The 57,250-nt window shown below is 69.6% G+C and carries 45 protein-coding genes and 1 pseudogene (1 of these 46 cut by a window edge); 14 read left to right on the forward strand and 32 right to left on the reverse strand.

Translation table 11 applies throughout. From position 1 onward, the window contains the following. Together RTK35_RS23200 and RTK35_RS23205 are read left to right on the forward strand one after the other, a co-directional pair. A protein-coding gene (locus tag RTK35_RS23200) for a response regulator (RefSeq protein WP_316909099.1) crosses the window boundary here: on the forward strand, positions 1–1,294 show its 3' portion. The gene continues 2,198 nt to the left of window position 1, outside the view; 1,294 of the gene's 3,492 nt are visible here — the last part of the coding sequence; its start codon lies off the left edge, out of view; it ends in the stop codon at positions 1,292–1,294. 12 nt (positions 1,295–1,306) lie between these two features. Further along, positions 1,307–2,518: a two-component system response regulator gene (locus RTK35_RS23205; RefSeq protein WP_074973785.1), complete on the forward strand. Its 1,212-nt coding sequence runs from the start codon at positions 1,307–1,309 to the stop codon at positions 2,516–2,518. A gap of 19 nt (positions 2,519–2,537) precedes the next feature. On the opposite strand, the gene ureC is transcribed toward RTK35_RS23205, so the two are convergent. From ureC to RTK35_RS23335, 26 genes are all read right to left on the reverse strand, one after another. Beyond that, a complete protein-coding gene (gene ureC, locus RTK35_RS23210) occupies positions 2,538–4,238 on the reverse strand; it encodes an urease subunit alpha (RefSeq protein WP_316909100.1) in 1,701 nt (566 codons plus the stop codon). Between the two features lie 18 nt (positions 4,239–4,256). Then, a complete protein-coding gene (locus RTK35_RS23215; RefSeq protein ID WP_044411111.1) occupies positions 4,257–4,562 on the reverse strand; it encodes an urease subunit beta in 306 nt (101 codons plus the stop codon). Between the two features lie 2 nt (positions 4,563–4,564). Next, complete coding sequence (locus RTK35_RS23220; RefSeq protein WP_316909101.1) at positions 4,565–5,098, reverse strand: GNAT family N-acetyltransferase; 534 nt, start codon at positions 5,096–5,098, stop codon at positions 4,565–4,567. Further along, positions 5,095–5,604, reverse strand: a complete 510-nt coding sequence (locus RTK35_RS23225; protein WP_142012491.1) for a GNAT family N-acetyltransferase — start codon at positions 5,602–5,604, stop codon at positions 5,095–5,097. The genes RTK35_RS23220 and RTK35_RS23225 overlap by 4 nt, the downstream gene beginning before the upstream one ends. Before the next feature lie 7 nt (positions 5,605–5,611). Continuing rightward, positions 5,612–5,914 (reverse strand): urease subunit gamma, encoded by a 303-nt coding sequence (locus RTK35_RS23230; protein WP_044411119.1) that lies wholly within the window; start codon positions 5,912–5,914, stop codon positions 5,612–5,614. A 1-nt stretch (position 5,915) separates the two neighbouring features. Then, positions 5,916–6,749 carry an urease accessory protein UreD gene (locus tag RTK35_RS23235; protein ID WP_316909102.1) on the reverse strand — a complete coding sequence of 278 codons (834 nt, stop codon included), beginning with the start codon at positions 6,747–6,749 and terminating at the stop codon, positions 5,916–5,918. A 107-nt stretch (positions 6,750–6,856) separates the two neighbouring features. Further along, positions 6,857–7,555, reverse strand: coding sequence for an urea ABC transporter ATP-binding subunit UrtE (gene urtE / locus RTK35_RS23240; RefSeq protein ID WP_074973796.1), 699 nt, complete (start codon positions 7,553–7,555; stop codon positions 6,857–6,859). A gap of 64 nt (positions 7,556–7,619) precedes the next feature. Continuing rightward, positions 7,620–8,474 carry an urea ABC transporter ATP-binding protein UrtD gene (gene urtD, locus RTK35_RS23245; RefSeq protein WP_074973797.1) on the reverse strand — a complete coding sequence of 285 codons (855 nt, stop codon included), beginning with the start codon at positions 8,472–8,474 and terminating at the stop codon, positions 7,620–7,622. Next, positions 8,474–9,550 (reverse strand): urea ABC transporter permease subunit UrtC, encoded by a 1,077-nt coding sequence (gene urtC, locus RTK35_RS23250; RefSeq protein ID WP_316909103.1) that lies wholly within the window; start codon positions 9,548–9,550, stop codon positions 8,474–8,476. Before urtC ends, urtD begins: the two co-directional genes overlap by 1 nt. Then, positions 9,550–11,115, reverse strand: coding sequence for an urea ABC transporter permease subunit UrtB (gene urtB / locus RTK35_RS23255; RefSeq protein ID WP_268194013.1), 1,566 nt, complete (start codon positions 11,113–11,115; stop codon positions 9,550–9,552). Before urtB ends, urtC begins: the two co-directional genes overlap by 1 nt. A gap of 118 nt (positions 11,116–11,233) precedes the next feature. Beyond that, positions 11,234–12,502 carry an urea ABC transporter substrate-binding protein gene (gene urtA / locus RTK35_RS23260; RefSeq protein ID WP_044411134.1) on the reverse strand — a complete coding sequence of 423 codons (1,269 nt, stop codon included), beginning with the start codon at positions 12,500–12,502 and terminating at the stop codon, positions 11,234–11,236. A 231-nt stretch (positions 12,503–12,733) separates the two neighbouring features. Further along, entirely contained in the window at positions 12,734–13,330 is a 597-nt protein-coding gene (locus RTK35_RS23265) for a MarC family protein (RefSeq protein WP_044411137.1), read from the reverse strand. A 236-nt stretch (positions 13,331–13,566) separates the two neighbouring features. After that, positions 13,567–16,356, reverse strand: a complete 2,790-nt coding sequence (locus tag RTK35_RS23270) for a hybrid sensor histidine kinase/response regulator (protein WP_172432548.1) — start codon at positions 16,354–16,356, stop codon at positions 13,567–13,569. A 117-nt stretch (positions 16,357–16,473) separates the two neighbouring features. Further along, positions 16,474–17,763 (reverse strand): phosphoribosylamine--glycine ligase, encoded by a 1,290-nt coding sequence (purD, locus tag RTK35_RS23275; RefSeq protein ID WP_069565380.1) that lies wholly within the window; start codon positions 17,761–17,763, stop codon positions 16,474–16,476. Positions 17,764–17,870: 107 nt separating this feature from the next. Next, positions 17,871–19,478, reverse strand: coding sequence for a bifunctional phosphoribosylaminoimidazolecarboxamide formyltransferase/IMP cyclohydrolase (gene purH, locus RTK35_RS23280; RefSeq protein ID WP_044411293.1), 1,608 nt, complete (start codon positions 19,476–19,478; stop codon positions 17,871–17,873). A gap of 87 nt (positions 19,479–19,565) precedes the next feature. Then, the gene (gene fis, locus RTK35_RS23285) at positions 19,566–19,886 is read right to left on the reverse strand and encodes a DNA-binding transcriptional regulator Fis (RefSeq protein WP_044411145.1); all 321 of its coding nucleotides are present in this window, start codon (positions 19,884–19,886) and stop codon (positions 19,566–19,568) included. Beyond that, complete coding sequence (gene dusB, locus RTK35_RS23290; RefSeq protein ID WP_044411146.1) at positions 19,883–20,878, reverse strand: tRNA dihydrouridine synthase DusB; 996 nt, start codon at positions 20,876–20,878, stop codon at positions 19,883–19,885. Before dusB ends, fis begins: the two co-directional genes overlap by 4 nt. Positions 20,879–21,047: 169 nt before the next feature. Next, complete coding sequence (locus RTK35_RS23295) at positions 21,048–22,472, reverse strand: DUF3426 domain-containing protein (protein WP_316909104.1); 1,425 nt, start codon at positions 22,470–22,472, stop codon at positions 21,048–21,050. Between the two features lie 83 nt (positions 22,473–22,555). Further along, a complete protein-coding gene (gene prmA / locus RTK35_RS23300) occupies positions 22,556–23,434 on the reverse strand; it encodes a 50S ribosomal protein L11 methyltransferase (RefSeq protein WP_316909105.1) in 879 nt (292 codons plus the stop codon). A 34-nt stretch (positions 23,435–23,468) separates the two neighbouring features. Continuing rightward, positions 23,469–24,332 (reverse strand): EI24 domain-containing protein, encoded by an 864-nt coding sequence (locus tag RTK35_RS23305; RefSeq protein ID WP_316909106.1) that lies wholly within the window; start codon positions 24,330–24,332, stop codon positions 23,469–23,471. A 72-nt stretch (positions 24,333–24,404) separates the two neighbouring features. Continuing rightward, the gene (accC, locus tag RTK35_RS23310; RefSeq protein WP_044411155.1) at positions 24,405–25,748 is read right to left on the reverse strand and encodes an acetyl-CoA carboxylase biotin carboxylase subunit; all 1,344 of its coding nucleotides are present in this window, start codon (positions 25,746–25,748) and stop codon (positions 24,405–24,407) included. Positions 25,749–25,765: 17 nt separating this feature from the next. Next, the gene (gene accB, locus RTK35_RS23315; protein WP_316909107.1) at positions 25,766–26,236 is read right to left on the reverse strand and encodes an acetyl-CoA carboxylase biotin carboxyl carrier protein; all 471 of its coding nucleotides are present in this window, start codon (positions 26,234–26,236) and stop codon (positions 25,766–25,768) included. A gap of 25 nt (positions 26,237–26,261) precedes the next feature. Beyond that, positions 26,262–26,705: a type II 3-dehydroquinate dehydratase gene (aroQ, locus tag RTK35_RS23320; protein ID WP_044411161.1), complete on the reverse strand. Its 444-nt coding sequence runs from the start codon at positions 26,703–26,705 to the stop codon at positions 26,262–26,264. Between the two features lie 115 nt (positions 26,706–26,820). Next, a complete protein-coding gene (locus RTK35_RS23325; RefSeq protein WP_182851652.1) occupies positions 26,821–28,593 on the reverse strand; it encodes a protein-disulfide reductase DsbD in 1,773 nt (590 codons plus the stop codon). A 177-nt stretch (positions 28,594–28,770) separates the two neighbouring features. Further along, positions 28,771–30,735, reverse strand: a complete 1,965-nt coding sequence (locus RTK35_RS23330; protein WP_316909108.1) for a methyl-accepting chemotaxis protein — start codon at positions 30,733–30,735, stop codon at positions 28,771–28,773. Positions 30,736–30,836: 101 nt separating this feature from the next. After that, complete coding sequence (locus RTK35_RS23335) at positions 30,837–32,450, reverse strand: diguanylate cyclase (RefSeq protein WP_044411168.1); 1,614 nt, start codon at positions 32,448–32,450, stop codon at positions 30,837–30,839. Positions 32,451–32,755: 305 nt separating this feature from the next. On the opposite strand from RTK35_RS23335, the gene RTK35_RS23340 reads away from it, so the two are divergent. The 4 genes from RTK35_RS23340 (at position 32,756) to speA (ending at position 37,404) form a co-directional block, all read left to right on the forward strand. Next, positions 32,756–33,823 (forward strand): DUF2333 family protein, encoded by a 1,068-nt coding sequence (locus RTK35_RS23340; protein ID WP_182851654.1) that lies wholly within the window; start codon positions 32,756–32,758, stop codon positions 33,821–33,823. After that, positions 33,823–34,347 (forward strand): NUDIX hydrolase YfcD, encoded by a 525-nt coding sequence (yfcD, locus tag RTK35_RS23345; protein WP_044411174.1) that lies wholly within the window; start codon positions 33,823–33,825, stop codon positions 34,345–34,347. The genes RTK35_RS23340 and yfcD overlap by 1 nt, the downstream gene beginning before the upstream one ends. A gap of 640 nt (positions 34,348–34,987) precedes the next feature. Then, positions 34,988–35,359 (forward strand): translation initiation factor Sui1, encoded by a 372-nt coding sequence (locus RTK35_RS23350; protein ID WP_069562441.1) that lies wholly within the window; start codon positions 34,988–34,990, stop codon positions 35,357–35,359. Between the two features lie 131 nt (positions 35,360–35,490). Beyond that, positions 35,491–37,404: an arginine decarboxylase gene (speA, locus tag RTK35_RS23355; protein WP_044411180.1), complete on the forward strand. Its 1,914-nt coding sequence runs from the start codon at positions 35,491–35,493 to the stop codon at positions 37,402–37,404. A 933-nt stretch (positions 37,405–38,337) separates the two neighbouring features. On the opposite strand, the gene RTK35_RS23360 is transcribed toward speA, so the two are convergent. After that, the gene (locus RTK35_RS23360) at positions 38,338–39,750 is read right to left on the reverse strand and encodes a PLP-dependent aminotransferase family protein (RefSeq protein WP_316909109.1); all 1,413 of its coding nucleotides are present in this window, start codon (positions 39,748–39,750) and stop codon (positions 38,338–38,340) included. 87 nt (positions 39,751–39,837) lie between these two features. Between RTK35_RS23360 and RTK35_RS23365 the strand changes: the two genes are divergently transcribed. The 3 genes from RTK35_RS23365 to RTK35_RS23375 are packed head-to-tail and all read left to right on the forward strand — an operon-like array spanning position 39,838 to position 41,336. Next, entirely contained in the window at positions 39,838–40,281 is a 444-nt protein-coding gene (locus tag RTK35_RS23365; protein WP_316909110.1) for a GNAT family N-acetyltransferase, read from the forward strand. Positions 40,282–40,293: 12 nt separating this feature from the next. After that, the gene (locus RTK35_RS23370) at positions 40,294–40,908 is read left to right on the forward strand and encodes an FMN-dependent NADH-azoreductase (RefSeq protein WP_044411190.1); all 615 of its coding nucleotides are present in this window, start codon (positions 40,294–40,296) and stop codon (positions 40,906–40,908) included. After that, on the forward strand, positions 40,905–41,336 hold the full coding sequence (locus RTK35_RS23375; protein ID WP_044411193.1) for a carboxymuconolactone decarboxylase family protein: 432 nt from the start codon (positions 40,905–40,907) through the stop codon (positions 41,334–41,336). Before RTK35_RS23370 ends, RTK35_RS23375 begins: the two co-directional genes overlap by 4 nt. Before the next feature lie 4 nt (positions 41,337–41,340). Here the strand turns inward: RTK35_RS23375 and RTK35_RS23380 are convergent, their stop codons facing one another. Further along, positions 41,341–41,796 (reverse strand): DUF2214 family protein, encoded by a 456-nt coding sequence (locus RTK35_RS23380; protein ID WP_316909111.1) that lies wholly within the window; start codon positions 41,794–41,796, stop codon positions 41,341–41,343. 11 nt (positions 41,797–41,807) lie between these two features. After that, entirely contained in the window at positions 41,808–43,187 is a 1,380-nt protein-coding gene (locus tag RTK35_RS23385) for an MATE family efflux transporter (RefSeq protein ID WP_316909112.1), read from the reverse strand. Positions 43,188–43,397: 210 nt separating this feature from the next. On the opposite strand from RTK35_RS23385, the gene RTK35_RS23390 reads away from it, so the two are divergent. The 4 genes and pseudogenes from RTK35_RS23390 to RTK35_RS30665 all read left to right on the forward strand — a co-directional run bounded on the left by RTK35_RS23390 (position 43,398) and on the right by RTK35_RS30665 (position 52,971). Further along, a complete protein-coding gene (locus RTK35_RS23390) occupies positions 43,398–48,314 on the forward strand; it encodes an alpha-2-macroglobulin (RefSeq protein ID WP_316909113.1) in 4,917 nt (1,638 codons plus the stop codon). Between the two features lie 137 nt (positions 48,315–48,451). Further along, positions 48,452–50,770 carry a peptidoglycan glycosyltransferase PbpC gene (gene pbpC, locus RTK35_RS23395; protein ID WP_410478709.1) on the forward strand — a complete coding sequence of 773 codons (2,319 nt, stop codon included), beginning with the start codon at positions 48,452–48,454 and terminating at the stop codon, positions 50,768–50,770. Between the two features lie 314 nt (positions 50,771–51,084). Continuing rightward, positions 51,085–52,107, forward strand: a pseudogene (locus RTK35_RS30660) (cache domain-containing protein); the annotation flags it as partial. Positions 52,108–52,242: 135 nt separating this feature from the next. Continuing rightward, positions 52,243–52,971: a methyl-accepting chemotaxis protein gene (locus tag RTK35_RS30665; RefSeq protein ID WP_373874426.1), complete on the forward strand. Its 729-nt coding sequence runs from the start codon at positions 52,243–52,245 to the stop codon at positions 52,969–52,971. 21 nt (positions 52,972–52,992) lie between these two features. Here RTK35_RS30665 and RTK35_RS23405 read toward each other — a convergent pair whose 3' ends face one another. The 3 genes from RTK35_RS23405 to RTK35_RS23415 all read right to left on the reverse strand — a co-directional run bounded on the left by RTK35_RS23405 (position 52,993) and on the right by RTK35_RS23415 (position 55,608). Further along, positions 52,993–54,114, reverse strand: coding sequence for a GGDEF domain-containing protein (locus RTK35_RS23405; protein ID WP_316909115.1), 1,122 nt, complete (start codon positions 54,112–54,114; stop codon positions 52,993–52,995). Between the two features lie 98 nt (positions 54,115–54,212). Next, complete coding sequence (locus tag RTK35_RS23410) at positions 54,213–54,659, reverse strand: DMT family transporter (RefSeq protein ID WP_044411209.1); 447 nt, start codon at positions 54,657–54,659, stop codon at positions 54,213–54,215. A 64-nt stretch (positions 54,660–54,723) separates the two neighbouring features. Further along, complete coding sequence (locus RTK35_RS23415) at positions 54,724–55,608, reverse strand: MBL fold metallo-hydrolase (protein ID WP_044411211.1); 885 nt, start codon at positions 55,606–55,608, stop codon at positions 54,724–54,726. A 106-nt stretch (positions 55,609–55,714) separates the two neighbouring features. Between RTK35_RS23415 and RTK35_RS23420 the strand changes: the two genes are divergently transcribed. Next, positions 55,715–56,614: a LysR family transcriptional regulator gene (locus RTK35_RS23420; protein WP_044411213.1), complete on the forward strand. Its 900-nt coding sequence runs from the start codon at positions 55,715–55,717 to the stop codon at positions 56,612–56,614. Positions 56,615–57,250: the final 636 nt, after the last annotated feature.

Below are 57,250 nucleotides of genomic sequence, written 5' to 3' on the forward strand. Positions count from 1 at the left end.
CGACGCCCAGGGCAACCCGTTCAGCCTGGTGATACTCGACCGCCATATGCCCGGGCTCGATGGCCTGGAGACCGCCCGGCGCCTGGCGGCCCTGCCCCTGGGCAAGACACCGTGGGTGCTGCTCGCCAGTACGACAGGGGAGGGCGAGCCCAGCGTCGACGTCATCGACCAGTACCTGGAAAAGCCCCTCACCCTGCCGCGCCTGCTGCATGCCATCCACGCCTGCCAGCTGCAGCGCCAGGCCGCCGCGCCGCGCAGCGACGCGCCCCTCATGCCGCAGTTCGACGGCCAGCGCGTGCTGCTGGTGGAGGACCACCCGCTCAACCGCGAGGTGGCCGGCGAGCTGCTGGAGATGGCCAACCTCCAGGTGGACCTGGCGGAGAACGGCCTCGACGCCCTCGACCGCCTGCGCTGGCAGCCCGACGGCCACTACGCGCTGGTGCTGATGGACATGCAGATGCCGGTGCTCGATGGCCTGGAGACCACCCGCCGGCTGCGCCAGGAAGGGCGCTTCGCCCGCCTGCCGATCATCGCCATGACCGCCAACGCCCTGGCCGACGACCGCGAGCGCTGCCTGGCGGCCGGCATGAACGACCACATCGCCAAGCCCATCGAGCCCCGCGAACTGTGGGGCACCCTGTCGCGCTGGCTCGGCCCCCGCCCGGCCGCCGCGTCCCCCGCGGCGCCACCGCTGCCGGCCTGGCACCTGCCGGGGGTCGACATCGCCGACGGGATACGCCGCGCCCTGGGCCGCGAGGACGCCTACCGCCGGCTCCTGGTGCGCTTCGCCGAGGGCCAGCGCGACTGGAGCCAGCGCCTGCGTGCAGCCCTGGCCAGCGGCCAGCGCAGCCAGGCCGAACGCCAGGCCCACGACCTGCGCGGCCTGGCCGGCAGCCTCGGGGCCCATGGGCTCAAGGCCCAGGCCGCCACCCTTGAACAGGCCCTGGCCGATGCAGCGGAGCCGGAGCGCATCGAACAGCTGCTGACCGAGCTGGAACCGCCACTGCTGGCGCTGGTCGGAGCCATCGAGGCCCTGCAGCGCGAGGCCGCTGCGCCGCCCCCGGCCGCCGCCGACGACAGCGCCGCGCTGGCGCGCACCTGCCGCCAGCTCGCCCGCCTGCTGGAGGAGGACGACCCACGGGCGGCGCGGCTGCTCGACGAGCAGGCCGGAATGCTGCGCAGCGCCTTTAATGAAGGCTACGGGGCCCTGGAATCGGCCGTGCGGGCCTATGACTTCGAGACAGCGCACCAAGCGCTGCGCGCGCTGGCCGACCAGCGCGAAATCACGTTATGACGAGGTGCCGTGATGACCGGGATGCTGGACAGACCGGAGCGTGAAGTGGTGCTGGTGGTGGACGACACGCCCGACAACCTGGAGCTCATGAGCGAGCTGCTGATGGACCGCTACCGGGTCAAGGTCGCCGGCAACGGCGAGAAGGCCCTGCGCATCGCCGGCGGCCGGCAGCCGCCGGACCTGATCCTGCTGGACGTGATGATGCCGCAGATGGACGGCTACGAAGTCTGCGCCCGGCTCAAGGCCGACCCCGCCACCCGCGACATCCCGGTGGTGTTCCTCACCGCCCGGGGCGAGGCGGCGGACGAGCAGCGCGGCTTCGACCTCGGCGCGGTGGACTACATCACCAAGCCCATCAGCCCGCCCATCGTCCTCGCGCGCATCCAGGCCCAGCTGCAGCTCAAGGCCAACGCCGACTTCCTGCGCGACAAGAGCGAGTACCTGGAGCTGGAGGTGCGCCGCCGCACCCGCGAGATCAGCCACCTGCACGAAGCCACCATCGAGGCCCTGGCGAACCTGGCCGACCTGCGTGACAACCCCGCCGGCAACCACCTGGTGCGCATCGAGCTGTACATGCGCCTGCTGGGCAATGCCCTGGCCCGGCAGCAACCGGCCCTGGCCGACGAGTTGACCCCGGACAAGGTGGCGCTGATGGCCAAGTCGGCGCAGCTGCACGACATCGGCAAGGTGGCCCTGCCGGACCGCGTCCTGCTCAACCCCGGTGCGCTGGAGGGCGACGACCTGCGGCTGATGCAGAGCCACACGCGCCTGGGCCGCGAAGCCCTGGAGCGCGCCGACCGGCGCCTGGCGGGCGGCGAGGGCGAGGGCTTCCTGTGCTACGCCCGGCAGATCATCCAGTCCCACCACGAGCGCTGGGACGGCGACGGCTACCCCGACGGCCTGCGGGGCGAGCAGATCCCCCTGGCGGCGCGGCTGATGGCGGTGGCGGACCACTATGACGAACTGACCGCACCGCACCCGTACCGCCCCCGGGTGGGCGGCGACGAGGCGATCCAGCGGATCAGCGCCGCCAGCGGCAGCCACTTCGACCCGCTGGTGGTGATGGCCTTCCTCGAAGTGGCCGACGGCTTCGCCCGCATCGCCGAGCGCTACGGCGACGACGAGGCGGCCCTGGAAGGCGAACTGCAGCGCCTGGAAAACTCCCTGGCGGAAACCATCGAGCTGACCCTGCCTGAGGAGCAGACGCCACCGGTGGACGCCTGAGCCCGTCGGCCGGCGTGGCTCAGAACAGGAAGTAGCGCTGCGCCATCGGCAGCACCTCGGCCGGTTCGCACCAGAGCAACTGGCCGTCGGCCTTCACCTGGTAGTTCTGCGGGTCCACCTCGATGGTCGGGGTGTAGTCGTTGTGGATCAGGTCCTGCTTCTGCACGCTGCGGCAGCCCTTCACCACGCCGATCTTCTTCTGCAGCCCCAGCTGGGCGGGCACGCCCGCCTCGAAGGCGGCCTGGCTGATGAAGGTGATGCTGGTGGCATGGCGGCTGCCGCCGTAGCTGGCGAACATCGGCCGGTAGTGCACCGGTTGCGGGGTGGGGATGGAGGCGTTGGCGTCGCCCATCAGGCTCGCGGCGATGGCCCCGCCCTTGAGGATCAGGGTCGGCTTGACGCCGAAGAAGGCCGGGCGCCAGAGCACCAGGTCGGCCCATTTGCCCACCTCCACCGAGCCCACCTCGTGGCTGATGCCGTGAGTGATGGCCGGGTTGATGGTGTATTTGGCGATGTAGCGCTTGGCGCGGAAGTTGTCGTTGCCGGGGCCGTCGCCGGGCAGCGCGCCGCGCTGCTTCTTCATCTTGTCGGCGGTCTGCCAGGTGCGGGTGATGACCTCGCCGACGCGGCCCATGGCCTGGCTGTCGGAGCTGATCATGCTGAAGGCGCCGAGGTCGTGGAGGATGTCCTCGGCGGCGATGGTCTCCCGGCGGATGCGGCTTTCGGCGAAGGCCACGTCCTCGGCGATGCTCGGGTCCAGGTGGTGGCAGACCATGAGCATGTCCAGGTGTTCGTCGATGGTGTTGCGGGTGAAGGGCCGGGTCGGGTTGGTGGAGCTGGGCAGCACGTTGGAGAAACCGCAGGCCTTGATGATGTCCGGGGCGTGGCCGCCGCCGGCGCCTTCGGTGTGGTAGGTGTGGATGGTGCGGCCCTTGAAGGCGCCCAGGGTGGTTTCGACGAAGCCCGACTCGTTGAGGGTGTCGGTGTGGATGGCCACCTGCACGTCGTACTGGTCGGCGACGCTCAGGCAGTTGTCGATGGCCGCCGGGGTGGTGCCCCAGTCCTCGTGCAGCTTGAGGCCGATGGCGCCGGCCTTCACCTGTTCGATCAGCGGTTCGGGCAGCGAGGCGTTGCCCTTGCCGGTGAAGCCGATGTTCATCGGGAAGGCGTCGGCGGCCTGGAGCATGCGCGCCATGTGCCAGGGGCCGGAGGTGCAGGTGGTGGCATTGGTGCCGGTGGCCGGCCCGGTGCCGCCGCCGATCATCGTGGTGACGCCGCTCATGAGCGCCTCTTCGATCTGCTGCGGGCAGATGAAGTGGATGTGGGTGTCGATGCCGCCGGCGGTGAGGATCATGCCCTCGCCGGCGATCACCTCGGTGCTGGTGCCGATGGCGATGGTGACGTCGGGCTGGATGTCCGGGTTGCCGGCCTTGCCGATGGCGGCGATGCGCCCGTCCTTGAGGCCCACGTCGGCCTTGACGATGCCCCAGTGGTCGATGATCAGCGCGTTGGTGATCAGCGTGTCGACCACCTCGGCAGCCAGCAGCTGACCCTGGCCCATGCCGTCGCGGATCACCTTGCCGCCGCCGAACTTCACTTCCTCGCCGTAGGTGGTGAAGTCCTTCTCGACCTCGATCCACAGGTCGGTGTCGGCCAGGCGCACCCTGTCGCCGACCGTGGGGCCGAACATGTCGGCGTAGGCCTGTCTGCTGATCTTCATCTGCGTTCTTCCTGTTGTTTAAAGGTCGCCCATGACGCGCCCGGCGAAGCCGAACACCCGGCGCGCGCCGGCCAGGTCCACCAGCTCCACCTCGCGGCTCTGGCCCGGCTCGAAGCGCACGGCGGTGCCGGCGGGGATGTTCAGGCGCATGCCACGGGCGCTGGCGCGGTCGAAGGCCAGGGCGTCGTTGGTCTCGAAGAAGTGGAAGTGCGAGCCGACCTGGATCGGCCGGTCACCGGTGTTGGCCACGGAGAGGGTCAGGGTGCGGCGGCCGGCATTGAGTTCGATCTCGCCGTCCTGGATCTGGTATTCGCCGGGAATCATGGTCAGGCCTCGAAGAGCGTCTTGTAGTAGATGGCGTTGGCCCGGTAGGTCCCGTCCGGGCCGCAGGCGTAGTCGGGCAGGCCGCCGATGCAGGTGTAGCCGAGGCGTCGGTAGAGGGCCTCGGCGTTGCTGCCGGCTTCGGTGTCCAGGTACAGCAGGCCGCGCCGGGCCGCCAGGGCCTCGGCCTCCAGGTGCTGCATCAGTGCCTGGGCGATGCCCTGGCGGCGGGCGGTGCTGAGCACCAGCAGCTTCTGCACCTCGGCGCGGTTCAGCCCGTTGGGCTTCTGGCACAGGCCGAGCTGCACGCTGCCGAGCACCCGGCCCTGGCGCTGTGCGATCCACAGCCACTGCGCGCCTTCGGCCAGGGCCTGCTGCACCTGGTCGAAGTAGGCCCCGGCTGCGTCGGCATCCAGGTCGGCGAGGAAGCCCACCGAGGCGCCGTGGCCGACGCTGTCCAGCAGCAGGGCCACCAGCGCCGGGCGGTGCCGGGCGAGGCCGGCGGCGTCGAGCCGGTCGATCTGCAGGGCCGGCGTCACGGGGTTTCGTCCAGCTGGCGCTGCATGAAGGTCAGGTCCAGCCAGCGGCCGAACTTGCGCCCCACCTGGGGCATCTGCCCGGTGACGACGAAGCCGAGGCGCTGGTGCAAGTGGATGGAGGCGCTGTTCTGCGTCTCGATGGCCGCCACCATCACGTGCAGCCCGGCCTCCTGGGCGCGGTGCACCAGGGTTTCCAGCAGGTGCCGGCCGATGCCCTGGCCGCGCAGGCCCTCGCGCACGTAGACCGAGTGCTCCACGGTGTGGCGGAAGCCTTCGATGCTGCGCCAGGTGCCGTAGGTGGCGTAGCCGAGCACCTCGCCGGCGGGGGATACCGCCGCCAGCACCGGGAAGCCGGCGGCACGGCGCTCGGCCAGCCAGGCCTGGCGGTTGGCCAGGTCCACCTGGGTTTCGTTCCAGATCGCCGTGGTGTGGGCCACGGCGTCGTTGTAGATGGCAAGGATGCCGGGCAGGTCGGCGTCCCGCGCGTCGTGGATGACGTAGGGCATGGCGACCTCAGGCGATGGGCTGGTGGACGGTCACCAGCTTGGTGCCGTCGGGGAAGGTGGCTTCGATCTGGATCTCCGGGATCATCTCCGGCACGCCTTCCATGACCTGTTCGCGGGTCAGCAGCGTGGTGCCGTAGTGCATCAGCTGGGCCACGGTCTGGCCGTCGCGCGCGCCTTCCAGCAGGGCGGCGGAAATGAAGGCCATGGCTTCCGGGTAGTTGAGCTTCAGGCCACGGGCCAGGCGTCGCTCAGCCACCAGGCCGGCGGTGAAGATCAGCAGCTTGTCTTTCTCGCGGGGCGACAGGTCCATCTCAGGTACTCCAGATTCGCGGGGGCTTGGCCTCGCGGCCGAGCAAGGCAGGGCGCAACAGGCGCCAGAGTTCGATGAGCCAGGCGCGGGCCTGCAGGGCCTCGGGGGCCAGGCAGCGGGCCAGCACCAGGCCGGGCAACTGGGTGAGATCGCCGCGCCCGCCGCACGGCTGCTCGCGGCAGCGCTCCAGCAGCTCGGGGGCGATCTCGCCGGTGGCGATCAGGGTGGCGAACACCGGGAAACCGGCGAGCCCGATGGGGGAATCGAGCAGGCCGTCACCGCCTTCCACCCGTTGCCGTTCGTGCCACAGCAGGTGCCCGTCGCGGCGGATGTCGAGGGCGGCCTGGTAGTGGCCGTCGGCGAAGCGCTCGCCCGCCGCGGGGCGGCCGAGGGCCACGATGTCCCAGTAAAGCAGACGGGCATCGCCGTGCAGGTCGATGCGGCTGTGCAGGTCGGCCTGGGCGCCGGCGTAGAGGATGGTCTCCTGGGGCAGCCATTCCAGGGTCGCGCCGGGTTCGACGGTGAGCTGCAGGTCCTGGCGAGCCTGGGCGGTGGCGCGGTACCACTTGGCCGCGCCGGGGCTGGTGAGCTGCACCCAGCTGGCCTCGCCGGCCCGGGCGCGGATGTCCAGCCGGTCGCCCCCGGCGATGCCGCCGGGGGGGTGGACGATGATGTGCTGGCAGACCCCGGGGCCTTCGGCGTGCAGGTGCTTTTGCACCCTCAGGGGGCCGAGGTGGCGGCGCAGCACCGGAATGGTGCGTTCCCCCCGGCGGGCATAGGCCAGCTCCAGTTCGGCGGGCCAGCTCGGCGTGAACGGGGTGGCAGGCAGGTTCATGGGGCGGTGGCGCTTCTCGGAATAGTTGACCGAGTGGGCAAGCAAGAGGCGTGCCCTGAACTGATTCGGTGCAGGTGGGTGCCCGCGCTGATCGGCGTCCTGGCTTTTCAGATGGCCACCAGCCCCCTCACCCCTTCGGCCTCCATGTGTTCCCCGCGCCCTTGCTGGATGACTTCGCCCCGGCTCATCACCAGGTACTGGTCGGCCAGTTCGGCGGCGAAGTCGTAGAACTGCTCCACCAGCAGGATGGCCATGTCGCCGCGTTCGGCCAGCGTGCGGATCACGGCGCCGATCTCCTTGATCACCGAGGGCTGGATGCCTTCGGTGGGCTCGTCGAGGATCAGGAGGCGCGGCTGGCTGGCCAGGGCGCGGCCAATGGCCAGTTGCTGTTGCTGGCCGCCGGAGAGGTCGCCGCCCCGGCGGTGTTTCATCTCCCGCAGGACGGGGAAGAGTTCGTAGATGGATTCGGGCACGGCCCTGGCGTCACGGGCGCTGAAGCGGGAGAGGCCCATCAGCAGGTTTTCCTCCACGCTGAGGCGGCCGAAGATCTCGCGGCCCTGGGGCACGTAGGCGATGCCGGCGTGTACGCGCTGGTGCGGCTTGAGCCCGGTGATGGCGCGGCCCTCCCAGTTCACCGTGCCTTCCTTGGCGGGGATCAGGCCCATGAGGCATTTCAGCAGGGTGGTCTTGCCCACGCCGTTGCGCCCGAGCAGGCAGGTGACTTCGCCGATCCGGGCTTCGAAGGAGAGGCCGCGGAGAATATGGCTGCCGCCGTAGTACTGGTGGAGCTGGTCGACTTTCAGCATGTCGAGGTCCTTGTCTGTGCGCAGGGTGGATGGGAAAGGCGTCATCCACCCTGGGGGTCGTTCCTCAGCGGCCGAGGTACACCTCGATCACCTGTTCGTTGGCCTGGACCTGGGCGAGGGAGCCTTCGGCCAGGACGTGGCCCTGGTGGAGCACGGTGACGTGGTCGGCGATGGTGCCGACGAAGCCCATGTCGTGCTCCACCACCATCAGCGAGTGCTTGCGCGCCAGGCCCTTGAACAGCTCGGCGGTGAACTCGGTCTCGGCGTCGGTCATGCCCGCCACCGGTTCGTCGAGCAGCAGCAGCTGCGGGTCCTGCATCAGCAGCATGCCGATCTCCAGGAACTGCTTCTGGCCGTGGGAGAGCAGGCCGGCGGGGCGCTGGCGCGCGCTGTCCAGGCGGATGGTGGCGAGCACCTCGTCGATGCGGTCCTGCTGCTCGCCGGTGAGCCTGGCGCGCAGGCTGGCCCACACCGACTTGTCGGTCTTCTGCGCCAGCTCCAGGTTCTCGAACACGCTGAGGGCTTCGAACACCGTGGGCTTCTGGAACTTGCGGCCGATGCCGGCCTGGGCGATCTCGACCTCGCTCATGCGGGTGAGGTCGAGGGTTTCGCCGAACCAGGCCTGGCCGGTGTCGGGGCGGGTCTTGCCGGTGATGACGTCCATCAGGGTGGTCTTGCCGGCGCCGTTGGGGCCGATGATGCAGCGCAGCTCGCCGACGCCGATGTACAGGTTGAGGTCGCGCAGGGCCTTGAAGCCGTCGAAGCTGACGCTGATGTCCTCCAGGGTGAGGATGGTGCCGTGGCGGGTGTTCAGCCCCTGCCCGGCGGCCTGGCCGAGGCCCAGGGCATCGCGGCCGCTGCCGGCGTCGCGGTTGGGGTCGAGGATGGGTTCGAGCATGAAGTCCGGGGTGGCGCGCATCACTTGTCCTCCTTCTTCAGCAGGCCGATCACGCCCTTGGGCAGGTACAGGGTGACGAGGATGAACAGTGCGCCGAGGAAGAACAGCCAGTACTCGGGGAAGGCCACGGTGAACCAGCTCTTCATGCCGTTGACCAGCCCGGCCCCCAGCAGCGGGCCGATGAGCGAGCCGCGCCCGCCGAGGGCGACCCAGACGGCTGCCTCGATGGAGTTGGTGGGGGACATTTCGCTGGGGTTGATGATGCCCACCTGGGGCACGTACAGCGCGCCGGCCAGGCCGCAGAGCACGGCCGACAGCACCCAGATGAACAGCTTGTAGCCGCGCGGGTCGTAGCCGCAGAACATCAGCCGGTTCTCGGCGTCGCGCAGGGCGGTGAGCACCCGGCCGAACTTGCTCCGGGCCAGGCGCCAGCCCAGCAGCAGGCTGGCCACCAGCAGCGCGACGGTGGCGAGGAAAAGCACGGCGCGGGTGCCGGGGGCGGTGATGTCGAAGCCGAGGATGCGGGTGAAGCCGGTGAAGCCGTTGTTGCCGCCGAAGCCGGTCTCGTTGCGGAAGAACAGCAGCATGCCGGCGAAGGTCAGGGCCTGGGTCATGATCGAGAAGTACACGCCCTTGATCCGCGAGCGGAAGGCGAAGAAGCCGAACACCAGGGCCAGCAGGCCGGGGGCGAGCACCACCAGGCACAGGGCCCAGAGGAAGCTGGAGGTGCCGGCCCAGTACCAGGGCAGCTCGTTCCAGGCGAGGAAGCTCATGAAGGCCGGCAGGCCGTCGCCGGCGCTCTGGCGCATCAGGTACATGCCCATGGCGTAGCCGCCGAGGGCGAAGAACAGCCCGTGGCCGAGGGACAGCAGCCCGGCGTAGCCCCAGACCAGGTCCAGGGCCAGGGCGACGATGGCGTAGCAGAGGATCTTGCCCACCAGGGTCAGGGTGTAGGCCGAGACCTGCAGCGGGCTGTCGGCCGGCAGCAGGTGCAGCAGCGGCAGGGCGATCAGCAGGGCGAGCACCAGGGCACCGACGCCCAGGGTGACTTTCGGGCCGGCCTTTTGCGCGGCGGTGAGGGTCAGGGGCTGGTTCATCAGTCGATCACCCGTCCTTTCAGGGCGAAGAGGCCCTGGGGCCGCTTCTGGATGAAGAGAATGATCAGCGCGAGGATGAGGATCTTGCCCAGCACGGCGCCGATCTGCGGTTCGAGGATCTTGTTCGCCACCCCCAGGCCGAAGGCGGCCATGACGCTGCCGGCCAGTTGGCCGACGCCGCCGAGCACCACCACCAGGAAGGAGTCGATGATGTAGCCCTGGCCCAGCTCCGGGCCGACGTTGCCGACCTGGGACAGGGCCACGCCGCCGAGCCCGGCGATGCCGGAGCCGAGGCCGAAGGCGAGCATGTCCACGCGGCCGGTGGGCACGCCGCAGCAGGCGGCCATGTTGCGGTTCTGGGTGACCGCGCGGACGTTGAGGCCCAGGCGCGTGCGGTTGAGCAGCAGCCAGGTCAGCGCCACCACGAACAGGGCGAAGCCGATGATGACGATGCGGTTGTACGGCAGCACCAGGTTGGGCAGCACCTGGATGCCGCCGGAGAGCCAGGCCGGGTTGGCCACTTCGACGTTCTGCGCACCGAACACCACGCGCACCAGCTGGATGAGGATCAGGCTGATGCCCCAGGTGGCCAGCAGGGTTTCCAGCGGGCGGCCGTAGAGGTGGCGGATCACCGTGCGCTCCAGGGCCATGCCGATGGCGGCGGTGACGCAGAAGGCCACCGGCAGGGCCACCAGGGGGTAGAGGGCGAGCAGGTCGGGGGCCAGGCGCTGGAAGGCGAGTTGCACCACGTAGGTGGTGTAGGCGCCGAGCATGAGCATTTCGCCGTGGGCCATGTTGATCACCCCGAGCAGGCCGAAGGTGATGGCCAGGCCCAGGGCGGCCAGCAGCAGGATGGAGCCCAGGGACAGGCCGCCGAAGGCCTGGCCGAGCACTTCGCCCAGCATCAGCCGGCGCTTGACCTGGGCCAGGCTGGTCTCGGCGGCGGTGCGCACGCTGGCGTCGGTTTCCACCGACGGGTCGAGCAGCGCTTCGAGGCGGGTGCGGGCCAGCGGGTCGCCGGTCTCGCCCAGCAGGCGCACGGCGTTCAGGCGCACCGCCGGGTCGGGGTCGACCAGTTGCAGGTTGGCCAGGGCCAGGGACAGGGCGTCGCGCACGGCGCCGTCCGCTTCGGCCACCACGCGGGCATTGAGCAGGGCGAGCTGCGCGGGCTTGGCGCTCTTCTGCAGTTCGCGGGCGCCGGCCAGGCGCAGGGCCGGGTCGCTGGCGAGCAGTTGGTGGCTGGCCTGGGTGGTGATCAGCAGGCCGCGCAGGCGGTTGTTCAGGCGCAGCTTCTTCGGCGTGCCGGCGGGGGCGGCGTCACCTTCGAGGGCCTGCCAGGCGCCTTCACGCTCGACGAACGCCTGCTTGGCGTCGATGGCGAAGCGGCCCTGCTGCAGGGCGTCCAGCAGGGGCTGGCGGGCGGCGTCGGGCTCGGCGGCCCAGCGTTCGAGCAGCCGGGCCTGTTGCGTGGGGTTGGCGGCGGCGAAGTCGTTGGCATCGCCGGCCCGCGCGGCCAGGGGCAGCAGCAGGGCCAGGGCGAGCAGGATCCGGTAGAGGGCAGGCATGGAGGCTTCCTTGGTGGCACCGTGAGCCCCCTCTCCCGGGGAAGGGAGAGGGATGGGAAGCGGCGGCGCGCGGCGTCACCGCTCCCTGGCCCCTCTCCGCAGGGGAGAGGGGAGTCGGTCAGTTGCTCTTCACCGCGTAGTCCGGCTTCTTGTCGTTGCCGGGGATGAAGGGGCTCCAGGGCTGGGCGCGCAGGGGGCCTTCGGTCTGCCAGACCACGGAGAACTGACCGTCATCCTGGATCTCGCCGATCATCACCGGCTTGTGCAGGTGGTGGTTGGTCTTGTCCATGGTCAGGGTGTAGCCGGAGGGGGCGGCGAAGGTCTGCCCGGCGAGGGCCTCGCGGACCTTGTCGACGTCGGTGGTGCCGGCCTTCTCGACGGCCTGGGCCCACATGTGGATGCCGACGTAGGTGGCTTCCATGGGGTCGTTGGTCACGGCGGTCTGGTAGTTGGGCAGGTTCTTGGCCTTGGCGTAGGCCTTCCACTGCTCGACGAACTTGGCGTTGACCGGGTTATCCACCGATTCGAAGTAGTTCCAGGCGGCCAGGTGGCCCACCAGCGGCTTGGTGTCGATGCCGCGCAGTTCTTCCTCGCCCACGGAGAAGGCGACCACCGGCACGTCGGTGGCGGCCAGGCCCTGGTTGGCCAGTTCCTTGTAGAAGGGCACGTTGGAGTCGCCGTTGACGGTGGAGATCACCGCGGTCTTGCCGCCGGCGGAGAACTTCTTGATGTTGGCGACGATGGTCTGGTAGTCGCTGTGGCCGAAGGGGGTGTAGACCTCTTCGATGTCCTTGTCGGCGACGCCCTTGCTGTGCAGGAAGGCGCGCAGGATCTTGTTGGTGGTGCGCGGGTAGACGTAGTCGGTGCCCAGCAGGAAGAAGCGCTTGGCGCTGCCGCCGTCTTCGCTCATCAGGTATTCCACCGCCGGGATGGCCTGCTGGTTGGGCGCGGCGCCGGTGTAGAAGACGTTGGGCGAGAGTTCTTCGCCTTCGTACTGCACGGGGTAGAAGAGCAGGCCGTTGAGTTCCTCGAACACCGGCAGCACGGACTTGCGCGACACCGAGGTCCAGCAGCCGAAGACCACGTCGACCTTGTCCTTGGTCAGCAGCTGGCGGGCCTTCTCGGCGAACAGCGGCCAGTTGGAGGCGGGGTCCACCACCACCGGTTCGAGCTTCTTGCCGTTCACCCCGCCCTTGGCGTTGATCTCGTCGATGGTCATCAGCGCCATGTCCTTGAGCGAGGTCTCGGAGATGGCCATGGTGCCGGACAGCGAGTGCAGGATGCCGACCTTGATGGTCTCGGCGGCCTGGAGGGTGAAGGGGAACAGGCCGGTGAGCACCAGTGCGCTGGCGGCGAGGGTGGACTTCAGGAACGGACGGCGCTTCATGTAAAGCCTCCTTGGCTGTTCATGGGAACAGGGGATGGGACCGATTTGGGGACATGAGTACGGTCATCTGTACTGCTGTCAGTCCAATGGCAGCATCCGTGCCAAGAGCGGCAAGCGGTTGTTCTGGAAGGGTTTTGTTGGTTTTGAAGGGGGTGACCCGGGAGTCGGCGCGCCTCATTGCGGTGCGCGCCGCCAACCTGGGCACTCGGTCAGGTATGGCCCTGCACGGTTTCAGGGCGCGAGGTAGTTCTTCACCCCGGTGAAGATGATCTGGGCGGCGAGGGCGCAGACGAACAGGCCCATCAGGCGGCTGACGATCTGCAGGCCCTGCTCGCCGAGGATGCGCTCGATGCGGTTGGAGAGGTAGAGCACCACGCCGACGGTGACGCTGGCGAGGGCGATGGCGGCGAGGGCGGTGAACTTGTCGTTCCAGTGCACGTGGCCGGCGCCCATCACCAGCATGGCGCCGATGGTGCCGGGGCCGACGGTGAGGGGGATGGTCAGCGGCACGATGGTGACGTCCTGCTGGACGTTGTCGGCCTGCACCGCCGGCTTGCCCTGGGCCATGCCGAGGGCGGAGATGAACAGCACGGCGCCGGCACCGATGCGGAAGGCGTCGATGGTGATGCCGAAGACGTTGAAGATGGCCTGGCCGAACAGGTAGAGCAGGGCGCTGGCCACCAGGGTGCCGAGGGCGACCTTCCAGGCGAGCTTCTTGCGCTCCTTCACCGTGTAGCCCCGGGTGAGGCCGATGAAGCAGGAGAGGACGAAGAAGGGGCTGTAGAGCACCAGCATCTTCAGGTACAGGCTGAACATCGTGGAGAGCATCGGACGGGCTCGCGAGGGAACGGTGGTGTGAGTGTAGGAGCCGCCGGGGGCCGCACCCGTTGATCCGGGTCGCCCTGGCGGCGCGTCATCATACGCGGCGGTGATGCCCGTGCGTGTGCCGGAATTCCTTTGTAGGGGCGACTTCAGTCGCCAAGCGGTGCGTAGCGCCGCCGTTCGTGTAGGAGCGAATTCATGCGTGATCGGAATCCCGGGCTGAAGCCCGGGCTACGAGCGTGTCAGGAATGCAGGGCACTGCCCGGTTCGCGCAGGCGGCGCAGTTCCTTCTCGGCGGCCCAGTGCTCGATGAGTTCGCGCAGCTGGGACAGCTCCACCGGCTTGGCCATGTGGCCGTCCATGCCGGCCTGGCGCGCGCGCTCCTTGTGCTCGTTGAGGATGTGCGCGGTGAGGGCGACCACCGGGGTGCGCGGGCGCTGGGCGTCGCGCTCCCAGTCACGGAGCATTTCGGTGGCGGAGAAGCCGTCGAGCACCGGCATCTCGCAGTCCATCAGCACCAGGTCGTACTGGCGCTCCTTCATGGCGCTGAGGGCTTCCTCGCCATTGCTGGCGGTGTCCGGCTGCAGGTTGAGCTTGCTCAGCATGCCGCGGATGACCTTGGTGGAGATGCTGTTGTCCTCGGCGACAAGGATGCGGAAGTCGCCGGGGACGTTGAGCGGCGAGCTGACCTGGGAGCCGGGGAGGGTGGCGGCGCCGCCGGCGGCGCGCTGGACCAGTTCGTCGGCCAGGGTGGTCTTGAGGGTGTAGCCGGCCACCGGCTTGGCGAGGATGCGCTTGATGCCGGCGTTGCGGGCGATGATCTTGCTCGGCGCGTTGCTGATGCCGGTGAGCATGATGATCAGGATGTCGTGGTTGAGGCTCGGGTCTTCCTTGATCTTGGCGGCCAGCTGCATGCCGGTCATGCCGGGCATGTCCTGGTCCAGCAGCACCACGTCGAAGTATTCGCGCAGGTGGGCCTTGGTGCGCAGCAGGGCCAGGGCTTCCTTGCCGGACGGCACGGCGCTGACCTGCAGGCCCCAGGCGCTGCATTGCTGCACGAGCACCTTGCGGCAGGTGTCGTTGTCGTCCACCACCAGCAGCCGTGCGCCCTGCAGCGGGCCGTCGAGGTCGGAGGCGGGCTGCTCCAGGCGCTGGGCGTCCAGGGGCAGGGTCAGCCACAGGGTGCTGCCCTGGTTGCCGCCGCTCTGGATGCCGAAGTCGCCGTGCATCAGGCGCACCAGCTGGCGGGCGATGATCAGGCCGAGGCGGCCGCCGAGCTTGGTTGCGGAGAGGAAGTCCTTGCTGTGCAGCTCGGCGTTGAGCAGGGCATCGCGCTCGCCGGCTTCCAGGGGGCGGCCGCTGTCCTGCACGGCGATGCGCAGGCGCGGTTCGGCGCCGCTGGTGTCCAGCGCCACCACCAGCAGGATCTCGCCTTCGTCGGTCTGCTTGAAGGCGTTGTCCAGCAGGCTCAGCAGCACCTGGCGCAGGCGCGTCGGGTCGCCGCCCACCACGCGCGGCACCTGGGGCTGCATGAAGCTGATGAGCTCGACCTTCTGCTGTTCGGCCTTGGCGCGGAAGATGTCCAGGCAGTCGTCGATCAGGGCGTTGAGGTCGAACTGCACGTCGTCCAGTTCGATCTGCCCGGACTCCAGCTTGGAGATGTCGAGGATCTCGTTGATCAGGGTGAGCAGCTCGTTGCCGGAGCTGTGGATGGTCTGCACGTAGTCGCGCTGCTTGGCCGACAGCGGGGTGCCCAGCAGCAGCTCGGTCATGCCCAGCACGCCGTTCATGGGGGTGCGGATCTCGTGGCTGATCTTGGCCAGGAACTCGCCCTTGGCCTTGAGTTCGGCGGAGCTGGCGGCCAGTTCGCGGCTGACCACGAAGTCGTCGAGGAGGATGCGCCGCTGGCGCTCGCTCATGGCCATGCTCATCAGCACGCCGCTGACGCTGGTGACGCTGAGCAGGCCGAAGGCCAGCCACTCCGACCGCACGGCCCAGTAGCCGAACAGCGCCGGCAGCGAGCCGAGGAACGCCACGCAGAACACCAGCAGCGCCAGGGTGAACAGGCGCGCCGGGCGGTAGCCGGACCGCCAGTGGTGCACCGCCACGCCGAAGATGCTGAGCCCGGTGACGGCGCCCATGCCGTAGACCAGCTGGTTGAACTGCAGGTCGGTGGCCACCAGCAGGAGCAGGCCGGTGATGCCGATCACCACTGCTTCGCTGAGCAGCAGGCCGTTGAGCGGGGTGTCGGGGCAGACGCGGCGGAAGAAGCTGCCGGCGAAGGCCAGGGCGCAGACCATGGCGGCCAGCATGGAGAGGTTGGCCAGCTGCGACTGGGCGCCGGGCCAGAAGTCCAGCCAGGGGCTGCTGATGCCCAGCAGTGCCAGGGCAGTGGCGATGATGCACAGCTGGGTGGCGGCCAGCCACAGGCTGCAGGCGGCGCGGGCGTAGGCGAAGCGCAGGACGTTGTGCAGCACCAGCATCACCAGGCTGCCCAGCAGCAGGCCGAAGAGCAGCGGGCGGCTGTCGTCGGCGGCCATCAGCGCGGCGCTCTGCAGGCTGATGGTGGGGCGCAGGGCGTGCTCGGAGGAGAGCCGCAGGTAGAGGTCCAGGGGCTCGCTGCGTTGGGGCAGCGGCAGCAGGAAGTCACGGCTGGGCAGCGGCCGCTCGGCGTAGGGCAGGCGGCTGCCGGTGCGGATGTGGTCGATCACCTCGCCGTCCTGCACCACGTACAGGTCGAGGTAGGAGAGGTAGGGGGCGAAGACCCTCAGCAGCCGTTCGTGCTGGCCGGCCGGCAGCGGGTAGTGCAGCCAGAGGGCGCTCTCGCCGCCGGGGGTGTAGAGGCGGTCGAGGTCGACGGGGGTGAACTGGGCGATGGATTGCTGGGCGCGGACGTCGTCCAGCTGGAGGCTGGCGGCGGGGTCGAGCAGGGCGCTCCAACGCGGCGCCTCTGCGGCGTGCAGGGGATGCAGGCACAGCAGGGTCAGCAGCAGGCTGACGCAAAGTCCTATGGCATTCCTGAGCCGGCGCACGGCGAGGTCCCTTCATGAATGAGTGGCCGGATTATAGCCAAGGCCCAGCCGGCGGAATATGACAAAGGCGGCCACTTGGGCCGCCTTTGCGAGGTTTTACCGGAACTTTACCTACCTTCAGCCTTCGCCGCGTTCGCGGGCGATGGCGCGGTAGCCGATGTCCTTGCGGTAGAAGCAGCCGTTCCAGCGGATCTTCTCCGCCAGGCGGTAGGCCTGCTGCTGGGCGTCGGACACGCTGGCACCGATGGCGGTGGCGCAGAGCACGCGGCCGCCGGCGGTGACCACCTGGCCGTCCTTGAGGGCGGTGCCGGCGTGGAACACCTTGCCGTCGAGGGCGGCGGCGTCGGCCAGGCCTTCGATGACGTCACCCTTGGCGTAGTCGCCCGGGTAGCCGCCGGCGGCGAGGACCACGCCCACGGTGGGGCGCGGGTCCCAGGTGGCTTCCACCTTGTCCAGGGCCTTGGCCAGGGCGGCCTCGACCAGCAGGACCAGGGAGCTTTCCAGGCGCACCATGATGGGCTGGGTTTCCGGGTCGCCGAAGCGGCAGTTGAACTCGATGACCTTGGGCGCGCCGCTCTTGTCGATCATCAGGCCGGCGTAGAGGAAGCCGGTGTAGACGTTGCCTTCCTCGGCCATGCCGCGAACGGTGGGGTAGATCACCTCGTCCATCACGCGCTGGTGCACGGCGGGGGTGACCACCGGGGCGGGGGAGTAGGCACCCATGCCGCCGGTATTAGGGCCGGTGTCGGCGTCGCCGACGCGCTTGTGGTCCTGGCTGGTGGCCATGGGCAGCACGTTCTGGCCGTCGACCATGACGATGAAGCTGGCTTCCTCGCCGTCGAGGAACTCTTCGATCACCACGCGGGCACCGGCGTCGCCGAAGGCGTTGCCGGAGAGCATGTCACGCACGGCGTCCTCGGCTTCGGCCAGGGTCATGGCGACGATCACGCCCTTGCCGGCGGCCAGGCCGTCGGCCTTGACCACGATGGGGGCACCCTTCTCGCGCAGGTAGGCCAGGGCCGGCTCGACTTCGGTGAAGTTCTGGTAGTCGGCGGTGGGGATCTTGTGGCGGGCGAGGAAGTCCTTGGTGAAGGCCTTGGAGCCTTCCAGCTGGGCGGCGCCGGCGGTGGGGCCGAAGATGGCCAGGCCACGGGCGCGGAACAGGTCGACCACGCCTTTCACCAGCGGGGCCTCGGGGCCGACGATGGTCAGCTGCACGTTGGCAGCGGCGAAGTCGGCCAGTTGCTCGATGGCCAGCACGTCGATGGCGACGTTCTCGCACTTGGCTTCGGTAGCGGTGCCGGCGTTGCCCGGGGCGACGAAGACCTTGGCGACGCGCGGGTCCTGGGCCACTTTCCAGGCCAGGGCGTGTTCACGACCGCCGCTGCCGATGATCAATACGTTCATTGCGTTTTCCTCAAGGAGGCGGGCCAGGGGCCCCGATGGTGGATGAGAAGAGCGTCATCCACCCTACAAAAGCTTATTCCTGCAGACCTTCGGTGCGTCCCTGTCACTCAGTGCCGGAAGTGGCGCATGCCGGTGAACACCATCGCAATGCCGGCCTCGTCGGCGGCGGCGATGACTTCGTTGTCACGCATGGAGCCACCCGGCTGGATCACGGCGGTGATGCCGGCCTTGGCGGCGTTGTCGATGCCGTCGCGGAAGGGGAAGAAGGCGTCGGAGGCCATGACCGCGCCCTTGACCTCGAGACCGGCATGCTCGGCCTTGATGGCGGCGATGCGGGCGGAGTTGACGCGGCTCATCTGGCCGGCGCCGACGCCGACGGTCTGGCGGTTCTTGGCGTAGACGATGGCGTTGGATTTGACGAACTTGGCCACTTTCCAGGCGAAGATCAGGTCGTGGATCTCCTGCTCGCTCGGGGCGCGCTGGGTGACGATCTTCAGGTCTTCCGCCTTGATCATGCCGATGTCGCGGCTCTGCACCAGCAGGCCGCCGTTGACGCGCTTGAAGTCCCAGCCCGGGGCGCGCTCGGCCGGCCACTCGCCGCATTCCAGCAGGCGTACGTTGGCCTTGGCGGCCACCACTTCACGGGCGGCGGCGGAGATTTTCGGGGCGATGATCACTTCGACGAACTGGCGCTCGACGATGGCCTTGGCGGTTTCGCCGTCCAGCTCGCGGTTGAAGGCGATGATGCCGCCGAAGGCGGATTCGGTGTCGGTGGCGTAGGCCAGGTCGTAGGCCTTGCGGATGCCGCCTTCGTCTTCCGGGACCACGGCGACGCCGCAGGGGTTGGCGTGCTTGACGATGACGCAGGCCGGCTTGACGAAGCTCTTCACGCATTCCAGGGCGGCGTCGGTGTCGGCCACGTTGTTGAAGGACAGTTCCTTGCCCTGCAGCTGGACGGCGGTGGAGACGCTGGCTTCACCCTTCTTCGCTTCCACGTAGAACGCGGCGCTCTGGTGCGGGTTCTCGCCGTAGCGCATTTCCTGGGCCTTGACGAACTGGCTGTTGAAGGTGCGCGGGAAGGCACTGCGGTCTTCGGTGGACAGGGTGTCGCGGGCCTGGTCGATGGTGCCCAGGTAGTTGGCGATCATGCCGTCGTAGGCGCTGGTGTGCTCGAAGGCCTTCAGGGCCAGGTCGAAGCGCTGGGCGTAGGTCAGGCCGCCGGCCTTGAGGGACTCGACGATGCCGGCGTAGTCGCTGGCGTTGACCACGATGGCGACGTCCTTGTGGTTCTTCGCGGCGCTGCGGACCATGGTCGGGCCGCCGATGTCGATGTTCTCGATGGCGGTGGGCAGGTCGCAGTCAGCCTTGGCGACGGTGGCCTCGAAGGGGTAGAGGTTGACCGCCACCAGGTCGATCGGCTTGATGCCGTGCTGCTCCATGACCGCGCCGTCCAGGTTGCGGCGACCGAGGATGCCGCCGTGGATCTTCGGGTGCAGGGTCTTCACGCGGCCGTCCATCATTTCCGGGAAGCCGGTGTAGTCGGCGACTTCCACGGCGGCGACGCCGTTGTCCTTGAGCAGCTTGTAGGTGCCGCCGGTGGAGAGGATCTCCACGCCCAGGGCAGCCAGTTCACGGGCGAACTCGAGGATGCCGGTCTTGTCGGAAACGCTGATCAGGGCGCGGCGAACGGGGAGGCGGGTGGTCTGGTCGGTCATGTCGATGTCCATCGGAGCAGGGGAATCAGTAAAAAAGGGCGGCCTTTGATGTTCTCGGGGGCCGCCCTTTCTTTATCGAATACGTGCTTACAGGAGGTCGTACTGCTTGAGCTTCTTGCGCAGCGTGCCCCGGTTGAGGCCGAGCATCTCGGAGGCTTTGGTCTGGTTGCCCTTGACGTAGTTCATCACGGTTTCCAGCAGCGGGGCCTCCACTTCGGAGAGCACCAGGTTGTAGACGTCCGTGACCGTCGCGCCCTCCAGGTGGGCGAAGTAGTTGTGCAGTGCCTTCTCGACGCTGCCGCGCAGGGTCTGGCCCTCGGCGGTCGGTGTGGTCAGGTGCTGTTTCAGGTTGGCGTTGTCGCTCACGGGTGTTGCCCCATCAAAAAAATTCTCGGTCATCGTCGTCATGCGGCCTTATCCCCTTCGTTGTGACGCTCGGCGAAAAATTGCCGAACGCTGGCGCACTGCGCGTCCGTGGACTCCAAACGATTGAACTGGGCGCGAAACTCCCTGGCGCCCGGCAGGGTTGCGAGATACCAGCCAACATGCTTGCGGGCGATGCGTACGCCCATCACTTCGCCATAGAAGGCGTGCAGTGCGGCCAAGTGCTCCAGCAGGATCTGTTCCACCTCTTCAAGCCCCGGCACCGCCAGCAGTTCGCCGGTGGCCAGGTAATGCGTGATCTCGCGGAAGATCCAGGGTCGCCCCTGGGCCGCTCGACCGATCAGCAGGGCATCGGCACCGGTGGCGTCGAGGACCTGTCTGGCTTTCTGTGGCGAGTCGATGTCGCCGTTGGCAAAGACCGGGATCGACACCGACTGCTTGATCGCGGCGATGGTGTCGTACTCGGCTTCGCCGGTGTACAGGTCGGCCCGGGTGCGACCGTGAACGGCCAGCGCCTGGATACCCGACTCTTCGGCGATCCTCGCCACGGCGATGCCGTTCTTGTTGTCGCGGTCCCAGCCGGTGCGGATCTTCAGCGTGACCGGGACATCGACGGCCTTCACCACGGCGTCGAGGATGCGTGCCACCAGGGCTTCATCCTTCATCAGCGCGGAACCGGCCGCCTTGTTGCAGACCTTCTTCGCCGGACAGCCCATGTTGATGTCGATGATCTGGGCTCCGAGCGCCACATTGGCCCTGGCCGCCTCGGCCAGCATCTCCGGGTCGCCGCCGGCGATCTGCACCGAACGGGGCTCCGGGTCGCCTTCATGAAGCAGGCGCAACCGGGACTTGCGGCTGTTCCACAGGCGCACGTCGCTGGTGACCATCTCGGAGACTACCAAGCCGGCACCCAGGCGACGGCAAAGCAGACGAAACGGACGATCGGTCACGCCCGCCATGGGGGCGAGTATCACCTGGTTGGGTAGGGCATACGGGCCGATGCGTACCGCCGACATGGGTCTTCCCTGCCTGTGGGGCCGGATCTTGGTCTACGAAAAAGGGTGGGCATCATACCCGCTCTCGATGACCGGATAAAGGTTGTTTTGAACAAATTCTGAACAGTGCCGAGCTTATCGCCAGGGGTTCTGGCAAGGCTCCGGAGCGGCGTCCGGCGGGCCTGTCAGGCTATTCCGGGGAGTGGAAGCTCAGGCTGTAATTGACCGCCTTGGCACCGGGATCAAGGATGTCCAGCGAGATGTGGATCGGCGTCTGCGGCGGCATTTCCGTCTGCCCGGCCAGCTCCCCGCCAAGGTATTCGCCGGGCTTGAAGCGACGGTTGGCGAGCAGTTGCCCGTTGATGTCGGCGAAGCGCAGTTCCAGCAGCGGGAAGGGCTGGGAGAAGGCCGCGCGGTTGTAGATGATCGCATCCACCACCAGGGCGCCGGTGAAATCCGGGTGGCTGCGCACCACCAGGTTGCTGCTCTTGATCAGGTTGACGTCGACCTTGGAAGGCAGGCGGCAGCCGATCTCGGGGCAGAGCTGCTCGAACCAGGGGCGGTACTGGTCGGTGCGGGCCAGTTCGTCGAAGTGGTACCAGACGTACTGGAAGCCCAGGGCGAGGCCGCCGATCAGGTTCAGCAGGCCCCAGCCGATCCAGCGGCCCCAGGGCTTGTGCGGGGCTTGCCATTCCAGTTGCAGGGGCTCGTCGTCCAGGTCCAGCAGGCCCTTGTCGCGCAGGCTTGGTTCGTTGCGCGGAGGGCTGCGGGTCACGACGGGCTCGGTCGGCGCGTCGTCCAGCGGTTCGTCTGCGTTGTCCTCGTCCCGTTCCTGCGTGGCGCTGCGGTCGGGGGCGGGCAGGTCCGGTTCGTCATCGGGCTCGTCGTCGCGGGCCGAGCCGATGCTCGGCAGCGGATCGTCCTCTTCCTCGACGGCGGCCAGGTTCAGCGCGGGCTCGCGGCGCTCCGGCTCGGCCGGGCGCGGCGGCGGCACGGGTGCCTGGGGGGCAGAGGCGGTGGGGCGTTGCTCGGCGTGCAGCAGGGCCTCGGCCCAGCCTTCGTCGTAGCGTTGTTCGGGGTCGTCACGCTGGCCCAGCAACTGCTCGCCCGGCTTGGGGGCGGCCTGCAGGGCCATGAATTCGCGGGAGAGCTTGAGTTCTTCCTGCTCCAGCTTGGCCAGTTCCTCGTCGAGGTCGAGGCTGTCCAGGTCGAGGTCGTCGTGGATCCACAGGGTGTTCTTGTCGCCGCTCTTGCCGCTGGGGGCCGGCGTTGCGGCGGCCTGGGGCTTGAGCACGGTGGCGACGCTGGGCACGCTCGGAGCCGGAGCCGGAGCCGGAGCCGGAGCCGGAGCCGGAGCCGGAGCCGGAGCCCGGGGGGCGGGTGGCGTCGGGCTCGGGGCGGCCGGGCGAGCGGGTGGCGTGGCCGCAGCCGGGGCGGTCGTCGTCGGGGCCGAGGCTTCCTTCGCCGCCAGGCTCCCCAGCAGTTGCTTGGCCGCGTTGAACACGTGCAGGCACGCGCCGCAGCGCACCGCGCCATGGGCCGCCGCCAGCTGGGCGCGGGTCACGCGGAAGCTGGTCTGGCAATGGGGGCACTGGGTGACGAAGCTATCGGTCATGCGGCGGTCCGGGCAAAACGACGCGCTAGTCTACCAACTCGCCACGTCGCTGGCGCATTCCTGCTGTGCATCCTTTGCGGGCCTCAGCGACGAACGCCGCTGATGCGTACCCAGCCATCCTTCTCGGCGGTCGGGTCCAACTCGAAGGCGTCGGCGTAGGCCGCGCGGACCTCCTCGGCCTGCTCGGCGAGGATGCCCGACAGTGCCAGGCGGCCGCCGGCCTTGACCAGCGCGGTGATCTGCGGCGCCAGGGACACCAGCGGGCCGGCGAGGATGTTGGCCACTACCACGTCGGCCGGCTGTTGCGGCATGTCGGCGGGCAGGTAGACGGGGAACAGGGCCGGGTCGATGCCGTTGCGCGAGGCGTTGTCGCGGGAGGCCTCCAGGGCTTGTGGGTCGATGTCGGTGCCCTCCGCCTGGCGCGCGCCCAGCAGCAGGCCGGCGATGGCGAGGATGCCGGAGCCGCAGCCGAAGTCGATCAGGTCGCAGCCGCCCAGTTCCTGGCCGTCCAGCCATTCCAGGCACAGCGCGGTGGTCGGGTGGGTGCCGGTGCCGAAGGCCAGGCCCGGGTCCAGCAGCAGGTTCACCGCGTCCGGCTCGGGGGCGTCGTGCCAGCTCGGGACGATCCACAGGCGGCGGCCGAAGCGCATGGGCTGGAAGTTGTCCATCCAGCTGCGTTCCCAGTCCTGGTCTTCGATGCGCTCGATCTGGTGCTGCGGCAGGGCGCCGCCGGTGAGCAGTTCGAGGTGCGCCACCAGCGCCGTCTCGTCGGTGTCGGCCTCGAACAGGGCCAGCAGGTGGGTGTGGGACCAGAGCGGGGTAGTGCCGAGGTCGGGCTCGAAGATCGGCTGGTCTTCGGCGTCCATGAAGGTCACCGAGACGGCACCGACTTCCAGCAGGGCGTCTTCATAGGTTTCCGCCTGATCCGGGGTGATGGCGAGACGGACTTGTAACCAGGGCATGGCGAAACCTCGATGCGGCGTGGAGAAGGGGCTCTTACGGGGCGGGCAAGCTTACTTGAGGCTCGGGTGCCGTGCCAGCCGCGGCGTCCAGGCGGTCGAGGCCGCGGTAGGCGAGGTGGCAGACGCCGCTGCCGAGCAGGGCCGGGAGCAGCAGATTGAGCACGGGAACCACCGCCAGCATGAGGATCAGCAGGCCGAAGGCGATGAGGGCGCCGCGCTGGGCCCGCACCACGCGCATCTGTTCGGCGCCACTGGCCAGTCCGGCGAGGGCGGCGGGCACCAGGAAGCGCACGTTCAGGTAAGCCAGCAGCATCAGCATCAGGACGCCGTTGACCACGGGGATCAGCAGGCAGAGCAGCGGGCCGATTCCGATGCCAATGCCGAGGCCCAGCCAGGGGCCGAGGTGGTAGCGGCCGGCGCGCAGCAGGTCGGTGGCGGCGGGTTGGCGCTGGAGCAGGCTGGGGTAGTGGCTGCGGGTACGGGTCTTCAGGCGCCCCATCAGCACCCAGCGCAGGCTGAGGCGGATGCTGAGCACCACGGCGCCAGCGTAGAGCACGACCACGATAGCCACTGCCAACAGTGCGGCGTAGACCGCCATCAAGGCCAGGGCTGGGGCGATGTTGGCCATGGCGCTGATGGTCGCCGGGCCGCCGCTGACGCTTGGGAGCAACCCGAGGGCGGCAGCGCCCATGATCACGAAGGAGGCGATCAGCCCGGCGGCCTTGGCGATGAACTCGAAGTGGGCATAGAACAGCCAGCCCCAGAAGCTGGTCATCAGCAGGCAGAGGCCCGACGAGCCGATGAGGATGCCCGGCCGCAGGCTGGAGCGCAGGGCCAGGCCCAGGCAGATGAAGGCTTCCAGGAAGGCCCGGCCGATGGACTTGAATCTTGCTTTCACGGGCGGGGCATTCCTTTGCGTGGCGGAAATGAAGAAGGGCCGCATTATGCGGCCCTTCGGGGTTCACCAGGCTTACTTCTTGCCCAGTTTGTGCTCGAGGTAGTGAATGTTCACGCCCCCTTTGCAGAAACCCTTGTCGCGGGTGAGGTCGCGGTGCAGCGGGACGTTGGTCTTGATCCCGTCCACCACGATCTCGTCGAGGGCATTGCGCATGCGCGCCATGGCCTCGTCGCGGTCCTTGCCGTAGGTGATCAGCTTGCCGATCAGCGAGTCGTAGTTCGGCGGTACCGAGTAGCCGCTGTACAGGTGCGAATCGACACGCACGCCGTTACCACCCGGGGCGTGGAAGTACTTCACCTTGCCCGGGGAGGGCATGAAGTTGTCCGGGTCTTCGGCGTTGATGCGGCACTCCAGGGCATGGCCACGGATGACCACGTCTTCCTGCTTGATCGAGAGCTTGTTGCCTGCGGCGATGCTGAGCATCTCCTTGACGATGTCGACGCCGGTGACCATCTCGGTGACCGGGTGCTCCACCTGGACGCGGGTGTTCATCTCGATGAAGTAGAAGCGGCCGTTCTCGTAGAGGAACTCGAAGGTACCGGCACCGCGGTAGCCGATCTCGATGCAGGCCTGGACGCAGCGGGCCAGCACTTCGGCGCGGGCCTTCTCGTCGATGCCGGGGGCGGGGGCTTCTTCCAGCACCTTCTGGTGGCGGCGCTGCAGGGAGCAGTCGCGGTCACCCAGGTGGATGGCGTTGCCCTGGCCGTCGGAGAGAACCTGCACTTCCACGTGGCGCGGGTTGGTGAGGAACTTCTCCAGGTAGACCATGGAGTTGCCGAACGCGGCACCGGCTTCGGTGCGGGTCAGCTTGGCCGACTTGATCAGCTCGTCGGCACTGTGCACCACGCGCATGCCGCGACCACCGCCGCCACCGGCGGCCTTGATGATCACCGGGTAGCCGACGTCCTCGGCGATCGCCAGGGCGGTCGCTTCGTCTTCCGGCAGCGGGCCGTCGGAGCCCGGAACGGTCGGTACGCCGGCCTTCTTCATGGCGTCCTTGGCGGACACCTTGTCGCCCATCAGGCGGATGGTGTCGGCTTTCGGGCCGATGAAGGCGAAGCCGGAGTTCTCCACCTGCTCGGCGAAGTCGGCGTTCTCGGCGAGGAAGCCGTAGCCCGGGTGGATCGCGGTGGCGCCGGTTACTTCGGCGGCACTGATGATGGCCGGGATGTTCAGGTAGGACTGGGCGGCGGGTGCCGGGCCGATGCAGACGGTCTCGTCAGCCAGGGACAGGTGCATCAGCTCGCGGTCGGCCGTGGAGTGCACCGCTACCGTCTTGATGCCCAGCTCCTTGCAGGCGCGCAGGATGCGCAGGGCGATCTCGCCACGGTTGGCGATCAGGACTTTTTCCAGCATCACAGGCTCTCCGCGGTTCAGACGATGGTGAACAGCGGCTGGTCGTACTCAACCGGCTGACCGTTTTCCACGAGGATGGATTCGATCACGCCACTGGCTTCGGCTTCGATGTGGTTCATCATCTTCATCGCTTCGACGATGCAGAGGATGTCGCCTTTCTTAACGGTCTGGCCGACTTCGGCGAAGTTGGCCGAGGTGGGGGAGGCGGCGCGGTAGAAGGTGCCGACCATCGGCGAGCGGACCACGTGGCCGTTCAGCTTGGGAGCAGCCGGGGCAGCGTCGGCTGACGGAGCCGGGGCAGCAGCCGGCGCGGCGGCAACGGGCGCCGCGACCGGAGCCGGGGCAGCGGCGTAGACCGGCTGGGCGGCCATGGCCTTGTTGCTGTGACGGCTGATGCGCACGGACTCTTCGCCCTCGCGGATCTCCAGCTCGTCGATCCCGGACTCTTCCAGCAGTTCGATCAGTTTCTTGACTTTACGGATATCCATTAATCATCAACTCCCAAGGGTGAGGTCAGGGGCGTTCAAGGTGTTCCAGTGCCGCGTCCAGGGCCAGGCGGTAGCCGGTGGCGCCCAGACCGCAGATCACTCCCACGGCTACGTCGGAGAAGTAGGAGTGATGGCGGAAAGGTTCTCGTTTGTGCACGTTGGACAGGTGCACTTCGATGAATGGGATGCTCACTGCGAGCATCGCGTCACGTAGCGCGACACTTGTATGCGTGAAAGCGGCCGGATTGATCAGGATGAAGTCCACGCCCTCGTTGCGCGCAGCGTGGATCCGCTCGATCAGTTCGTACTCGGCGTTGCTCTGCAGGTGCATCAGGTGGTGCCCGGCTTCGCGGGCGCGGCGCTCCAGGTCCTGGTTGATCTCGGCCAGGGTGGTGGCGCCGTACTTGTCGGGCTCGCGGGTCCCCAGCAGGTTGAGGTTGGGACCGTGCAGGACGAGCAAGGTGGCCATGGGCTGTCTTCCTTATTGGGGCCAGGCGGGACCGTGAAGGATAGTCGTGACTGTCCCTGTGTCGCCAGTAGTCGACACGATGCCCGCAGATTGCGGCAGATTTATGAAGTTCCGCTTATTGACGCGAGCCGGCGCGGGCCAGGTGGTCGGCGAACGCGGCGGCGTGGATCTCTCCTACGACACGCAGATCGGCCCATTCGTCACCGTTCGCCCCGAAGAACAGCAGGGCCGGCGGGCCGAACAGCTTGTAGCGGTCCAGCAGGGCGCGCTGCTCGGCGGTGCTCTCGGTCATGTCGAAGCGCACCAGGCGGTAACGGCCCAGCTGCGCGGTGACCTCCGGCGCGGTGAGCACCTCGCGCTCGATCACCTTGCAACTGATGCACCAGTCCGCGTACCAGTCCAGCAGCAGCGGTTGCCCGGCGGCCTTGGCGGCGGCCTGGGCGGCCTCAAGCTCGGCCGGCGTCTTCACGGTGATCCAGGCACCGGCGGCTGCCGTGGCCTGGGGAGCGCCGGCCACGCCGGCACGGCCCAGCGGGCGCAGCGGATCGGCCTCGCCCTTGAGCGCGCCGACCCAGGTGGCGCCGGCGTAGACCAGCAGCACCAGCCCGGCGAGTTGCGCCAGGCGCTGGCGCGGGGATTTGGGGCCGAACTCCAGGGTGCCGAGGAACAGCGCCACCCCGGCAGCCAGCAGGCCCCACAGGGCCAGGCTCAGCGAGCCCGGCAGCACCCGCTCCAGCAGCCACACCGACACCGCCAGCAGCAGCACGCCGAAGGCATTGCGCACTGCCACCATCCACGGGCCGGAGCGCGGCAGCAGCGCGCCGCCACCCACCGCGAAGAGCACCAGCGGGGTGCCCATGCCGAGGCCCAGCAGGAACAGCTTCAGGCCGCCGCCCAGGGCATCGCCGCTGGCACTGATATAGAGCAGGGCGCCCGCCAGCGGGGCGGAGACGCAAGGAGAGACCAGCAGGCTGGACAGTACCCCCAGCGCTGCCGCACCCCAGATCGAGCCGCCCTGGGTGCTGCCGGCCAGGCGGTCCAGCGGGCCGGCGAGGAAGCCCGGCAGGCGCAGTTCATACAGGCCGAACATGGCCAGGGCGAACACCGCGAAGAAGGCCGCGAAGGGCACCAGCACCCAGGCCGATTGCAGGCGCGCCTGCAGGTTCAGCTCGGCGCCGAACACGCCCATCAGCGCGCCCAGCACGGCGAAGCAGGCCGCCATCGGCAGCACGTAGGCCAGCGACAGCACCAGGCCCCGGCCGCCGCCCACCTGCCCGCGCAGCACCACGCCGGAGAGGATCGGCAGCATCGGCAGCACGCAGGGGGTGAAGGTCAGGCCCAGCCCGGCGAGGAAGAACAGCGCCAGCTCGTGCCAGCTCCAGCCCTGCCCGTCGCTCGGCACCGCACCGTCCGGCGTGGCGGCGGACGCGGCGCCGATCTGCAGCGTCTCGGTTTCCGGCGGGTAGCACAGGCCCTTGTCGGCACAGCCCTGGTAGGTCACCAGCAGCTTGAAGGGGCGCTGTTGCGGGTTGTTCAGCGGCAGGTCGACGTCGAGGACCTCGTAGTACACCTCCACGTCGCCGAAGTAGTCGTCGGTCTTGTGCTTGCCCGCCGGCAGTTGCGCCGCGCCCAGGCCGACATCGGCCGGCTCGGTGCGGAACTGGAAGCGGTGCTTGTAGAGGTAGTAGCCCTCGGCGTTGGTGAAGCGCAGCTTGATCGCCGTGGGTGAACTCTCCACCAGGCTGAGGCGGAAGGCCTCGCGCACCGGGAGGAAGTCCTGGCTGTTGTTCAGCGGGGCGCCGAGGGTGGCGCTGGGGCGGCCGTCCAGCAGCCCGGCGACGGCGGGCAGGGTGGCCAGTAGCAGGATGAGGGTCAGCAGACGACGCATGGGACACTCGGCAGGCAAAGGTGCCGGGCATGATAACGGAGCCGGTCCGCGCCCGGCAGGCCGATCCTGTAAGCGGCTTTCTCACCGCGCCGAAAGGTCATGCGCCGTCCCCTTGGGCGCGCCGCCTGCGCCCGGGGCGCGACACGTCGCCGCAGGCCGGCGGGTTTCGACGGCCTGCTAGACGCGGAAGGCCTGCACCGCCTGGTTAAGCTCGCCGCCCAGCTGCAGCAGCTGCTCCGCCTGGTCGCGGCTGCGGCCGATGTGGCGCAGGTTGTCGTCGCCCTGCTGGTGGATCTGCTCGCTGTAGCCACGGATCTCGCTCACCGCGCCGCTCTGGTTGGCGGTGGCCTCGGCGATCTGCCCGGCGGTGCTGGCGATGGTGCGGATGGCGTCGACGATCTCGTCCAGCGCCCCGTCTGCCGCGGCGGCGCGGGTGGCGGTGGCCTCGGCGTGCTCCACCTGGGCGCGCATGCCCTGCACCGACTGGTGGGCGGCGGTCTGCAGGCGGCCGATGAGTTCCTGGATCTCCCCGGTGGCGCCGGCGGTGCGTTGCGCCAGGGTGCGCACCTCGTCCGCCACCACCGCGAAGCCGCGCCCCTGCTCGCCGGCGCGGGCCGCTTCGATGGCCGCGTTCAGCGCCAGCAGGTTGGTCTGCTCGGCGATGCCGCGGATCACCGTCAGCACGCTCTCGATGGTGGCCGACTCCTGGGCCAGGCGCTCGATGGCGCTGGCGTTGTTCTGCACCTCGCCCACCAGCGTGCGCATGCCGGTCAGGCTCTGGCCGATGATGCGCTGGCCCTGTTCCACCGCACGGCCGGCCGCGTGGCTGGCGTCGGCGGCGTGGGCCGCGTCACCGGCCACCTGCTGGATGGTGGCCTCCAGTTCGCCCAGGGCATCGCGGATCTGCCCGGTGCCCACCGCCTGGCGTTCGGCGCCGTCGTGCAGGCCGCCGTTGAGGCCGGCCAGGGTGTGGCTGCTGCTCAGCACCTGCTCGGCGTGGTGGCGGATGGTGCCCACCAGGTCGCCCAGGTAGGCCCGCAGGCGCGCCAGGGAGCCCTCGATGCCGCGCAGGTCGTCGATGCGTGAATCCAGGTGGATGGGCTGGCTGAAGTCCCCGGAGGCCCAGTGGGACAGCGCCTGCATCAGGCGCCCGAGCACCCGGGTGAGGTTGCGCTGGATGCGGTCCACCGCCAGGGCGATGAGCAGGATCAGGCCGATCATCAGCCCCTGCATCAGCCGCACCTCGCCCTGGATGCGGCCGTGCTCGGCGCGCACCAGGGGCTCCAGGGCTGTCAGGGCCTGGCGCAGGTCGTCGAGGCGGGCGCGGGTGGCCTTGGCCAGTTCGGCGCGGTTGGCGATCAGCTGGCGGGTGCGCTGCAGTTCGGCCGGGTAGCGGCCAACCAGGCTGGACAGCTCGCGCTTGAGGGCGACGCCACGGTCCTCGGCGGCCTTCTGCTCGCCCTGGTCGGCCAGGCCCATCATCGCCGCGAAGTCGTCGGAGGCGGACTGGCTCTGCTCGGCCACGCCCAGCAGGGGCAGGGCATCGAGGCGGGCGGATTCCTGGCCGAGGGCGGCCAGTTCGCGTTCCACGTCGGCCGCCAGTTCGTCACGGCCGCTTTCCACCAGCTTGGCGCGGGCGTGGGCCAGACGCGTCAGGTGCTGGGAGGCCGCCAGCAGCGGCGCCCGGTAGTCCGCCGCGTGGGCCGGGTCGCCGGCGTCGGCATAGTGCGCCAGTTGCTCCAGTGCCCCGTCCAGCTCGCGCTCGGCCTGGATCAGCAGGCCCTGCGGGTCACCGGCCAGCTTGCCGGCGGCCAGGAGCTGCTCGGCCGCAAAGGTGCGCAGCGGGTCGATGCCGCCGCGCAGGGTGCTGGCCAGCTCCGGCGGCAACTGCTGCAGGCGCTGGTCCAGGTCGTCCAGGCCCTGGGTGGCGGCACTGTGGCGCAGGGCATCACCGCTGGCGAGGTAGGCCTCGATGTTGTCGCTGACGTCCCGCTGCACGCGCTGCGCCAGGTCCAGGTACAGCTCCATCACCTGGTAGGGGCGTTCCAGGGCGCGCTGGGACCACCACAGCGTGGCGCCCAGGGCCAGGCACACGGTGACGAGAAGAAGGGTATTGAGGTTGGTGAGCTGCTTCAGGCGCATGGGGGCCTCGACCTACAACGAACAGGACGGCGGACCCCGACGATATTTCGATTCGATTGCGGCTTGATGACAGCGTGACCTGCGTCACGCTGCGGGACGGCTCAGCGAAACAGCTCGACGCGGTTGCGGCCGCTGCGCTTGGCCTGGTAGAGCGCCTCGTCGGCGCGCTTGGAGAGGGTGTTGCTGTCGATGTCGTCGCTCAGCTCGGCGATGCCGCAGCTGAAGGTGCAGGACAGGTCGTGGGGCTGGGCCGGGTAGCGGATCTCGGCGAAGCGCTGGCGGATCTCGTCCAGCACCCGCTGGGCGGCTTCCAGGTCGGTGTCCGGCAGCACCACGGCGAACTCCTCGCCGCCGTAGCGGCCGATGTGGTCGCTCTTGCGCAGGCGCTGCTTGAGGAACAGCGCGAGGCTCTTGATCACCCGGTCGCCCATGGGGTGGCCGTAGGTGTCGTTGACCTTCTTGAAGTGGTCGATGTCGAGCATCGCGAAGCACAGCGGCCGGCCATCGCGGCGCGCGCGGGAGCGGGCGTCCTCCAGCAGCTGCAGGGTGTGGGTGTGGTTGAACAGCCCGGTTAGGCTGTCACGCACCATCCGCGCCTTCAGGCTGCGGGCACGCTTGGCGCGGGTGCGCACGGTGGCGATCAGGTGGCGCGGCTTGATCGGCTTGGTGAGGAAGTCGTCACCGCCCTCGCTCATCGCGTCGAGCTGCTTGTCCAGGTCGTCCTCGGCCGACAGGTAGATGATCGGCACGCTGACGTAGCGCTCGTTCTGGCGGATCACCTTGGCCAGCTCGGTGCCAAGGCACTCGGGCATGTACATGTCGAGGATGATCAGGTCCGGCTGGAACTCCGCCAGGGCCGCCATCGCCTGCACCGGCTCGGTGATGGCGCGGGTGACGATGCCGGCGCTGTTCAGGGTCATCTCGGTGTGCATCGCCTGGGCGCGGGAGTCGTCCACCACCAGCACCCGGTAGGGCTCGTAGTGGGCGGTGCGGGTCAGGGTCTCGATGCGCTCCAGCAGGCTGGAGGCGTCCAGCGTGCCGGTGTAGAACTCCTGCCCCCCGGCGCGCACGGCGGCCAGGCGGGTCGGGGTGTCGGTGTCGTCGTGGCTGAAGAACAGCACCGGCAGCTTGTGCTCCAGGCCCTTCTGCGCTTCCCACGCCAGTTCCAGGCCCATGCCGGTGCCGGCGAAGTCCACTTCCATGACGATGGCCGACGGGTGCCGCTCGGCCATGGCCGCGCGGAAGGCGTTGGCGTCGTTGCAGGTCTGCGCCGAGAGGCCGAAGAACTCCATCTGCTGGGCCAGGCGTGCGGCGCGCTCGCCGTCCTGCAGAGCCAGGTAGACCGGCTTGCGCAGGGGCGGCAGGAAGGTCTGTTCGAGCTGGTCGCCATGGCGCAGCCCGGTGCGCGACAGGCGCTGCATCAGCTGGCTCAGCTCGGTGATCAGTTCGCTGGACAGGCGCCCACGGTTGGCCTGGATGCCCACCAGGCAGGCTTCGATGCTCTGGGCCAGCTGGCTGTGTTCGGGCTGTTCGAAGCGCTGGGCATAACGCTGCAGGAGGGTGTTGGCCTCGGTCAGCTCGGTGAGGTCGGACTCCCGCCACTCGCTGCGCTGCAGCCGCTGCCAGACCTCCAGAAGATGGCGCGCCTGGTGGATCACCCGTTGGGCGAAATAGGTCTTCAGGCGATCGCGGCTCGGATCTTCGGGTTCGGTCATGACGGGCTTCTGGGCTTCTGGTCGTTTTCTGGACGAAATCCGACCTGGATGGTGGCGCTATGCTAGCACCTCGTTGCAGCCGTGCCAGTACCGCCGATCCCTTGGCGCCAACCTTTTCTCCGGGAGTGCCACTGGGTCACAGCGCGAATGTGCGCATCGTCTCAACACCTTGTCACCGGCCCACTCTTGGTTTGGCCATTGGGCGCTGGCAAGGTCGCTCGCTTCACTTATAGTGCGAGGCCGGCGGCACCCTTGCGCAAGGGCGCTGTCGAAACTTGCCGAACGGATGAGTGAAGGACATAGCCATGCTGGACTGGAAGAAGCGTGCGGGCCAGGCACGAGATCGCGTCGATGATTCGGTGGACGATGTCCGCAGCTACCTGGGAGGCATCTGGGTCAGCCGCGCCCTCGGCGCCCTGCTCGGCATCTACCTGGTGGGAGCGGGTGTGGTGGGCTGGTACTGGAGCCAGGAGCCCGAGCTGTTCCCCGTGCAGCAGAATGCCCAGGCGGCGGCCGAACGCGCCCAGCGCAAGCTGGTCACCGGCTACACCACGGTCGAGACCCTAAAACAGGTGGCTCAGACCCTGCTGGACAAGCCCGGCGGCTACCTCTCCAACGACCTGGCCCCGCCCGGTATCTGGCTGGACAACATGCCCAGCTGGGAATACGGCGTACTGGTACAGGTTCGCGACCTGACCCGCGCCCTGCGCAAGGACTTCGCCCGCTCCCAGTCGCAGTCCACCGAGGACGTCGACCTGGCGCGCGCCGAGCCGCGCTTCAACTTCGACAACAAGAGCTGGGCCCTGCCCGCCTCCGAGACCGAGTACCAGGAAGGCATCCGCTCCCTGGACCGCTACCTGGCCCGGCTCTCCGACCCGAGCCAGCCCGGCGCCCAGTTCTATACCCGCGCCGACAACCTCAACAACTGGCTGGGTGACGTCGCCACCCGCCTGGGCTCGCTGTCCCAGCGCCTGTCCGCCAGCGTCGGCCGGGTCCGCCTGAACACCGATGTGAAGGCCCAGGACGGGCAGGAAGGCGTGGTGCCCAAGATGAGCGAGGAGATCGTCGAGACGCCCTGGCTGCAGATCGACAACGTCTTCTATGAGGCCCGTGGCCAGGCCTGGGCGCTGTCCCACATCCTGCGTGCCATCGAAGTGGACTTCGCCGACGTACTGGCCAAGAAGAACGCCACCATCAGCGTGCGGCAGATCATCCGCGAGCTGGAGGCCGCCCAGGAGCCCCTGTGGAGCCCCATGGTGCTCAACGGCAGCGGCTACGGCGTACTCGCCAACCACTCGCTGGTGATGGCCAACTACATCTCCCGCGCCAACGCCGCCGTGATCGACCTGCGCCAGCTGCTGGAGCAGGGTTGATGGCCCTCGACCCGCGCGAGGCGGCCCACCGCGCCGCCTCCGACGCCGAGCGGGTGGCCTGGGTCGACGAGCAGGACCGCCTCCTCGGCGGCCTGCCCCGGGCCGAGCTGCGCGAGCGCGGGCTGGTTTCCCGTGGCACCTTCATCCTCCTGTTCAACAGCGCCGGCCAGCTCTGCGTGCATCGCCGCACCCTGAGCAAGGCGCTGTACCCGGGCTACTGGGACGTCGCCGCCGGCGGCATGGTCCAGGAAGGGGAGGACTACGCCCTCTCCGCCGCTCGTGAGCTGGAGGAAGAACTCGGCATCGCCGGCGTGCCCCTGCGCGAGCATGGGCGCTTCTACTTCGACGAGCCGGGCAACCGGCTCTGGGGCGCGGTGTTCTCCGCCGTGTCCGACGCGCCCCTGCGGCTGCAGCCGGAAGAGGTGATGGAGGCGCGATTCATGAGCCTCGACGAGGCCCAGGCGCTGGAGAACTGCTGCCCGGACTCGCTCAAGGCGTTGCGTCTTTATCTGGCGTCGCTCTAAGCCCGCTGTAGCTGGCAGCTCAACGCCCTCCTCATTCAAGGCGCCGATGCGCACATCCAGGCTATTAGGGGCTGGAAGGGTGGGGCGGGGACAACCGCCCCTTCAGGAGGCCGAGTGGAGTCGGTGCAACGGGGGTTGAGCGGCATGGATGCCGCGAGAGGCGCGATCTGGCCATGGATGGCCAGTCGCGCCGTGCCCCCCCCCGGGGCACCGATGGAGCGAGGGAAGTCCCGCGCAGCGGGACCCGGATGCAGGGGCGAGCCTTTTTGGTTTCTTTTTTGGCGACTGAAAAAAGAAACTCGCCAGGCAAGGCGAAACAGAAAACATCCGCAAAACTCGATAATCAGCTTGGCGCCACAGGTTCCCTTCGCGCCGTACCGCCCGAAATACCCCTTGAAACCCCCGCCCGGCGCGGGTTTGTGCAATATCCCGGACCCTTTCGTGCACGATGCCGAACAGGGTCGCCAATCTGACGATCAATGGCGCAAATTCGCACTTAGCATTCGCCGCGAATACTGCTAAATTGCGCCGCCTTTCAACCCCGGCTTCCCGGCCGGGGCTGCGCTGCCCCTGCCAGAGTGGGGCTTCGCGGTCGGCCCCCGCCGACCAGTCGCTATCCTGACCCCTACGAGGAAAGCCGGTGGTCAAGAAAGCTTCGTCCTTTGCCGCCCTCGGCGGCCTGGTGTACTCCACCGACAGCGGCCGGCACTGCCCGGACTGCGCCCAGCCCATCGACGCCTGCACCTGCAAGCAAGCCACCGTGCCCGCCGGCGACGGCATCGCGCGCGTTCGCCGCGAAACCAAGGGCCGGGGTGGCAAGACCGTCACCACCGTCAGCGGCGTGCCGCTGGCCGGCGACGAGCTGAAGGAGCTGGCCAGCGCGCTCAAGCGCCGATGTGGCACCGGCGGTGCGCTCAAGGACGGCGTGATCGAGATCCAGGGCGACCACGTGGACCTGCTGCTCGACGAGCTCGCCAAGCGCGGCTTCAAGGCCAAGAAATCCGGCGGCTGAGCCACGGCTTTCTAAACTGACCGTCATCGCCACGGTCAACACTCCAACGTCATACGACCGCTTTAACCTGCCCACGCCTGCCCGGTACGTCCCGGCGGGTTCGGCTCTTTTCATCCCACAGGGGGAACACGATGTCTGCACGACGCACGCGCAAGGACGATGGCAGCCGCTGGACCGTAGCGGACAGCCGCAGTGTCTACGGGATCCGCCATTGGGGTGCCGGTTTCTTCGCCATCAACGAGGCCGGGCGCGTCGACGTGCGTCCCAGCGGCCCGTCCAGCGAACCGGTGGACCTGCACGACCTGGTCGGCAACCTGCGCGAGGCGGGCCTGTCCCTGCCGCTGCTGGTGCGCTTCCCCGGCATCCTCCAGTCGCGCGTGCGCCAGCTCACCGGCGCCTTCGACGCCAACATCGCGCGGCTGGAGTACCAGAACCGCTACACCGCCCTGTACCCCATCAAGGTCAACCAGCAGGAAGCGGTGGTGGAGAACATCATCGCCACCCAGAACGTCTCCATCGGCCTGGAAGCCGGCTCCAAGCCCGAGCTGATGGCCGTGCTGGCGCTCGCCCCCAAGGGCGGCACCATCGTCTGCAACGGCTACAAGGACCGCGAGTTCATCCGCCTGGCGCTGATGGGCCAGAAGCTCGGCCACAACGTCTTCATCGTCATCGAGAAGGAGTCGGAGGTGGAGTTCGTCATCGAAGCCGCCGCCGAGCTGAAGGTCGCGCCCCAGGTCGGCCTGCGCGTGCGCCTGTCGTCCCTGGCCTCCTCCAAGTGGGCCGACACCGGCGGCGAGAAGTCCAAGTTCGGCCTCTCCGCCGCCCAGCTGCTGTCGGTGGTCGAGCGCTTCCGCAAGGCCGGCCTCGACCAGGGCGTGCGCCTGCTGCACTTCCACATGGGCTCGCAGATCGCCAACCTGGCCGACTACCAGCACGGCTTCAAGGAAGCCATCCGCTACTACGCCGAACTGCGCAGCCTCGGCCTGCCGGTGGACCACATCGACGTCGGCGGCGGCCTGGGCGTGGACTACGACGGCACCCACTCGCGCAACGCCAGTTCCATCAACTACGACATGGACGACTACGCCGGCGTGGTGGTGGGCATGCTCAAGGAGTTCTGCGACGCCCAGGGCCTGCCGCACCCGCATATCTTCTCCGAGAGCGGCCGCGCCATGACCGCGCACCACGCCGTGCTGGTGATGCAGGTCACCGACGTCGAGCGCCACAACGATGCCGTACCGGTGGTGGACGACAGTGAGGAGCAGCCCGAGATCGTCCGCTGGCTGCTCGACCTGCTCGGCCCGACCGACACCGAGATGGTCACCGAGACCTACTGGCGCGCCACCCACTACATCGGCGACGCCGCCGCGCAGTACGCCGAAGGCAAGCTGACCCTGGCGCAGAAGGCCCTGGCCGAGCAGACCTACTTCGCCATCTGCCGCCGCCTGCACAACCAGCTCAAGGCCCGCCAGCGCTCCCACCGCCAGGTGCTCGACGAGCTGAACGACAAGCTGGCCGAGAAGTACATCTGCAACTTCTCCGTGTTCCAGAGCCTGCCGGACACCTGGGCCATCGGCCAGGTGCTGCCGATCATCCCGCTGCAGCGCCTCGACGAAGAGCCCCTGCGCCGCGCCGTGCTGCAGGACCTGACCTGCGACTCCGACGGCAAGATCAAGCAGTACGTCGACGAGCAGAGCATCGAGACCAGTATGCCGGTGCACGATGTGCGCGAAGGCGAGGACTACCTCCTGGGCGTGTTCCTGGTGGGCGCCTACCAGGAGATCCTCGGCGACATGCACAACCTGTTCGGCGACACCGACTCGGTGAACGTCTACCAGCGCGAAGACGGCAGCGTGTACCACGCCGGCATCGAGACCCACGACACCATCGAGGACATGCTGCGCTACGTGCACCTGTCCCCCGAGGAGCTGATGGCCCTCTACCGCGACAAGGTGGCCAGCGCCAAGCTCAGCCCCCGCGAGCGCACCCACTACGTGGACGCCCTGCGCCTGGGCCTGACCCGCTCCTCCTACCTGTCGTCCTGATCGCCCCGCGCCCCGAAAAGCCCCGGCCCATGCCGGGGCTTTTTCATTCCGCCGCCAGCCAGGACGAAGCCAACGTAGCCCGGGCTTCAGCCCGGGAGCGGAGTTATCCCCAGGGCCCATGCGCCAGGAATCGGTGGATGAAAAGAGCGTCATCCCCCCCTAAGCGAGCCTCCACCCCCTGCCGCCCCGTAGGGTGTATCGCGCTTCATCGACCCACCGTCTCGTCGCCAGAACGGGGTGAGTCCGTAGGATGCGGTGAGCTCGGCGAACCGCATCAATCCACGCCCAACCCGCGATGATGGGCTTCGCACAGCTCAGCCCATCCTACGGGTGCCATGGCGCCGTCCGGTGAGCGCCGGTCCACCTTCTGTTGCGCAGGTTTCGGGTGTTATCCCCAGGATCTGGGTGCCGGTAATCGGTGGATGAAAAGAGCGTCATCCCCCCTACGTGAGCCTCCACACTCGCCACCCCGTAGGGCGTATCGCGCTTCATCGATCCACCGTTCGGCACGAGCTTGAGGCAGTCCGTAGGATGCGGTGAGCTCGGCGAACCGCATCAATCCACGTCCGGCCCACCATGATGGGCTTCGCACAGCTCAGCCCATCCTACGGGTGCCTTGGCGCCGTCCGGTGAGCGCCGATCCACCTTCTGTTGCGCAGGTTTCGGGTGTTATCCCCAGGGTCTGGGTGCCGGTAATTGGTGGTTGGGTCGCACTTCATCGATCCACCGTCTCGTCGCCGGAACGGTGTGAGTCCGTAGGATGCGGTGAGCTCGGCGAACCGCATCAATCCACGCCCAGCCCGCGATGATGGGCTTCGCACAGCTCAGCCCATCCTACGGGTGCCTTGGCGCCATCCGGTGAGCGCCGATCCACCGTCCGGCACGGGCTTGAGGTAGAAGCGGTGGGCTGAAGCCCACCCAACGGTTGGGTGTTTACCCGGTCGCTTCGACGGCGGCCCGCAATCGCTGGGCCAGGTGCCGGGCCTCGTCGGGGGTGGCGATGTTGGTGAAGCCCAGCGCCAGCCCCGGCGCGCCTCGGCTCTCCAGGCGCCAGCGCGACAGCGGCACCACCGCCAGCCCCGCCTGGCGGGCGCGCTGGGCGATGGTGGTGTCGTCCTGGCCGTCCGCCAGGTAGGCCAGCAGGTGCATGCCGCCGGCCTGCTGGTCGATCCGCAGGCCCTCGCCAAACGCGGCCAGCAGCGCCTCCCGCGTGTGGGCGCGGCGCTCGGCGTAGAGGCTGCGCATGCGCTTGAGGTGGCGGGCGAAATGCCCCTGCTCGATGAAGTCCGCCAGGGCCGCCTGCATCAGCTCCGGGCAGCCGCTGGGGAACAGCCGCGCACTCTGGCGGAAGGCCTCCACCTGCGCCGCCGGCACCACCAGGTAGGCCATGCGCAGGCCGGGGTAGAGCACCTTGCTCAGGGTCCCGGCGTAGAGCACCCGGCCGGCCTCATCCAGGCTCTTCAGCGCCGGCAGCGGGCGGCCGTGGTAGCGGTACTCGCTGTCGTAGTCGTCCTCGATGATCCAGGCCTCGGCCCGGCGCGCCCAGTCCAGCAGGGCCAGGCGGCGGGGCAGGGACAGCGCCACCCCGGTAGGGCTCTGGTGGGTCGGGGTGACCAGGGCGAAGCGAGCGTCGGCGGCCCGCCGGCAACCGGCCTCCACCACCAGCCCCTCGCCGTCCACCGGCACCGGCACGCAGTCCAGCGGCAGCGCCGCGAGCATCTCGCGGGCGTGGTGATAGCCCGGGTCCTCCAGCCAGATGCGGTCCCCCGGGCGCATCAGCGTGCGCTGCACCAGCGCCAGGCTGGCGAGGTGGCCGGTGGTGATGAACACCTGCTCGGGCGAGCAGCGGATCCCCCGGGACACCCCCAGGTACGCCGCCAGGCTTTCCCGCAGCGGCCGGTGGCCCACCGGGTCGGGCGTCATCATCGCCGGGCCGGACAGGGCCCGCAGGTGGCGTTGCACCAGGCGCGTCCACAGCTTGCGGGGGAAGGCGTCCAGGGCCGGCAGGCCAAGCTGGAACGGCTCCAGCCGGGGCGCCTCGGCTGGCGCCGCCGTGCGGGCCGGCCCCGGTGTGGCCGGGCGTTCCGGCAGGCTGCCGCCCAGGCGCGGCGACACCCGCGTGCCGGCCGGGCCGTGGGCCTCCGCATAGCCCTCGCCGATCAGCATCTGGTACGCCGCCTCCACCGTGCCCCGCGCCAGGTTCAGCTCGCTGGCCAGGGCCCGCAGCGAGGGCAGCCGCGCCCCCGGGGCCAGGCGGCCCTGCTCGATGGCCTCGCGCAGGCGTTGGTAGAGCTGCAGGAACAGCGGCGTATCGAGGGTGCGGTCCAGCGACGGGCGGGTGGTCATGGCCTGGTCATTTCCTCGAATCTTGGCTCTGTAGGCTGGGACATGGGCGCCCTAGAGTAGCGCCCAACCACTCACCGGACAGCCCCCATGAGCGACGCCCCCCTGCAGTTGCACCACCTCGAAGCGGACGAACCCGCCCTGCGCGCGGCCTTCGGCCTGATGCACCAGCTGCGCCCGCGCCTGGCCGATGCCGACGCCTTCGTCCAGCGTGTCGCCCGGCAGCGCCAGCAGGGCTACCGGCTACTGGCCGCCAGCCAGGACGGCCGCCTGCTCGGGCTGGCCGGCTACCGCACCCTGGACAACCTGATCCACGACCGCTTCGTCTACGTCGACGACCTGGTCACCGCCGAAGAGGCCCGCAGCCAGGGCGTCGGCGCCGCGCTGCTGGCGGAGGTGGAGCGGCTGGCGCGCGCCGACGGGTGCGCCAAGCTGGTGCTGGACACCGCCTTGGCCAACGCCCTGGCCCAGCGTTTCTACTTCCGCCAGGGCCTGCTCGCCTCCGGCCTGCACTTCAGCCGTTTTCTCACCTGACCGGAGGACCCCATGCCCCGAACCCTGCTCATCGACTGCAGCCCCAACGGCGAAGCCTCCCTCGGTGGCCGACTGGCCCGCGAGATGGCCGAGCGCCTGCAACCGCGCAGCGACTTGCAGCTGCGCGACCTGGTGGCCGAACCGCTGCCGCCTTTGACCGGCGACTACGCCCGCGCCCTGATGACCCGCGCCGCGAAGGACGACCCCGCCTTCGCCGTATCGGAAACCCTGGTGCGCGAAGTGGAGGCCGCCGACCACCTGCTGATCGCCACCCCCATGCACAACTACATGGTGCCGGCCTGCCTCAAGCTCTGGCTCGACTACGTGGTGCGCATCCAGCGCACCTTCACCCTGCGCAACGGCACCAAGGAAGGGCTGCTGGAAGACCGGCCCTGCTTCGTGGTCATCAGCTCCGGCGGCACCTACCTGGGCGCGCGGGCCAGCCAGGCCGACTTCCTCACCCCCTACCTGCGCCACATCCTCGGGGTGATCGGCCTGCACCACGTCGAATTCTTCCACCTCCAGGGCCTCGCCCAGGGCCCCGAAGCCGTCGCCCAGGCCGAGCAGCAGATCCGCGCCCGGCTGGACACCCACCCCTACTTCAACCCCATCGGAGTTTTCCCATGAGTGCACTCAGACTGCCGTTCAGCGAACTGTCCCCCCGTGTCTACCAAAGCCTGCTCAGCGCCAAGAACGCCCTGCAGGACAGCCCCCTGGGCAACGCCCTGATCGAACTGGTGTACCTGCGCATCTCGCAGATCAACGGCTGCGCCTTCTGCCTGGAGATGCACAGCCGCGCCCTGCGCGCCGGCGGCGAGCAGCAGGCGCGCCTGGATGCCCTGGCCGGCTGGCGGGTGAGCGGGTTGTACAGCGAGCGCGAGCGCGCCGCGCTGGAATGGGCCGAGTCGCTGACCCGGCTGGAAGGCAGCGGCGCCCCCGACTCGGCCTACGAGCCGCTCAAGGCGCATTTCAGCGACACCGAGATCAGCGACCTCAGCTTCGTCTGCGCTCTGATGAACGCCTTCAACCGGCTGGCCGTGGGGATGCGCCTGTAAGGGCTCAGCCGATCACCCCGAAGCCCCGCGCCATCAGCGCGCCCAGCAGCGGCAGCACCAGCAGCAGGGTCAGCTCGGCGCGCAGGGTGATCACCAGCAGCTTGCCGGTGCGCGGCGACAGCACCGGCACCTGGCCGGCCTTGATGCTGTTGCGCCAGCCGAGGAACACCACCGTGGGGAAGGTGGAGAGCAGCGCCACCAGCACGAACAGCCCGGCCTTGGCGTGGAACAGGCTGTTGTGCAGGTAGTAGGCGCTGCCCTTGCCGAACCACAGCACCCGCGCCAGCCCCGTGGCCAGCACCAGGCTGGCGGTGATGCCGTAGGCGATGTCGATGCGCATCAGGCTGCGGGCCCGGTCCAGGTCCAGCGGCAGCTTGAACAGGCGGTGCTCCAGCACCAGCAGCGCGAACAGCAGGAAGATCGACAGGTAATGCAGGTAGGCAGCGATCGCGTCGGCCATGACAGGCTCCTTCAGGGTGCAGGGGAGGGGGAAGCGTTCGAGGGCGCAGGCGCCCCCGCGAACCAGGCATCGCGCCGCTGCAGGCGCCAGGCCAGGCCCGCCAGGCTGAGGCCGCGCAGCGCCATGAAGCCCAGGAAGGCCAGCCACAGCCCGTGGTTGCCCAGGCCCGCCAGGGCCAGCCCCAGCGGCAGGCTCAGCAGCACCGCCAGCAGCATCGCGTTGCGCATCTCGCGGGCGCGGGTGGCGCCGATGAACAGGCCGTCCAGCAGGTAGCTCCACACCGCCACCAGCGGCAGCAGCGCCAGGTAGGGCAGGTAGCGGTGGGCCACCGCGCGCACCTCGGCGATGTCGCTCTGCAGGTCGATGAACAGCCCGCCGCCGAGCAGGAAGAACAGCGCAAAGCCCAGGCTGGCGATCAGCGACCAGCTCCCCGCCACCACCAGGGCCCGGCGCAGCTCCGCGCGGTTGCCGGCGCCGATGGCGTGGCCGCACAGGGCCTCCACCGCGTGGGCCAGGCCGTCCAGCGCATAGGCGGTCACCAGCAGGCCGTTGAGCAGCAGCGCGTTGGCCGCCACCGTGGCATCGCCCAGCCGCGCGCCCTGCACCGTGAGCAGGAAGAACACCAGCTGCAGCGCCAGGGAACGGATGAAGATGTCGCGGTTCACCGCCAGCAGCGGCCGCCAGCTGGCCCAGCGGCGCAAGGCACCCGCCACGATGCGCCCCGGGTGGCGCCGCAGCGCGCCCCGGGTCAGCGCCAGGCCGATCAGGGCGCCGAACCACTCGGCCGTCACCGCCGCCTTGGCCGCGCCGGCCACGCCCCAGTCCAGCCCGAGCACGAACCACAGCGCCAGGGCGATGTTCGCCAGGTTGGTCCCCAGCAGGATCGCCAGCGGTGCCCGGGCGTTCTGGGTGCCGAGGAACCAGCCCACCAGCGCGTAGTTGGCCAGGGCCGCCGGCAACCCCAGCAGGCGCAGGTGGAAGAATTCGCGGGTCAGCTGGTCCAGCTCCGCCGAGGGCGCCATCAGCCCCAAGGCCAGGTGCCCGAAGGGCAGGGCCAGCAGCCCCAGGCCCAGCGCCAGGACCCCGGCCAGCAGCAGGCCCTGCAGCAGCACCTGGCGCAGCGCACCGCCATCCGCCCGTCCGGCGGCCTGGGCAGCGAAGCCGGTGGTGCCCATGCGCAGGAAACCGAGCACGCCGATCATCAGCGTGTAGAGCATGCTGCCCACCGCCACGGCGCCCAGCTGGTGGGCATGGGGCAGGTGGCCCACCACTGTGCTGTCCACCAGCGCCACCAGGGGCACGGAAACGTTGGAGAGGATCATCGGTGCGGCCAGACCCCACACCCGTCGGTGGGTGGGGCGGTGCCGCCAGGCGTCGCGAATCGGGCTCATTCTCGGGCTCCGCAAGGGCAGCGCAGTATAGCGGTGCAAGCGCGTGGGGCGTCGACTGGAGGGCGCCTCCAGAAACTGCCTGCGTGGATTGAGAGCAGACCCAAGCGGAACATTTATGCCGTCCAAAGCGTGAAGGCGGCGACTTTACTGGCATCACGGCTCGTCTATAGTTGCCGCGCGCGCAGCCGCGCGTCCCGCCCCGGAGTCACCATGTCGTCGTACAAAGGATTGTTACTGGCCCTCTCGCTGGGGCTGCTTGCCGCCTGCGATTCCTCCACCCCCGAACACACCGCCGAGAAGGCCGCCGCCGAGCCCGCTGCCCAGGTCCAGGCGCCCCGCGCGCCGGTGGACACCGCGGCGCTGGCCAAGCGCTACGCCGGCCGCGAGCTGAAGGTGGTGGACATCTCCGAAGTCCAGCTCGACGGCGCCAGCGCCCTGTCGGTGACCTTTTCCGTGCCGCTGGACCCGGAGCAGCCCTTCGCCGAGCGCCTGCACCTGGTGGACAAGGCCAGCGGCAAGGTGGATGGCGCCTGGGAGCTGGACGACAACCTCATGGAGCTGCGCCTGCGCCACCTGCAGCCCAAGCGTGACCTGGAGCTGACCATCGACGCCGGCCTGCGCGGGGTGAACGACGCCCGCCTGGCCAGCGCCAGCGTCAGCCAGCTGCGCACCCGCGACCTGCAGCCCTCGGTGGGCTTCGCCAGCCAGGGCTCGCTGCTGCCCAGCCGCCTCGCCGAAGGCCTGCCGGTGATCGCCCTCAACGTCGACGCCGTGGATGTCGACTTTTTCCGCGTGCGCCCCGCCGAGCTGCCCAAGCTGCTCGCCCGCTGGGGCCGCCGCAGCCAGATGAGCTACTGGGACAGCGACGCCCTGCTGCGCACTGCCGACCTGGTCTACTCCGGGCGCTTCGACCTCAAGCCCGCGCCCAACACCCGCGAGAACCTGCTGCTGCCCATCGCCGGCATCGAGCCGCTGAAACCGGCCGGCGTGTACCTGGCGGTGATGCGCCGCGCCGGCCGCTACAGCTACAGCAACCCCGCCACGCTGTTCACCCTGAGCGACATCGGCCTCTCCGCCCACCGCTTCGGTGGCCGCCTGGATGTCTTCGCCCAGGCCCTGGAGGGCGGCAAGCCCCAGGCCGAGGTGAACCTGCAGCTGCTCGACCCCGAAGGCACCGTGCTGGCCGAGGGCAAGACCGACGACAAGGGCCACCTGCAACTGCCGCTGACCGACAAGGGCCGCGTGCTGGTGGGCCACCAGGGTGACCAGATCAGCCTGCTGCGCCTGGACACGCCGGCCCTGGACCTGTCCGAGTTCGACATCGCCGGGCCGGCCCAGCAGCCGCTGCAGTTCTTCGTCTTCGGCCCGCGTGACCTCTACCGCCCCGGCGAGACCGTGCTGCTCAACGCCCTGCTGCGTGACCGCGACGGCCACGCCCTGGCGCCCCAGCCGGTGAACGTCGAAGTGCGCCGCCCGGACGACCAGGTCAGCCAGAGCTTCGTCTGGACCCCCGACGCCAACGGCCTCTACCAGCACCAGCTGGCCCTTTCGGGGGACGCCCCCACCGGCCGCTGGCAATTGCTGATCGACCTCGGCAACGGCCACAAGCAGCTCTACGAATTCCAGGTGGAGGACTTCCTCCCCGAACGCATGGCCCTGGAGATCAAGGGCAGCGACACGCCCCTGGAACCCGGCGACGTCGCCCGCTTCCAGGTGCAGGGGCGCTACCTCTACGGCGCCCCGGCTGCCGGCAACCGCCTCACCGGCCAGCTCTACGTACGGCCGCTGCGCGAAGCGGTGAAGGCACTGCCCGGCTACCAGTTCGGCTCCGTGACCGAAGAGGAGCTGAGCCAGGACGTGGAGCTGGACGAGGTCAAGCTCGACGAAGCCGGCAAGGGCGCCCTGGAGCTGGAAAGCCGCTGGGCCAGCGCCCGCTCGCCGCTGTCGCTGACCCTGCAGGCCAGCCTGCTGGAGTCCGGCGGCCGCCCCGTCACCCGGCGCCTGGAGCAGCCGGTGTGGCCCGCCGCCCGCCTGCCCGGCCTGCGCGGCGTGTTCACCGACGACCAGGTGGACATGAACGGCATGGCCGAGGTGGAACTGCTGATCGCCGACCCCGAGGGCAACAAGCTGGCTGCCCAAGGCGTCAAGGTGCGCCTGGTGCGCGAGCGCCGCGACTACTACTGGAGCTACGACGACGACGGCGGCTGGAACTACCACTACAACGAGAAATTCCTTATCAGCGACGAACGCCTGGTGGACGTCGCCGCCAATGGCACCACCCGCGTCAGCTTCCCCGTGCAGTGGGGCCCCTACCGGGTCGAGGTGGAAGACCCGCAGACCGGGATGGTCAGCAGCCTGCGCTTCTGGGCCGGCTACCGCTGGCAGGACAACACCGAGGGCGGCGCCGTGCGCCCCGACCAGGTCAAGCTGGCACTGGACAAGCCCGCCTACAACGAAGGCGACGTGGCACGCATCAGCGTCACCCCGCCAGCGGCCGGCAGCGGCTACCTGCTGGTGGAGTCCGCCGACGGCCCGCTGTGGTGGCAGAACATCGACGTGCCCGCCGAAGGCCGCACCTTCGAGGTCCCGGTGGGCCGCGAATGGGCCCGTCATGACCTCTACGTCAGCGCCCTGGTGGTGCGCCCCGGCGAGCGCAAGGAGCGGGTCACGCCCAAGCGCGCCGTCGGTCTGCTGCACCTGCCCCTGGAGCGCGCCCCGCGCAAGCTGGCGCTGACCCTGCGCGCCGCCGAGAAGATGCGCCCCAACCAGCCCCTGGCGGTGCACGTGCAAGCGAAGAACGCCGACGGCACCCCGGCGCGCCAGGCCCATGTGCTGGTGGCGGCGGTGGACGCCGGCATCCTCAGCATCACCGACTACGCCACCCCCGACCCCTTCGCCGCGCTGTTCGGCCGCAAGGCCTACGGCGCCGACCAGCTGGACGTGTACGGCCAACTGATCGAAGCCGGCCAGGGGCGCCTCGCCTCCCTGGCCTTCGGCGGTGACGCCGGCCTCGCCGCCGGTGGCAAGCGCCCGCCGAGCAAGGTGCGCCTGGTGGCCCTGCAGAGCGTGCCGGTGACCCTCGACGAGCAGGGGGAGGGCGACGTCAGCCTGGATATCCCCGACTTCAACGGCGAGCTGCGGCTGATGGCCCAGGTGTGGACCGACGAACGCTACGGCATGGCCGAAGGCAAGACCGTGGTGGCCGCGCCGCTGGTGGCCGAACTGGCCGCCCCGCGCTTCCTCGCCGGCGGTGACGAGACCAGCGTCGCCCTCGACCTGACCAACCTCTCCGGCCAGCCCCAGGCCCTGGACGTGAAGCTGGAGGCCGACGGCCTGCTGCGCCTCGCCGAGGCCCCCGCCGGGCAGACCACCCCGCTGCAACTGGCCGACGGCCAGCGCACCACCCTGCGGGTGCCGGTGCGCGCCCTCAGTGGCTTCGGCCAGGGCAGCATCCGCGTCACGGTCAACGGCCTGGCCCTGCCCGGCGAGGCCCTGGCACCGCTGACCCGTGACTGGACCCTGGGCATCCGCCCGGCCTGGCCGGCGCAGACCCGCAGCTTCCGCGCGGTGCTCAAGGGCGACAGCTGGAGCCTGCCCGCCGGCACCCTGGCGGCCTTCGAGACCATCGGCCGCGAGGCCCGGCTGTCGGTGTCCGCGCGCCCGCCGCTGAACATCGCCGAGCACATCCGCGCCCTGCGCGCCTACCCCTATGGCTGCGCCGAGCAGACCACCAGCGGGCTCTACGCCTCGCTCTACCTCGACGCCGCCACCCGCCAGCGCCTGGGCCTGGCTGACGAGCCCGACGAGCAGCGGCGCAAGGCCATCGCCATCGGCATCGAGCGCCTGCTGGGCATGCAGCGCTTCAACGGCAGCTTCGGCCTGTGGAGCAACGAGAGCGACGAGGAGCCCTGGCTGACCGCCTACGTCACCGACTTCCTCCAGCGCGCCCGCGAGCAGGGCTTCGACGTGCCCGCCGCCGCCCTCACCAAGGCCAACGAGCGCCTGCTGCGCTACCTGCAGGACCGCAACCAGATCGACGTGAACTACACCGACAACAGCGACTACAGCCGCTTCGCCGTGCAGGCCTACGCCGGCTACGTGCTGGCCCGCACCCAGCAGGCACCCCTCGGTGCCCTGCGCAGCCTGTTCGAGCGGCGTGCCGAATCGCGCTCGGGCCTGGCCCTGGTGCAACTGGCCGTGGCCCTCAAGGCCATGGGCGACCAGCCCCGCGCCGACCAGGCGCTGGAGGCCGGGCTGGCGGCCCAGGCCGTGCGTGGCGACGGCTGGTACGCCGACTACGGCAGCACCCTGCGGGACGAGGCGCTGATCCTCGCCCTGCTGGAGGAAAGCGGCCTGGCGCCGGATCAGGTCGACGCCCGCCTGTTCCCGCTGTCGGATCGCCTGGCTGGCCGTGACTGGCTGTCGACCCAGGAGCGCAACGCGCTGTTCCTCGCCGGCCGCCACCTGATCGGCAAGCCCGAGCCGGACTGGCAGGCCAGCCTGGACATCGCCGGGCAGGCCCGCACCCTGGACCGCGACCACGCCAACCTGCGCCTCGACGAGCAGGCCCTGGCCGAACCGCTGACCCTCACCAGCCGCAGCCCGGCGCCGCTGTACCAGCGCCTGACCCTGTCCGGCTACCCGACGGAGGCACCGAAGGCGGGCGGCGAGAACCTCTCGATCCAGCGCGACTACCTGGGCCTGGACGGCAAGCCTGTGGACATCCGCGACCTGCGCAGCGGCCAGCTGGTGCTGGTGCACCTCAGTGTGCAGGCCCGCGAGCGCACCCCCGACGCCCTGGTGGTGGACCTGCTGCCCGCCGGGCTGGAGCCGGAGAACCAGAACCTGGCCCACAGCGCCGCCAGCCTGCAGGACGCCAGCCAGGAAGTGCGCGGCCTGCAGGAGTCCATGCAGGGGGCGGCCATCAAGCACCAGGAGTTCCGTGACGACCGCTACGTGGCCGCCGTGGACGTCAGCGGCTACGACACCACGCACCTGCTCTACCTGGCCCGCGCCGTGACGCCCGGCACCTACCGCGTGCCGCCGCCCCAGGTGGAGTCCATGTACCGGCCGCAATGGCAGGCCCTGGGGGATGCGCCGGAGGTGATGGTGATCCACGACCGCTGATGGCCTCGCCCCCGGTCTTGGCGATGCCCTGAAGGCCGGCCCCACCCCCTTGCGGTGGCGGGGCCGGCCGTTGTCCGATGCTGCCTGGAGTGCCGTTCGTGTCGTTGCTTTCCACCTGCCACCGTGGCGCCCGCCGCCTGGCGCGGCGCCGTTGGATCAGCGTGCCGCTCCTGCTGCTGGCGCTGCTGTGGCTGGCCGACCGCCTGTTCCCGCTGCCACTCCCGGCCGACGACCGCGCGCGGGTGGTGCTGGCCGAGGACGGCACCCCGCTGTGGCGCTTCGCCGACGCCGACGGCGTATGGCGCTACCCGGTGACCCCGGAGCAGGTTTCGCCCTATTACCTGGAGGCGCTGCTCACCTACGAGGACCGCTGGTTCTACCGCCACCCCGGGGTCAACCCGCTGGCCCTGGGGCGCGCGGCCTGGCAGAACCTCAGCGGCGGCCGGGTGCTCTCCGGCGGCAGCACCCTGTCGATGCAGGTGGCGCGGCTGCTCGACCCCCACCCGCGGACCTTCACCGGCAAGTTGCGCCAGCTGTGGCGCACCCTGCAGCTGGAATGGCACCTGTCCAAGGCGCAGATCCTCACCCTCTACCTGGACCGCGCACCCTTCGGCGGCACCCTGCAGGGGGTCGCGGCGGCCAGCTGGGCCTACCTCGGCAAGCCGCCGTCGCAGCTGACCCGCGCCGAGGCCGCCTTGCTCGCGGTGCTGCCCCAGGCGCCTAGCCGCTTGCGCCCGGACCGCCACCCCGAGCGCGCCACGGCCGCGCGGGACAAGGTGCTCAAGCGCCTCGCCGACTACGGCGTGTGGCCCCAGGCGGTGGTGGACGAGGCCCTGCAGGAGCCGGTGCTGCTGGCGCCGCGCCAGGAGCCAAACCTGGCGCCACTGCTGGCGCGGCGGCTGAACCTGCCGGGCAGCCCGCCGCTGATCCGCACCACCGTCGACGCCGCCCTGCAGCGGCGGCTGGAAAGTCTGCTGCTGGGCTGGCGGGCGAAGCTGCCGGAGCGCACCTCGGCGGCGATCCTGGTGGTGGAGCACCCGAGCATGGCGGTGCGCGCCTACCTGGGGTCGGTGGAGCTGGACGACGCCCGCCGCTTCGGCCACGTCGACATGGTCACCTCGCTGCGTTCCCCCGGCTCCACCCTCAAGCCCTTCCTCTATGGGCTGGCCCTGGACGCCGGGCTGATCCATTCCGAATCGCTGCTGCAGGACGTGCCGCGCCGCTACGGCGACTACCGCCCCGGCAACTTCTCCTCCGGCTTCAGCGGGCCGGTGGCGGCCAGCGAGGCCCTGGCCACCTCCCTCAACCTGCCGGCCGTGCAGCTGCTGGAGGCCTACGGGCCGAAGCGCTTCGCCGGTGAATTGCGCAGCGCCGGCCTGCCCCTGGTGCTGCCGGCCGGCGCCGAGCCGAACCTGGCGCTGGTGCTGGGCGGCGCCGGGGCGCGGCTGGAGGACCTGGTAGGCGCCTACGCCGCCCTGGCCCGCCAGGGCCGTGCCGCCACGCCGCGCCTGCAGCCGGACGAGGGGCTGCGCGAGCGGCGCCTGCTGTCCCCCGGAGCGGCGTGGATCGTGCGGCGCATCCTCGCCGGCCAGTCCCGCCCGGACCCGGACCCCCAGGCCCCGGCGCCGCTGGGCCCGCTGCTGGCCCTGAAGACCGGCACCAGCTACGGCTTCCGCGATGCCTGGGCCATGGGCGTGGGGCCACGCTACCTGGTGGGCGTGTGGATCGGCCGCCCCGACGGCACCCCGGTGCCGGGCCAGTTCGGCCTGGCCTCGGCGGCGCCGCTGCTGATGCAGGTGCACGACGTGCTGCTCAACCGCGACGCCCAGCGCGGCGTGCTGCCCCCGGCGGACCCACGCCCGGACTCGGTGGGCATCGCGGCGATCTGCTGGCCCCTCGGCCAGCCCCTGGACCGGGGCGACCCCAACTGCCGCCGGCCGCGCCTGGCCTGGACCCTCGACGGCACCACCCCGCCGACCCTGCTGGCGGCCGACCAGCCGCTTGGCCTGGGCCTGCGCCAGACCTGGTGGGTGGACGCCCAGGGCCGGCGCACCGCGCCGGGTTGCCCCGGCGCCCAGCCCCGCGAGGTGGCGCTGTGGCCCGCCCCGCTGGAACCCTGGCTGCCCCGGCGCGAACGCCTGGCCGGGCGCCTGCCGCCGCCCTCGCCGACGTGCCCGCCGGTGCTGCTGCCCGGTGCCGCACCGCTGTCCATCGTCGGCCTGCGCGAAGGCGAGCAGGTGCGCCGCCCGGCAGCCAGCGCGGGCCCGCTGCGGGTGCGCCTGTCGAGCCTGGGCGGCAGTGGCCGGCGCTGGTGGTTCCTCGACGGCGCGCCCCTGGGCGAGAGCAGCCCGGACGGCGCCCTGGACGCATGGCCCGGTGACGTGGGGCGCCATCAGCTGAGCCTGCTGGACGAGGCCGGAGCGACCGCTCGTCTGGAGTTCCGGGTGATCGACTAGCCACCGCTCAAGCAACTTGACCCCGCGGTCGAGAAAACAGGGTGGGCGGGCTGCCGGATTGTCCGGCTTCATGTATACAATCCGCCGTCCCGCCCGGCCCCCGTGCATTCGCGCGCGGTCGGGCCCGTAACCGGACAGGCACGTCCGAACGCCTCGCCCCTCCCAGGAGCCCCACCTGCCCGCCCCGGATCGTGGCGGCCCGCCGGCGCGTGCCAGCGGGGCAGGGCGGTCGCGTGCCTTTCAGCCACACAGTCCCAGGAGACAGGTCCATGCGCCTCTGGCAACGCAGTATCCAATGGCAGTTGATCCTCAGCATGGGCGCGGCCCTGCTGGTGAGCATCCTCATCGTGGTCGGCCTCTACTCGGCGGTGGTCTTCCGCCTGAGCGACCGCTACCTGGTGGGCGAGGCGTTGCCCAAGAGCACCCTGGCCATCCGCAACGACCTGGAGCGGGTGCTGGCCGAGCCGCTGACGGCGGCGCGCTCCCTGGCGGACAACAGCCTGGTCCATGACTGGCTCGGCGCCGGCGAGGACCCGGCGCGCCAGGCGGACTTCGTGCGTTACCTGGCCGGCGTGCAGGCGCAGCACAACGCCCTGGTCACCTTCCTGGTCAGCCAGGACAGCGGGCACTACTACACCGGCAAGGGCCTGGACCGCACCCTGACCCGGGGGCCGGCGGAGAACGCCTGGTTCTACGGCTTCCTCGATGGCGGCAAGCCGCGCTCGCTGGACATCGACGTGGACAAGAGCACCCGCCAGCCGACGCTGTTCATCAACCAGCGGGTCAGTGCCGGTGGCCGCACCCTGGGGGTGGCGGGCCTGGGCTACGGGCTGGGGGCGATGTCGGCGATGATCCGCGACTTCCGCTTCGGCAAGAGCGGGCGGGTGTACCTGGTCAGCGCCGACGGCAAGGTGAAGATCCACCCGCAGTCGGACTACAACGACAGCCGCACCCTGGCCGACCTGACCAGCGGCGATGCCGCCCGCGCGCTGCTGGGCGGCCAGGGCCAGGCGGTGCGCTTCGAGCGTGACGGCCAGCCCTTCCTGGCGCTGGCCCAGCCGCTGCAGTCGGTGGACTGGGTGCTGGTGAGCGAGGTGCCCGAGGGCGAGATCTACGCCGAGGCGCGCCAGGCGCTGATCACCACCTGCCTGGTGGGCGTCGGCGTGGCGCTGCTCTCGCTGTTGCTGGTGGTGCTGCTGGCCCGTGGGCTGGTGCGGCCGATCCGCCAGGTGACGGCGGCGCTGGTGGAGATCGGCGGTGGTGGTGGCGACCTGACCCGGCGCCTGGACGACAGCCGCGCCGACGAGCTGGGCGACCTGGCGCGAGGCTTCAACCGCTTCCTGGAGAGCCAGCGCGGGCTGATCGCCGACGTGCTCGGCACCAGCCGCAGCCTGCGCGATGCGGTCGGCCAGGTGACCACGGTGGTGGAGAACACCGCCCAGCGTGCCGGCCGCCAGCAGGAGATGACCGACATGGTGGCCACGGCGGTGCACGAGATGGGCCTGACCGTGCAGGAGATCGCCCGCAACGCCGGCAGCGCCGCGCTCAGCTCGCAGAAGGCGCGGGACGAAGCGGTGCAGGCGCGCCAGGTGGTGGGGGATTCCATCCGCCACATCGAGCGCATGTCCGGGGAGATCGGCGAGGCGGCCACGGCGGTCACCGAGCTGGCCGAGCAGGTGGCGTCCATCGACCAGGTGCTGGCGGTGATCCGTGGCATTTCCGAGCAGACCAACCTGCTGGCACTGAACGCCGCCATCGAAGCAGCGCGGGCCGGCGAGATGGGCCGCGGCTTCGCTGTGGTGGCCGACGAGGTGCGCACCCTGGCCAGCCGCACCCAGGCCTCCACCGACGAAATCCAGCAGATGATCCAGCGCCTGAAGAGCGGCGCGGAGACGGCCGTCAGCTCCATGCGCGCCGGGCAATCGGCCACCGGCACCGGCGTCGAGGCCAGCCAGCGCACCGGCCAGTCGCTGTCGGCGATCACCGACCAGGTGGAGGCCATCAGCGACATGAACCACCAGGTGGCGGCCGCCACCGAAGAGCAGTCCTCGGTCACCGAGGAGATCAACCGCAACGTGCAGGGCATCGCCGACCTGGCCGGTGCCACCGCCGGCGAGGTGCGCGGCTGCCGCGAGGAGTGCCAGGCACTCAGCCGGCTGGCCGACGACCTGGCCGGGCAGATGGGGCGCTTCCGCCTCTGAGGCCGGGCGGCGGGTGGCGGCCTAGGCGGTCTCCACCCGGTCGCGGCCGTGGCTCTTGGCGCGGTACAGGGCATCGTCCACGCGCTTGAAGAAGGCCTCGGCACTGGCGTCGTGCTGCGGGTCGAAGCAGCCGACGCCCAGGCTGGTGGTCATCGGCAGGGTGTGCCCGTCATAGGTCAGGCCCTCGCGGGCCAGGGCGCTGCGGAAGCTCTCGCCCAGTTGCACGGCCTGCTCCCGCGTGGTGCCGGGCATCAGCACGCCGAACTCCTCGCCACCCAGGCGCAGCAGGGCGTCGCTGTCACGGCGGAACACCTGGCGCATGCGCTCGGCGAACTGCTCCAGGCAGCGGTCGCCGGCAGCGTGACCGTACTCGTCGTTGATGCGCTTGAAGAAGTCGATGTCCAGCAGCACCAGCGACAGCGGCGAGCCCTCGCGGGCGGCGTGGGCGACCATGGCCGGGAACAGGTTGTTGAACTGGTGGCGGTTGCCCAGCAGGGTCAGCCCGTCGGTGCGGCTGAGGGCATCCAGGCGCTGGCGCTGCACCAGCAGCTCCATCTCCAGGTTCAGGGTGCCCTGGTACTCGCGGTGGCTGCGGTTGAGGGCCAGCAGCAGGTAGCTGAGGTAGAAGGCCAGGGTCACCAGCTCGGCGGTGAGCCGCTCGGGGGCCAGCAGCATGGCGGCCAGGCCCGGCAGGTACAGCAGCATCAAGGCGAGGATGGCCCAGGCCCGGCGCATGGCGAAGTTGAAGGCCATGGCGGTGCCGAAGGCGACGGTGCTGAGGGTGCCGATGATGCGGGCGTCCCGGTAGTCGGGCGCGAGGATCATGTAGGCGTGGGCCAGGCCCCAGGCCAGGCAGGTGAGCAGGATCAGCCCCCAGTGGGTGTCCAGCCAGCGCTTGAGCTGCGCCTGCGTGGCGGCCGCGCCCGGGCAGTGGCGGATACGCGCCACCAGCAGGGCACCGAACAGCAGGGTGCCGCCCAGGCCCAGCAGCAGGTGCTCGCCGGGTGCGGCGCTGAAGGCCCAGGCAATGGTCCAGGCCAGCAGGTAGTAGAGGCCGCCAAGGCGGGTGCGGGTGCGGGTGTCCTGGATCTCGCGCCAGAGCGGGAAGGTCTCCGGCTGGTGGGGCAGCTCTGTGTCAGTCATGCGTTGTGATCACAAATACGGCTGGTGGGCAGAGCTTACCCGGTTCCGCATTGACATCAACTGGCCACTGTCCTGGCTGACCTTTGTCTGACGGCCGGTCAGCCGCGGCGGATCATCCACACGCCGGCGATGATCAGGCCCAGGCCGGCCAGCTTGCCGACGCTGATGGGCGCCTCGCGGTAACCGGCCCAGCCGAAGTGGTCGAGCGCCAGGGCCATGCTCAATTGCCCGGCGAGCACCAGCACCATGAACAGCAGCGCGCCGATGCGTGGCCCGGCGAAAGCGGCGGTGGCGATGAACACGGCCCCCAGCAGGCCGCCGCTCCAGTGCCACCAGGTGAGGCCCTTGAGCGCAGTGAAACTGGGCAGTTCGCGTTGCGCGGCGGCGACGATGAACAGCGCCACCGTGCCCACCAGGAAGGAGATCAGCGCCGCACTCATGACGCTGGAGACCTGCCTGGCCAACTGGCCATTGATGCCCGCCTGGAGCGGGAGGAAGGAACCGGCGACGAAGGGCAGGGCAAGCAGCCACCAGGCATTGGGCATGGGGGAATCTCCTGAAACGAAGGGGGCGGCGATTATGCCGCCGCCCCTCGGTCGCTGTCTCAGATCAGGGCCACTGCATCTCGCCCTTGAGCACCTTGGCGCTCAGTTCCAGGTCTTCCACGCCGTGCAGGTCGGGGTAGCGCTTCTTCATCGCGGCCACCAGGGCCTTGGCGTCCTTGGCGCGGGGCAGTTCCTGCTCCAGGGCCTTGAGGTAGTCGCGGGTGAACTGCAGGTCGCCCAAGCCCTTGGCCGGTTCGCCCAGGTAGTGGCCGGGGACCACGCGTTGCGGTTGCAGCGCTTCCAGGGCGTCCAGCGCGCCGACCCAGTTGCGGCGGGATTCGACGGTCTGCGAGTCGGCGGTCCACACGTGCATGTTGCCGCTGACCAGCACGCCACCCAGCACGGTGCGCAGGGACGGCACCCAGAGGCTGGTGTGGCTCGGGTCCGGACCGTCCAGGCCGATCACGCGGATGCGCTCGCCTTCCAGGGTCAGGCTGTCGCCCTGCAGCGGCTGCGGCACCACCAGGTTGCGCGGCGCGCCGTCCTTGAGGATCGGGCCCCAGTGGGCCAGCTTCAGGTCCTTGGTGGCCTGGATGTGGGCGATGGTCTGCGGGGTGGCCAGCACCTTGGCGTCCGGGAAGGCGCGCAGCAGGGTGTCCAGGCCGAAGTAGAAGTCCGGGTCGCCGTGGCTGATGAAGATGGTGGTCAGGCGGCGGCCGCTGGCCTGGATGCGCTTGACCAGGTCATCGGCCTGGTGGCTGGAGAACTGCGCGTCCACCAGCAGGGCGTCCTTCTCGCCCAGCAGCAGGGAGGAGCTGACCGGGAACACGGCCTGCTCGCCGGGGTTGTAGACCTGCAGTTCCAGGGGTTGCTGGGCCAGGGCGCTGCCGGCGGCGGCGCTGAGCAGGGCGCCGGCCAGCAGGCGGCGGATGAGAGCGAACGGGGCCATGGTGGGCTACCTCGGTGAGTGGGTGACGGCGTGCAGGATAGTTGCGTGATAGGCGGCAAAAAACGCCATAATCCGCGCTTCTTTGTTGCACATAGCGAGCATAGACATGGATCGGATCACTGCCATGCGGGTCTTCGTCGAAGTGGTGGAGCGGGGCAGCCAGACCGCCGCTGCCGATGCCCTGGACATGTCGCGGGCGATGATCTCGCGCTACCTCGCCGCACTGGAGGAGTGGGCCGGCGCGCGCCTGCTGCACCGCAGCACCCGGCGCCTGAGCCTGACCGGCACCGGCGAGCAGATGCTGCCGCAGTGCCGGGAAGTCTGCGCCCTGGCCGAGTCCATGCAGAGCCTCGGGCGTGACCACCGCGAGGCGCCCAGCGGCCGCCTGCGGGTCACCTGCAGCCAGTCCTTCGCCCAGGCCTGGCTGGTGCACGAGATCGGCCGCTTCCAGCAGCAGTATCCGGCCGTGGGCATCGACCTGCTGGTGAACAGCCAGGCGGTCAACCTGATCGAGGAACGCATCGACCTGGCCCTGCGCATCACCAACCAGCTCGACCCCAACCTCATCGCCCGGCGCCTCGGCACCTGCCGCTCGGTGGTCTGCGCCACCCCGGCCTACGTCGCCCGCCACGGCCTGCCGCGCACCCCCGAGGACCTGGTGCGCCACGACTGCCTGACCTACTCCTACTTCGGCCGCAGCCTGTGGACCTTCTTCCGCGACGGCGAGCCCAGCGCCGTACCGGTCAGCGGTCGGCTCAGTGCCAACGAATCCATGGTGCTGCTGGAGGCCACGCTGGCGGGGCAGGGCATCAGCCTGCAACCGCGCTACTCGGTGGCCGCCCTGGTGCGCAGCGGCGACCTGGTGCAGCTGCTGCCCGACCACGAACCCCAGGTGCTCGGCATCTACGCCCTCTACGGCAGCCGCCGGCAAATGCCCCACGCCCTGCGCCTGCTCCTCGACCACCTCGCCGAACGCCTGCAGGACGACACCGACTGGGACGCGTGAAGCCCAGCGGCTCCAGGAATCTCGAAGTCCCTCACCCGGAGCCGGTCACGATGGGCTTCGCACAGCTCAGCCCATCCTACGGACGGAGCGGGACCGTAGATACAAGGATGCGGTGAGCTCGGCGAACCGCATCGATCCGTCAGGAATGCGAGAGGCCGACGTCTCCAGCGGCCCATGAGCGTTGCGTTGGTGGATCGATCCCGCAGCCACCCCGATGGGCTTCGCACAGCTCAGCCCATCCTACGGACGGAGCGGGACCGTAGGATGCGGTGAGCTCGGCGAACCGCATCGATCCGTCAGGGATTCGAGAGGCCGGCGTCTCCAGCGGCCCATGAGTGTTGCGTTGGTGGATCGATCCCGCAGCCACCCCGATGGGCTTCGCACAGCTCAGCCCATCCTACGGATGGGGCGGGGCCGTAGGATGCGGTGAGCTCGGCGAACCGCATCGATCCGTTAGGTGTGCGAGAGGCCGACGTATCGGCGGCCCATGAGCGTTGCGTTGGTGGATTGATCCCGCACGCCATCCCGATGGGCTGCGCACAGCTCAGCCCATCCTGCGGACGGAGCGGGGCCGTAGGATGCGGTGAGCTCGGCGAACCGCATCGATCCGTCAGGGATGTGAGAGGCCGAGGTCTT

This window comes from Pseudomonas sp. zfem003, assembly GCF_032621675.1.
GTDB lineage: Bacteria > Pseudomonadota > Gammaproteobacteria > Pseudomonadales > Pseudomonadaceae > Metapseudomonas > Metapseudomonas otitidis.

Coding starts and splice junctions, on each gene's coding strand:
- RTK35_RS23205 (WP_074973785.1), top strand. CDS start 1,307: ATGACCGGGATGCTGGACAGACCGGAGCGTGAAGTGGTGCTGGTGGTG.
- ureC (WP_316909100.1), bottom strand. CDS start 4,238: ATGAAGATCAGCAGACAGGCCTACGCCGACATGTTCGGCCCCACGGTC.
- RTK35_RS23215 (WP_044411111.1), bottom strand. CDS start 4,562: ATGATTCCCGGCGAATACCAGATCCAGGACGGCGAGATCGAACTCAAT.
- RTK35_RS23225 (WP_142012491.1), bottom strand. CDS start 5,604: ATGCCCTACGTCATCCACGACGCGCGGGACGCCGACCTGCCCGGCATC.
- RTK35_RS23230 (WP_044411119.1), bottom strand. CDS start 5,914: ATGGACCTGTCGCCCCGCGAGAAAGACAAGCTGCTGATCTTCACCGCC.
- RTK35_RS23235 (WP_316909102.1), bottom strand. CDS start 6,749: ATGAACCTGCCTGCCACCCCGTTCACGCCGAGCTGGCCCGCCGAACTG.
- urtE (WP_074973796.1), bottom strand. CDS start 7,555: ATGCTGAAAGTCGACCAGCTCCACCAGTACTACGGCGGCAGCCATATT.
- urtD (WP_074973797.1), bottom strand. CDS start 8,474: ATGCGCGCCACCCCGGACTTCATGCTCGAACCCATCCTCGACCCCAAC.
- urtC (WP_316909103.1), bottom strand. CDS start 9,550: ATGAACCAGCCCCTGACCCTCACCGCCGCGCAAAAGGCCGGCCCGAAA.
- urtB (WP_268194013.1), bottom strand. CDS start 11,115: ATGCCTGCCCTCTACCGGATCCTGCTCGCCCTGGCCCTGCTGCTGCCC.
- urtA (WP_044411134.1), bottom strand. CDS start 12,502: ATGAAGCGCCGTCCGTTCCTGAAGTCCACCCTCGCCGCCAGCGCACTG.
- RTK35_RS23265 (WP_044411137.1), bottom strand. CDS start 13,330: ATGCTCTCCACGATGTTCAGCCTGTACCTGAAGATGCTGGTGCTCTAC.
- purD (WP_069565380.1), bottom strand. CDS start 17,763: ATGAACGTATTGATCATCGGCAGCGGCGGTCGTGAACACGCCCTGGCC.
- purH (WP_044411293.1), bottom strand. CDS start 19,478: ATGACCGACCAGACCACCCGCCTCCCCGTTCGCCGCGCCCTGATCAGC.
- fis (WP_044411145.1), bottom strand. CDS start 19,886: ATGACGACGATGACCGAGAATTTTTTTGATGGGGCAACACCCGTGAGC.
- dusB (WP_044411146.1), bottom strand. CDS start 20,878: ATGTCGGCGGTACGCATCGGCCCGTATGCCCTACCCAACCAGGTGATA.
- RTK35_RS23295 (WP_316909104.1), bottom strand. CDS start 22,472: ATGACCGATAGCTTCGTCACCCAGTGCCCCCATTGCCAGACCAGCTTC.
- prmA (WP_316909105.1), bottom strand. CDS start 23,434: ATGCCCTGGTTACAAGTCCGTCTCGCCATCACCCCGGATCAGGCGGAA.
- accC (WP_044411155.1), bottom strand. CDS start 25,748: ATGCTGGAAAAAGTCCTGATCGCCAACCGTGGCGAGATCGCCCTGCGC.
- accB (WP_316909107.1), bottom strand. CDS start 26,236: ATGGATATCCGTAAAGTCAAGAAACTGATCGAACTGCTGGAAGAGTCC.
- aroQ (WP_044411161.1), bottom strand. CDS start 26,705: ATGGCCACCTTGCTCGTCCTGCACGGTCCCAACCTCAACCTGCTGGGG.
- RTK35_RS23325 (WP_182851652.1), bottom strand. CDS start 28,593: ATGCGTCGTCTGCTGACCCTCATCCTGCTACTGGCCACCCTGCCCGCC.
- RTK35_RS23330 (WP_316909108.1), bottom strand. CDS start 30,735: ATGCGCCTGAAGCAGCTCACCAACCTCAATACCCTTCTTCTCGTCACC.
- RTK35_RS23335 (WP_044411168.1), bottom strand. CDS start 32,450: ATGACCGAACCCGAAGATCCGAGCCGCGATCGCCTGAAGACCTATTTC.
- RTK35_RS23340 (WP_182851654.1), top strand. CDS start 32,756: ATGCTGGACTGGAAGAAGCGTGCGGGCCAGGCACGAGATCGCGTCGAT.
- yfcD (WP_044411174.1), top strand. CDS start 33,823: ATGGCCCTCGACCCGCGCGAGGCGGCCCACCGCGCCGCCTCCGACGCC.
- speA (WP_044411180.1), top strand. CDS start 35,491: ATGTCTGCACGACGCACGCGCAAGGACGATGGCAGCCGCTGGACCGTA.
- RTK35_RS23360 (WP_316909109.1), bottom strand. CDS start 39,750: ATGACCACCCGCCCGTCGCTGGACCGCACCCTCGATACGCCGCTGTTC.
- RTK35_RS23365 (WP_316909110.1), top strand. CDS start 39,838: ATGAGCGACGCCCCCCTGCAGTTGCACCACCTCGAAGCGGACGAACCC.
- RTK35_RS23370 (WP_044411190.1), top strand. CDS start 40,294: ATGCCCCGAACCCTGCTCATCGACTGCAGCCCCAACGGCGAAGCCTCC.
- RTK35_RS23375 (WP_044411193.1), top strand. CDS start 40,905: ATGAGTGCACTCAGACTGCCGTTCAGCGAACTGTCCCCCCGTGTCTAC.
- RTK35_RS23380 (WP_316909111.1), bottom strand. CDS start 41,796: ATGGCCGACGCGATCGCTGCCTACCTGCATTACCTGTCGATCTTCCTG.
- RTK35_RS23385 (WP_316909112.1), bottom strand. CDS start 43,187: ATGAGCCCGATTCGCGACGCCTGGCGGCACCGCCCCACCCACCGACGG.
- RTK35_RS23390 (WP_316909113.1), top strand. CDS start 43,398: ATGTCGTCGTACAAAGGATTGTTACTGGCCCTCTCGCTGGGGCTGCTT.
- RTK35_RS30665 (WP_373874426.1), top strand. CDS start 52,243: ATGGTGGCCACGGCGGTGCACGAGATGGGCCTGACCGTGCAGGAGATC.
- RTK35_RS23405 (WP_316909115.1), bottom strand. CDS start 54,114: ATGACTGACACAGAGCTGCCCCACCAGCCGGAGACCTTCCCGCTCTGG.
- RTK35_RS23410 (WP_044411209.1), bottom strand. CDS start 54,659: ATGCCCAATGCCTGGTGGCTGCTTGCCCTGCCCTTCGTCGCCGGTTCC.
- RTK35_RS23415 (WP_044411211.1), bottom strand. CDS start 55,608: ATGGCCCCGTTCGCTCTCATCCGCCGCCTGCTGGCCGGCGCCCTGCTC.
- RTK35_RS23420 (WP_044411213.1), top strand. CDS start 55,715: ATGGATCGGATCACTGCCATGCGGGTCTTCGTCGAAGTGGTGGAGCGG.